The organism is Burkholderia stabilis (assembly GCF_001742165.1).
Classification (GTDB): domain Bacteria; phylum Pseudomonadota; class Gammaproteobacteria; order Burkholderiales; family Burkholderiaceae; genus Burkholderia; species Burkholderia stabilis.
Genome location: NZ_CP016442.1, coordinates 1,466,909 through 1,523,199, shown reverse-complemented (window position 1 = coordinate 1,523,199; position 56,291 = coordinate 1,466,909). Strand labels below are relative to the sequence as shown.

At 66.6% G+C, this 56,291-nt stretch carries 49 protein-coding genes, 1 other RNA gene, 1 pseudogene and 1 riboswitch (2 of these 52 running past the window's edge); of the genes and pseudogenes, 30 read left to right on the top strand and 21 right to left on the bottom strand.

Annotated features, from left to right (window positions below; genetic code table 11):
- From BBJ41_RS07080 to BBJ41_RS07045, 8 genes are all read right to left on the bottom strand, one after another.
- Window positions 1–426 carry the 5' portion of a TMEM165/GDT1 family protein gene (locus tag BBJ41_RS07080; protein ID WP_047900090.1) on the bottom strand. It extends 147 nt beyond the left edge of the window, so the window shows 426 of its 573 coding nt (coding positions 1–426); it begins with the start codon at window positions 424–426; the stop codon falls past the left edge of the window.
- Window positions 427–503: 77 nt separating this feature from the next.
- A riboswitch (yybP-ykoY riboswitch) is annotated at window positions 504–646 on the bottom strand.
- A gap of 136 nt (window positions 647–782) precedes the next feature.
- Entirely contained in the window at window positions 783–2,102 is a 1,320-nt protein-coding gene (guaD, locus tag BBJ41_RS07075; protein WP_069745911.1) for a guanine deaminase, read from the bottom strand.
- Window positions 2,099–2,509, bottom strand: coding sequence for a hypothetical protein (locus BBJ41_RS07070; protein ID WP_069745910.1), 411 nt, complete (start codon window positions 2,507–2,509; stop codon window positions 2,099–2,101). Before BBJ41_RS07070 ends, guaD begins: the two co-directional genes overlap by 4 nt.
- 27 nt (window positions 2,510–2,536) lie before the next feature.
- Window positions 2,537–3,562: an adenosine deaminase gene (locus BBJ41_RS07065; protein ID WP_069745909.1), complete on the bottom strand. Its 1,026-nt coding sequence runs from the start codon at window positions 3,560–3,562 to the stop codon at window positions 2,537–2,539.
- Between the two features lie 18 nt (window positions 3,563–3,580).
- On the bottom strand, window positions 3,581–4,585 hold the full coding sequence (xdhC, locus tag BBJ41_RS07060; protein ID WP_069745908.1) for a xanthine dehydrogenase accessory protein XdhC: 1,005 nt from the start codon (window positions 4,583–4,585) through the stop codon (window positions 3,581–3,583).
- Window positions 4,586–5,222: 637 nt separating this feature from the next.
- Entirely contained in the window at window positions 5,223–5,735 is a 513-nt protein-coding gene (locus BBJ41_RS07055) for a disulfide bond formation protein B (protein WP_069745907.1), read from the bottom strand.
- 136 nt (window positions 5,736–5,871) lie between these two features.
- Window positions 5,872–7,245 carry an amidase gene (locus BBJ41_RS07050; RefSeq protein WP_069745906.1) on the bottom strand — a complete coding sequence of 458 codons (1,374 nt, stop codon included), beginning with the start codon at window positions 7,243–7,245 and terminating at the stop codon, window positions 5,872–5,874.
- A 7-nt stretch (window positions 7,246–7,252) separates the two neighbouring features.
- Complete coding sequence (locus tag BBJ41_RS07045) at window positions 7,253–7,933, bottom strand: GntR family transcriptional regulator (RefSeq protein ID WP_069745905.1); 681 nt, start codon at window positions 7,931–7,933, stop codon at window positions 7,253–7,255.
- A gap of 275 nt (window positions 7,934–8,208) precedes the next feature.
- On the opposite strand from BBJ41_RS07045, the gene BBJ41_RS07040 reads away from it, so the two are divergent.
- Both BBJ41_RS07040 and BBJ41_RS07035 read left to right on the top strand, forming a co-directional pair.
- The gene (locus tag BBJ41_RS07040; RefSeq protein WP_069745904.1) at window positions 8,209–9,402 is read left to right on the top strand and encodes a gamma-glutamyl-gamma-aminobutyrate hydrolase family protein; all 1,194 of its coding nucleotides are present in this window, start codon (window positions 8,209–8,211) and stop codon (window positions 9,400–9,402) included.
- A 115-nt stretch (window positions 9,403–9,517) separates the two neighbouring features.
- Entirely contained in the window at window positions 9,518–10,216 is a 699-nt protein-coding gene (locus BBJ41_RS07035) for a DUF2968 domain-containing protein (protein WP_069745903.1), read from the top strand.
- Window positions 10,217–10,292: 76 nt separating this feature from the next.
- Here the strand turns inward: BBJ41_RS07035 and BBJ41_RS07030 are convergent, their stop codons facing one another.
- Entirely contained in the window at window positions 10,293–11,228 is a 936-nt protein-coding gene (locus BBJ41_RS07030) for a hypothetical protein (protein ID WP_069745902.1), read from the bottom strand.
- Window positions 11,229–11,587: 359 nt separating this feature from the next.
- Between BBJ41_RS07030 and tcuC the strand changes: the two genes are divergently transcribed.
- On the top strand, window positions 11,588–12,883 hold the full coding sequence (gene tcuC / locus BBJ41_RS07025) for an MFS transporter (protein ID WP_069747616.1): 1,296 nt from the start codon (window positions 11,588–11,590) through the stop codon (window positions 12,881–12,883).
- Between the two features lie 92 nt (window positions 12,884–12,975).
- Here the strand turns inward: tcuC and BBJ41_RS07020 are convergent, their stop codons facing one another.
- On the bottom strand, window positions 12,976–14,814 hold the full coding sequence (locus BBJ41_RS07020) for a tetratricopeptide repeat protein (protein ID WP_418222304.1): 1,839 nt from the start codon (window positions 14,812–14,814) through the stop codon (window positions 12,976–12,978).
- A 130-nt stretch (window positions 14,815–14,944) separates the two neighbouring features.
- Here BBJ41_RS07020 and BBJ41_RS07015 point away from each other — a divergent pair, with 130 nt between their 5' ends.
- The gene (locus BBJ41_RS07015) at window positions 14,945–16,591 is read left to right on the top strand and encodes an FAD-dependent monooxygenase (RefSeq protein WP_069745900.1); all 1,647 of its coding nucleotides are present in this window, start codon (window positions 14,945–14,947) and stop codon (window positions 16,589–16,591) included.
- An 8-nt stretch (window positions 16,592–16,599) separates the two neighbouring features.
- Here the strand turns inward: BBJ41_RS07015 and BBJ41_RS07010 are convergent, their stop codons facing one another.
- Genes BBJ41_RS07010 through BBJ41_RS06995 form a run of 4 tightly spaced genes read right to left on the bottom strand, consistent with a single transcriptional unit; the run spans window position 16,600 to window position 21,902 of the window.
- A complete protein-coding gene (locus BBJ41_RS07010; RefSeq protein WP_069745899.1) occupies window positions 16,600–16,851 on the bottom strand; it encodes a formate dehydrogenase subunit delta in 252 nt (83 codons plus the stop codon).
- 7 nt (window positions 16,852–16,858) lie between these two features.
- The gene (gene fdhF, locus BBJ41_RS07005; RefSeq protein ID WP_069745898.1) at window positions 16,859–19,810 is read right to left on the bottom strand and encodes a formate dehydrogenase subunit alpha; all 2,952 of its coding nucleotides are present in this window, start codon (window positions 19,808–19,810) and stop codon (window positions 16,859–16,861) included.
- A gap of 17 nt (window positions 19,811–19,827) precedes the next feature.
- Window positions 19,828–21,405: a formate dehydrogenase beta subunit gene (locus BBJ41_RS07000; RefSeq protein ID WP_069745897.1), complete on the bottom strand. Its 1,578-nt coding sequence runs from the start codon at window positions 21,403–21,405 to the stop codon at window positions 19,828–19,830.
- Complete coding sequence (locus BBJ41_RS06995) at window positions 21,402–21,902, bottom strand: NAD(P)H-dependent oxidoreductase subunit E (RefSeq protein ID WP_069745896.1); 501 nt, start codon at window positions 21,900–21,902, stop codon at window positions 21,402–21,404. The genes BBJ41_RS07000 and BBJ41_RS06995 overlap by 4 nt, the downstream gene beginning before the upstream one ends.
- 131 nt (window positions 21,903–22,033) lie before the next feature.
- Between BBJ41_RS06995 and BBJ41_RS06990 the strand changes: the two genes are divergently transcribed.
- From BBJ41_RS06990 to BBJ41_RS06980, 3 genes are all read left to right on the top strand, one after another.
- Window positions 22,034–23,140: a substrate-binding domain-containing protein gene (locus BBJ41_RS06990; RefSeq protein ID WP_069745895.1), complete on the top strand. Its 1,107-nt coding sequence runs from the start codon at window positions 22,034–22,036 to the stop codon at window positions 23,138–23,140.
- A gap of 101 nt (window positions 23,141–23,241) precedes the next feature.
- A complete protein-coding gene (locus tag BBJ41_RS06985) occupies window positions 23,242–23,511 on the top strand; it encodes a hypothetical protein (protein WP_069745894.1) in 270 nt (89 codons plus the stop codon).
- A 381-nt stretch (window positions 23,512–23,892) separates the two neighbouring features.
- On the top strand, window positions 23,893–24,240 hold the full coding sequence (locus BBJ41_RS06980; protein ID WP_069745893.1) for a DUF4148 domain-containing protein: 348 nt from the start codon (window positions 23,893–23,895) through the stop codon (window positions 24,238–24,240).
- A gap of 268 nt (window positions 24,241–24,508) precedes the next feature.
- On the opposite strand, the gene ssrA is transcribed toward BBJ41_RS06980, so the two are convergent.
- The 4 genes from ssrA to ompA form a co-directional block, all read right to left on the bottom strand.
- Window positions 24,509–24,878: a transfer-messenger RNA gene (ssrA, locus tag BBJ41_RS06975) on the bottom strand.
- Window positions 24,879–24,895: 17 nt separating this feature from the next.
- Window positions 24,896–25,612 (bottom strand): phosphoglycolate phosphatase, encoded by a 717-nt coding sequence (gph, locus tag BBJ41_RS06970; RefSeq protein WP_069747615.1) that lies wholly within the window; start codon window positions 25,610–25,612, stop codon window positions 24,896–24,898.
- A gap of 13 nt (window positions 25,613–25,625) precedes the next feature.
- Window positions 25,626–26,324, bottom strand: a complete 699-nt coding sequence (gene ubiG / locus BBJ41_RS06965) for a bifunctional 2-polyprenyl-6-hydroxyphenol methylase/3-demethylubiquinol 3-O-methyltransferase UbiG (RefSeq protein ID WP_069745892.1) — start codon at window positions 26,322–26,324, stop codon at window positions 25,626–25,628.
- Between the two features lie 154 nt (window positions 26,325–26,478).
- On the bottom strand, window positions 26,479–27,147 hold the full coding sequence (ompA, locus tag BBJ41_RS06960; RefSeq protein ID WP_011351327.1) for an outer membrane protein OmpA: 669 nt from the start codon (window positions 27,145–27,147) through the stop codon (window positions 26,479–26,481).
- A 534-nt stretch (window positions 27,148–27,681) separates the two neighbouring features.
- Here ompA and gyrA point away from each other — a divergent pair.
- From gyrA to cysM, 16 genes and pseudogenes are all read left to right on the top strand, one after another.
- Window positions 27,682–30,285 carry a DNA gyrase subunit A gene (gene gyrA, locus BBJ41_RS06955; RefSeq protein ID WP_069745891.1) on the top strand — a complete coding sequence of 868 codons (2,604 nt, stop codon included), beginning with the start codon at window positions 27,682–27,684 and terminating at the stop codon, window positions 30,283–30,285.
- Between the two features lie 83 nt (window positions 30,286–30,368).
- Entirely contained in the window at window positions 30,369–30,968 is a 600-nt protein-coding gene (locus BBJ41_RS06950) for a DUF2059 domain-containing protein (RefSeq protein ID WP_021157463.1), read from the top strand.
- A gap of 173 nt (window positions 30,969–31,141) precedes the next feature.
- On the top strand, window positions 31,142–32,224 hold the full coding sequence (gene serC, locus BBJ41_RS06945) for a 3-phosphoserine/phosphohydroxythreonine transaminase (protein ID WP_059836784.1): 1,083 nt from the start codon (window positions 31,142–31,144) through the stop codon (window positions 32,222–32,224).
- A gap of 34 nt (window positions 32,225–32,258) precedes the next feature.
- Window positions 32,259–33,341, top strand: a pseudogene (pheA, locus tag BBJ41_RS06940) (prephenate dehydratase).
- A 186-nt stretch (window positions 33,342–33,527) separates the two neighbouring features.
- Window positions 33,528–34,454, top strand: coding sequence for a prephenate dehydrogenase (locus BBJ41_RS06935; RefSeq protein ID WP_069745890.1), 927 nt, complete (start codon window positions 33,528–33,530; stop codon window positions 34,452–34,454).
- 13 nt (window positions 34,455–34,467) lie between these two features.
- Window positions 34,468–35,772, top strand: coding sequence for a 3-phosphoshikimate 1-carboxyvinyltransferase (gene aroA / locus BBJ41_RS06930; protein WP_069745889.1), 1,305 nt, complete (start codon window positions 34,468–34,470; stop codon window positions 35,770–35,772).
- A gap of 13 nt (window positions 35,773–35,785) precedes the next feature.
- Complete coding sequence (cmk, locus tag BBJ41_RS06925; protein WP_069745888.1) at window positions 35,786–36,472, top strand: (d)CMP kinase; 687 nt, start codon at window positions 35,786–35,788, stop codon at window positions 36,470–36,472.
- Between the two features lie 142 nt (window positions 36,473–36,614).
- Window positions 36,615–38,327 (top strand): 30S ribosomal protein S1, encoded by a 1,713-nt coding sequence (gene rpsA / locus BBJ41_RS06920; protein WP_059236854.1) that lies wholly within the window; start codon window positions 36,615–36,617, stop codon window positions 38,325–38,327.
- Between the two features lie 22 nt (window positions 38,328–38,349).
- On the top strand, window positions 38,350–38,673 hold the full coding sequence (locus tag BBJ41_RS06915) for an integration host factor subunit beta (RefSeq protein WP_006486894.1): 324 nt from the start codon (window positions 38,350–38,352) through the stop codon (window positions 38,671–38,673).
- A gap of 210 nt (window positions 38,674–38,883) precedes the next feature.
- Window positions 38,884–39,177 (top strand): lipopolysaccharide assembly protein LapA domain-containing protein, encoded by a 294-nt coding sequence (locus BBJ41_RS06910; protein ID WP_069745887.1) that lies wholly within the window; start codon window positions 38,884–38,886, stop codon window positions 39,175–39,177.
- Window positions 39,178–39,230: 53 nt separating this feature from the next.
- Window positions 39,231–40,403, top strand: coding sequence for a lipopolysaccharide assembly protein LapB (gene lapB, locus BBJ41_RS06905; protein WP_069745886.1), 1,173 nt, complete (start codon window positions 39,231–39,233; stop codon window positions 40,401–40,403).
- 90 nt (window positions 40,404–40,493) lie between these two features.
- Window positions 40,494–41,894 (top strand): UDP-glucose dehydrogenase family protein, encoded by a 1,401-nt coding sequence (locus BBJ41_RS06900; RefSeq protein WP_069745885.1) that lies wholly within the window; start codon window positions 40,494–40,496, stop codon window positions 41,892–41,894.
- Window positions 41,895–41,901: 7 nt separating this feature from the next.
- Entirely contained in the window at window positions 41,902–42,852 is a 951-nt protein-coding gene (gene rfaE1, locus BBJ41_RS06895; protein WP_069745884.1) for a D-glycero-beta-D-manno-heptose-7-phosphate kinase, read from the top strand.
- Window positions 42,853–42,915: 63 nt separating this feature from the next.
- On the top strand, window positions 42,916–43,908 hold the full coding sequence (gene rfaD / locus BBJ41_RS06890) for an ADP-glyceromanno-heptose 6-epimerase (RefSeq protein ID WP_069745883.1): 993 nt from the start codon (window positions 42,916–42,918) through the stop codon (window positions 43,906–43,908).
- A 74-nt stretch (window positions 43,909–43,982) separates the two neighbouring features.
- A complete protein-coding gene (locus BBJ41_RS06885) occupies window positions 43,983–44,342 on the top strand; it encodes a ComEA family DNA-binding protein (protein WP_069745882.1) in 360 nt (119 codons plus the stop codon).
- A gap of 211 nt (window positions 44,343–44,553) precedes the next feature.
- Window positions 44,554–45,456: a cysteine synthase CysM gene (gene cysM / locus BBJ41_RS06880; RefSeq protein ID WP_069745881.1), complete on the top strand. Its 903-nt coding sequence runs from the start codon at window positions 44,554–44,556 to the stop codon at window positions 45,454–45,456.
- Between the two features lie 67 nt (window positions 45,457–45,523).
- On the opposite strand, the gene mltB is transcribed toward cysM, so the two are convergent.
- Entirely contained in the window at window positions 45,524–46,741 is a 1,218-nt protein-coding gene (mltB, locus tag BBJ41_RS06875) for a lytic murein transglycosylase B (RefSeq protein ID WP_069745880.1), read from the bottom strand.
- A gap of 169 nt (window positions 46,742–46,910) precedes the next feature.
- Here mltB and BBJ41_RS06870 point away from each other — a divergent pair, with 169 nt between their 5' ends.
- A complete protein-coding gene (locus BBJ41_RS06870) occupies window positions 46,911–47,834 on the top strand; it encodes a histone deacetylase family protein (protein ID WP_006486840.1) in 924 nt (307 codons plus the stop codon).
- Window positions 47,835–47,853: 19 nt separating this feature from the next.
- On the opposite strand, the gene BBJ41_RS06865 is transcribed toward BBJ41_RS06870, so the two are convergent.
- Window positions 47,854–48,774 carry an alpha/beta hydrolase gene (locus tag BBJ41_RS06865; protein ID WP_069745879.1) on the bottom strand — a complete coding sequence of 307 codons (921 nt, stop codon included), beginning with the start codon at window positions 48,772–48,774 and terminating at the stop codon, window positions 47,854–47,856.
- 216 nt (window positions 48,775–48,990) lie between these two features.
- Here BBJ41_RS06865 and BBJ41_RS06860 point away from each other — a divergent pair, with 216 nt between their 5' ends.
- The 6 genes from BBJ41_RS06860 to BBJ41_RS06835 all read left to right on the top strand — a co-directional run bounded on the left by BBJ41_RS06860 (window position 48,991) and on the right by BBJ41_RS06835 (window position 55,311).
- On the top strand, window positions 48,991–50,025 hold the full coding sequence (locus BBJ41_RS06860) for a methionine ABC transporter ATP-binding protein (RefSeq protein ID WP_069745878.1): 1,035 nt from the start codon (window positions 48,991–48,993) through the stop codon (window positions 50,023–50,025).
- Window positions 50,015–50,668, top strand: coding sequence for a methionine ABC transporter permease (locus BBJ41_RS06855; protein ID WP_059235465.1), 654 nt, complete (start codon window positions 50,015–50,017; stop codon window positions 50,666–50,668). The genes BBJ41_RS06860 and BBJ41_RS06855 overlap by 11 nt, the downstream gene beginning before the upstream one ends.
- A 29-nt stretch (window positions 50,669–50,697) precedes the next feature.
- Window positions 50,698–51,492 carry a MetQ/NlpA family ABC transporter substrate-binding protein gene (locus BBJ41_RS06850; protein ID WP_069745877.1) on the top strand — a complete coding sequence of 265 codons (795 nt, stop codon included), beginning with the start codon at window positions 50,698–50,700 and terminating at the stop codon, window positions 51,490–51,492.
- Window positions 51,493–51,720: 228 nt separating this feature from the next.
- A complete protein-coding gene (locus BBJ41_RS06845) occupies window positions 51,721–52,470 on the top strand; it encodes an electron transfer flavoprotein subunit beta/FixA family protein (RefSeq protein ID WP_069745876.1) in 750 nt (249 codons plus the stop codon).
- A gap of 16 nt (window positions 52,471–52,486) precedes the next feature.
- Window positions 52,487–53,422 (top strand): electron transfer flavoprotein subunit alpha/FixB family protein, encoded by a 936-nt coding sequence (locus tag BBJ41_RS06840; RefSeq protein ID WP_069745875.1) that lies wholly within the window; start codon window positions 52,487–52,489, stop codon window positions 53,420–53,422.
- Between the two features lie 98 nt (window positions 53,423–53,520).
- Window positions 53,521–55,311 carry an acyl-CoA dehydrogenase gene (locus tag BBJ41_RS06835; RefSeq protein ID WP_069745874.1) on the top strand — a complete coding sequence of 597 codons (1,791 nt, stop codon included), beginning with the start codon at window positions 53,521–53,523 and terminating at the stop codon, window positions 55,309–55,311.
- 101 nt (window positions 55,312–55,412) lie between these two features.
- On the opposite strand, the gene BBJ41_RS06830 is transcribed toward BBJ41_RS06835, so the two are convergent.
- On the bottom strand, window positions 55,413–56,291 hold the 3' portion of the coding sequence (locus BBJ41_RS06830) for a D-amino acid dehydrogenase (protein ID WP_069745873.1). The gene runs 408 nt beyond the window's last position; the window shows 879 of its 1,287 coding nt (coding positions 409–1,287); its start codon lies beyond the right edge, outside the window — the gene reads right to left on this strand; the stop codon is at window positions 55,413–55,415.

The window sequence follows — 56,291 nt, the reverse complement described above, 5'->3', positions numbered from 1 at the left end:
CGTGCCGGCCACGACGCCGATATAGTCCTGAAAGCGCGCGGCCAGCGCGACGGTCGCGATCTGCGTCTTGTCGCCCATCTCCGCGAGGAAGAACGCCACGAGGGTCGCGCCGAACACGCCGAGCCGCGAGCGGTTGGCGTTGGCTTCGTCGGCATCGAGCTTGTCCGGCACGAGGATCCACAACCCCATCGCGATGAACGAGAATGCGAGCGCCCAGCGCATGATCGACGGCGTGACGAGCGCGCCGAGCCATTCGCCGAGCGCGCCTGCGAAACCGTGATTGACGAGCGTCGCGACGAGCACGCCGAGGATGATCGGCACCGGCTTGCGATAACGCGCGGCCAGCACGAGGGAAAGCAGTTGGGTCTTGTCGCCGATTTCAGCGAGGGCGACGGCGCCGGTGGAGATCAGGAAGGCTTGGGACACGTGTGGGGTTCCGCGGGCCGATGTTGTGCGTGCGAGCGACGATCCACGGCGCGCCGGGCCCTGATGCGGCGCACTGTGAACCATCGGTCTCGCCAGGCCTAGGTGGCTGCGTCCGCCATGGCCGAACGAACGGCCAAGTCTGTTGACGGACGCCTCCGTCACGATGCGCGCCGTTGGCGCGAGGCATCGAGCGGAGCGGCTACTCCCCAATGAGCGGCGAATTCTAGCACGGCGCGTCGCGCGCGGGAAAGCGGCCTCGCGGCGTGGCGGGAAACACCGGGCGCGTGGCGCCTTCGGCGGCCCGGCATGCGCGGCGGCGGATGCCCGCGCACGCCGGGACGGTGCCCGGCGGGCCGTTACGCGGCTGCGGAGCGGCGTGCGGCGCCGCGTTCGTGGACGAGTGCGCCGGCCGCATAGGTGCGGTACACCGCGCGGTCGTCGCCGAGCAGCGCGAACGCGAACAGCAGTTCCTCGAGCGAATCCGCGCGCTTCGTGCGGCGCGCGAGCAGCGGCGTGGCCTGCGGATCGAGCACGACGAAGTCGGCCTCGGTGCGCGGCTCGAGCGTGCCGACCGTGTCGGCGAGGTCGAGCGCCTGCGCGGCGCCGGCCGTCGCGAGCCAGAACATCCGCGTCGCGGTCAGGTGGTGGCCCGACAGCCGCGCAACCTTGTGCGCTTCGTTCATCGTCTGCAGCATCGAGAACGACGTGCCGCCGCCGACGTCGGTCGCGAGCGTGACGGGCACGTCGTGTTCGCCGGCCTTGTCGAAATCGAACAGCCCGCTGCCGAGGAAGAAGTTCGACGTCGGGCAGTGCGCGACGACGGTGCGCGTCTCGGCCATCCGGCGGCGGTCCTCGTCGTCGAGGTGGATGCAGTGGCCGTACACCGCGCGCGGACGCAGCAGCCCGTAGCGGTCGTAGATGTCGAGATAGCTGCGATGGCCGGGGAACAGCTCGGCCACCCATTTCACCTCGTCGACGTTTTCCGCGACGTGGCTCTGCACGAACACGTCCGGATGGCGGCGCGCGAGTTCGCCGCACGCTTCGAGCTGTGCCTCGGTCGAGGTCGGTGCGAAACGCGGCGTGAGCGCGTACATCTGGCGGCCCTTGCCGTGCCAGCGGCCGATCAGCTCGGCGCTGTCGTCGTAACCCGATTGCGCGGTGTCGCGCAGGAATTCGGGGCAGTTGCGGTCCATCAGCACCTTGCCCGCGATCATCCGCAGGTCGCGCGCGTCGCTCGCCGCGAACAGCGCATCGGCCGACTGCTTGTGCACCGTGCAGTAGACGAGCGCGCTCGTCGTGCCGCAGGCGAGCAGTTCGTCGACGAAGAAGTCGGCGACTTCGCGCGCATGCTCGGGGTCGCCGAACTGGCGCTCGGTCGGGAACGTGTACTTGTCGAGCCACGGCAACAGGCCCGGCGCCGGCGACGCGATCATGTCCGTCTGCGGATAGTGGATGTGCGTGTCGATGAAGCCGGGCACGATCAGCTTGTCGCGCAGGTCATGGACGATCGCGTCGCGCGCGAGCGTCGCGGCGAGCTGCGCATACGGGCCGGCCGCGACGACCTTGCCGTCGTCGACGATCAGGAGGCCGTCGGTCTCGTAGTTCGCGGCCTGGCTCGATTGTGCCGGGTCGCCGTTGAAGGTCAGCAGTTGGGAACGAAAAGCGGTTTGCGTCATGACGAATGGTCCTGCATCAAGGTAAGGCGAACAGAAGAAAGCGAGCGACGCCGCGCGGGCGACGGCATGGATGGCGACGCCCGCGCGGGGGCGGGGCGGCGTTTCGCGAGTGACCGCGCCACGCTGTGTGCGGCACGGCCGGAGGCGATTGCGCGGGCGAACGTGGCGGCCGCCGGCGCGTGACTGCCGGCGAACCTGCCTGCGCTGGCGATCGCGATCGATGCGGCGGCGAACGGCATGGCAAGCCACGGCAGCAGGCGCCGGCGGGCGGCGACGAACAGCTTCGCCGCCACGCGTGCGACGCCCGAGCGGCGCGCGTTCATGCCTGGCGCATACAGACGCACGCGACCCGCCCGGCGCAATGCCGGACCGGAGTTCGCGAAGCGGATGCCGTTGCCGTGTTTCATCTGTCTAGCGCACCTCGATGCCAGCCGTCACGCGGCCTGCCAGTACGCGTCGAGGCGCGCGATCAGCGCGTCGCGTTGCGCCGGTTCGACGAACGACGCCTCGAAGCCGTTGCGGATCACCGCATGGACTTCGGCATCCGTGAGCTGCAGCCCCGCGACCGTCGCGAAGTAGTTTTCGTTGACGTAGCCGCCGAAATAGGCCGGATCGTCGGAGTTGATCGTCACGGCGACGCCGCGATCGAGCAGCGCCTTCAGCGTGTGCTTCGCCATGTCGTCGAACACGCACAGCTTCAGGTTCGACAGCGGGCACACGGTGAGCGCCGTGCGCGTCGCGGCGAGGCGCTCGACGAGCGCCGCGTCCTCGATGCTGCGCACGCCATGGTCGATCCGGTCGACCTTCAGCACGTCGAGTGCTTCATAGATGTAGGCGGGCGGGCCTTCCTCGCCCGCATGCGCGACGAGCTTCAGCCCGAGCGCACGCGCTTTTTCGAACACGCGCGCGAATTTCGTCGGCGGATGGCCGAGCTCGGACGAATCGAGGCCCACGCCGATCAGGCGATGGCGATAGCGCTCGAACAGCGGCAATGCGGATTCGAACGTCGCGAGCGCGTCCTCTTCGGACAAGTGGCGCAGGAAACACAGGATCAGCTTGCTCGACAGCCCGCGCTGCTCGGCATCGGCGAGTGCGCGTTCGATGCCGGCGACGACCGTCTCGATCGGCACGCCGCGCTCGGTGTGCGTCTGGGGGTCGAAGAACAGCTCGGTATGGGCGACGTGGTCGGCCAGCGCGCGTTCGCAGTACGCGGCCGTCATGTCGTAGAAATCCTGCTCGGTCAGCAGCACGCTCGCGCCTGCGTAATAGATGTCGAGGAACGACTGCAGGTCGGTGAACGCGTACGCCGCGCGCAGCGCGTCGATCGAGTCGTACGCGAGCTTCACGCCGTTGCGCTGCGCGAGCGCGAAAATCAGTTCGGGCTCGAGCGAGCCTTCGATATGGATGTGCAGCTCCGCTTTCGGCGCGCGGGCAATCTTGTCCTTGAATGTCGGGGTCATGGCGTCGTTCTTGGTCGGTCAGTGTGTAGGGGAAGCCAGCGCGGGCGCGTTCGCCTCGACGGCCTGCAGCAACTGCGCAGCCACCGAGATCGCGATCACTTCGGGCGCCTTGTCGATGATGCCTTCGACACCGATCGGGCAGCGCATTCGCGCGACCTGGGCCGGGTCGATGCCGATCGCCGCGAGGCGATGATCGAACTGCGCACGTTTCGCGTGCGAGCCGGTCATCCCGAAGTAGGCGTAGTCGCCGCGTCGCAGGATGCGCTCGGCCAGCACGAAATCGAGTGCGTGGTCGTGCGTCATCACGACGAAGTAGGACTGCGGCGGCGCCGTGTCGACGGCGTCGGCCGGGGCAGCGGCCGCGTCGATCGCGAGATTGCCGATGCCGGCGAGCGCTTGCGCCGGCGGGAACACCGCGTCAGGCCCGTCGATCCAGCGCACGTGGCACGGCAGCGTCGCGAGCACCTTCACGAGCGCGGTGCCGATGTGCCCGGCGCCGAACAGCATGACGGGGAACGCATACGGCGCGATCGTTTCGGTCATCAGCGATACGCCGCCGGTTTCCCACAACAGGCAATCGGCACGCGCGGCCGGCGATTCGGGCTCGCTCAGCAGCGGCGCGCCCGGCGAGGGGCCGAATGATACGCTACGCACGGTCGCGGCGCCCGCCGCGACGCGTTTCGCGAGCGACATGATCCAGCCGAGATCACCGACGTCGAGCCGCTCGAATGCGAGCACGACCGCGCCGCCGCAACACTGGCCGAGGCTCGGGCCAAGCGCGAACCGTTCGAGCCTGCGCGCGTGGGATACGTGCGCGCCATCCTTCAGCAGATGCCGGGCGGTTTCGATCGCCTTCCATTCCAGATGACCGCCGCCGATCGTATGGCGGGCCATGTCACGCGTGACGAGCATCTTGGTGCCGGCTTCGCGCGGCGCGGAGCCGTCGGTGTGCGCGACCGTCACGAGCACGGCCGCTTCGCCGTGCGCGAGAAGTTGCTGCAGATCGCCGAGCCAGGCTTCCATCAGCGCGCTCCGTTCGAAACGACGCGGCACGACACGCGGCGCGGGCTGGCGGACGCGGCGGCAACGAGAACGGACGGGAGCGGGGCAGGCCGGCCGCACGGCTGATGCGGTGCGGCGGCAGCGCGCCGGATGCGCGCGCGAACGGCACCGCGGGACACGCGGACGCCATGAGGGTGACGGATGCGGATGGTTTGCGTTGTCATGATGAATTCACTCGACATTGCGGATCGGGCGCGCGTTACGCAGGGGTGGTGAGACCGCCTGGCCTCGCGCACGTAGATCGCCATCCAGTCGCGAAGATAGCACCGCGAGGCAGCGGGAACATTGCCGGGCGGTGATCCGGGCTATCAGGAGGCGATCATGTCGATCATAGGCCCGCCGCGCGGGATCGGGGCATCGATGCGTGTACATCGGGCCGAAACGCTTGCGTGGCGGGGCGTGGGCGCGGAAGTCGCGCGACGCGCGCCGGCCCGGAAATCCGGGCGGCGGCGGGGTAGGTGTTTACACGCGGCCGGCCTGGTGCAGCCGGCCGGCGCTGCCGGCGAAAGCGCCTGGCGGGGCCGGGCAATGGCGCGCCGACGGTGCGCGGCGCGACTGATCGGGCCGCACGCGAGGCGGCGCGAAACCGGTCGGCCGGTCAGGCCACGAGCTTGCGGCGATGGCGCCAGAGGCTCGCGACGACGGCAAGCAGGATCGCGGCGAAGCCGATCAGCGACCAGCCGGGCAGCAGGATGCCGAGGATCGGCGGATAGACGGTTTCGCACAGCCCGGCGACCTTGAACATGCCGGGGAACCACTGCGCGGGCGGCAGGCTGTCGACGATCGGCTGCAGCGTGTCGAAGCCGCAGCTGAAGCCCGGATTCATCTGGATCGACAGGTGTCGCGCGGCCGTGCCGACGCCGCCGGCCGCGGCGATCGCGATCAGCAGCTCGAGCACCCAGACGCCGCGCCAGTTGCGGATCCCGGCGGCCAGGAACGCGAAGATCCCGATCGCGGCAAAGAAGTAGCGCTGGATGATGCACAGCGGGCACGGATCTTCGTTCTTCACGTACTGCAGGTACAGCGCACCGGCCAGCAGCGCGATGCAGATCCAGCCGAGCAGCATCAGCAGGCGGCGTTCGCGGCGTAGTGCAAGCGTGTAGTCGTTCATGTCGGCGGGGTTCCTCGTCGGTCGGTCCGGAAAACAATCGCGCGATTTTAGCGCGAACGGTCTGGCACGAAACTGACAGCGCGCGTGCGGCACCCTGCCGCACCGCGCGTCGCCCGCCGCCGGTCGGCTTGCGCGGTCAGCGGATCGTATTGAGCACGGCCTCGACCGACTGGCCGATCGAGAGCAGCGCGTCGTCGCGATGCGGCGCCGCCGCGAGCATCAGGCCGACCGGTGCCGCGTCGCGCGGGTGGCACGGCAGCGACAGCGAGCACGCGTCGAGGAAGTTGAACGCGCTCGGGTTGCGCAGGATCAGCGCATTGGTGCGCGTGAACGCGTCGTCCGCTTCGAGGTCGGCGATTCGCGGCGGCACGACCGGCACCGTCGGCGCAACGAGTGCATCGAAGCGCGCCCAGACGGTGTGCGCGGCCTCGTCGAGCATCGCGGTGCGCGCGGCGAGCAGGTCGAGATAATCGGCCGCGCTCGCGGGCTCGCCTTTCAGGATGCGGGTGAGTACGCGCGGGTCGTACTGGTCGCGATGCTGCGCGAGCAGCGGGCGATGCCACGCGTACGCCTCGATCGGCGAGAAGCCGAAGCGGTTGATGTCCGGCAGCCGGTCGAGCGCGGGGAAGCGCACCTCCGTGACGATCGCGCCGGCGGCTTCGAGATGCTTGAGCGCGGTGTCGAGCGCGGCCGCGACGTCGGCATCGACACCATCGGTCACGTAGTTCGTCAGCACGCCGAGCCGCACGCCTTCGAGCGGCCGCGCGGCCGGCACGTGCGGCTCCAGGCCCGCGAGCATCCGGTCGACGAGCGCGCAGCATGCGACGGACAGGCCGATCGGCCCGAACGAGTCGAGCGTCGTCGACAGCGGCACGCCGCCTTGCGTCGGAATCCGGCTCGCGGTCGGCTTGAAGCCCGTCAGCCCGCACAGCGCGGCCGGAATGCGGATCGAGCCGCCCGTGTCGGTGCCGAGCGCGACGGCAGCCATCCCGTCGGCGACCGATGCGCCCGCACCCGACGACGAGCCGCCGGAAATCCGTGCATCGCCCGGCACGTCGCGGTGGTACGGCGAGCGCGGATTGCCGAAGTGCGGATTCAGCCCGAGCCCCGAGAACGCGAACTCGCTCATGTTCGTGCGGCCGACCAGCACCGCGCCCGCCCGCTTGAGCCGTGCGACCGCGACTGCGTCGGTGCTGGCGGCCGGCGCGCCGTCGAGCACGCGCGAACCGGCGCGCGTCACCTGGCCCGCGACGTCGAACAGGTCCTTGACCGACACGGGGATGCCCGCGAGCGGCGACAACACGGTGCCCGCGGCGCGCAGGCGGTCGTGTGCGTCGGCGGCGGCGCGCGCGTTGTCGGCATCGACTTCGGTGAAGACGACGGCGCCCTGGCCCGACGGATCGGCGATCCGGTCGAGCGCGGTGTCGACGAGCGCGCGGCTCGTGGTCCGGCCGGCGGCGAGGTCGGCGGCGAGCTGGGCGAGCGGGGGGAAGGGCGTGAAAGTGGTCATGGTCGGCTCAGGGGCGAAGATGTTGAAGAAGCGTGGAGCGGAACGAATCGATATGGCTTTCGACGGCCGTGCGCGCGCCGGCGGCGTCGCGCGCGGACAGCCGTTCGAACAGTTCGCGGTGTTCGTGCTGGACGTCGGCGAGATGGTGGGGTTCGGACAGCGTGACGAACCAGAAGCGCAGCGAACGCTCGTGCAGCGCGCGCAGGATCTCGGCGAGAACCGCATTGCGCGCGGCCGCGGCGATCGCCTGATGGAACGCGCGGTCGAGCTCCATCATGCCTTCGACGTCGTGCGTGTCGACGCAGGCTTGCCCGTCGTCGAGCAGCGCGGCCATGCGCGCGAGATCGTCGGGCGTCGCGTGGCGCGCGGCGAGCTCGGCGCAGTACGCTTCGTTGATGCGCCGCACGTCGATCACCGCGACGATGTCGTCGAGCGACAGCGGCTGCACCATCAGGCCCTTGCGCGGCATCACGGACAGCAGCCCTTCGAGCACGAGCCGATGGACGGCCTGGTGCACCGGCGTGCGGCCGATCCCTGTGCGCGCGACGAGGTCGGCCTCGTTGAGCGCGGCGCCCGGCTTCAGGCGCATCGTGATGATGTCGCGCTGGATCAGCGTGTATGCGCGGTCGGCGAGACTGATTGCCGACGCGGCGGGATGGTCGCGGGTGACGTCGGTCAAGGCATTCATGCGGGCGGCGGCGCGGCGGCCGAATGGGGCGCGATCATGGCGCAGGCGATCGGGAAGCGTGGACGATGCGTGGATATTATTGTGATATATCACTGGTGTCCAGTGCGTTCGGCAACACGCCGCCGCTGCCGGCGCGCGAATGCTCCGGCGCGCGGTTTGACGTCGACTTGCAACAATATCGACAGGATGTTGCAGGTTCGCCGCGCGATCGCGCACTTGAAGCATAATGAATCCTCGTCAATCCATACGCGCGAGCGACGTACCAGACCATCGTCATGAGCGAAACCACGCCTTCCCCGGCCGGTCTGCCCGGCACCTTTTCCGCTTCTTCCGATTCTCCCCGTCCCGATCCGGCGAAAACGCCCGATGCGCCGGCAGCGCAGGCCGCCGCGCAAAGCGTTGCCGTGGACGGTGCCTCGCCGGTCACGGCCGCGTCCGAACCGGGTGCACCGGGCTCGACGGGTTCGACGATCGCCGCCGGCGATGGCGCCGCCGCGCCGTTGAAGCCCGGCGCACCGCCGCCCGGGTTCGGCGCGCCGCCCGATTTCGATACGCAGCGGCCGCCGCCCGCAAGCGCGCAGAACGCGCCGCCGGCCTACCTGAAGCAGAGCGACACGCCGTGGTCGGTGTTCGGCCGGATCGTGGCCGCCCGTGCGCGCCGGCTCTTCGACCGGGCCGGCCAGCGCATTACGCAGCGCACGCTGCGCATCGGCGTGTCGGCGCGGATCTTCCATCCGGAACCGGGTGCGAAGGGGCTGCGCGGCAAGACGCTGCAGTATCTCGAGGAATCGATCGCGCACTGGGTGATGTCGCGCGACGTGCTCGTGTTCATGATTCCGACCGTCGGCCATCAGGGCATGATTCACCCGAGCAACATCCGCCTGCGCGACTACGCGAAGCATCTCGACGGCCTGCTGCTGCAAGGCGGCGCCGACGTGTCGCCGCAAACCTACGCGGCATCGGACGTCCGCCCCGAATGGCCGGGCGATCGCGTGCGTGACATGTACGAGCTCGAGCTGCTGCACGAGTTCGTCGAATCCGGCAAGCCTGTCCTGGGCGTCTGTCGTGGTTGCCAGTTGATCAACGTCGCGTTCGGCGGCTCGCTGTACCAGGACATCGCCACCGATGTGCCGACCGCGAATGCGCACGTGAGCGAGCATTACGACCAGCATCGTCACGCGATCCGCTTCCCCGACACGTCGACGCTCGCGAGCATGTTCCCCGGGCGCAGCGAAGCGATCGTCAACTCGATCCACCATCAGGCGATCCGCGATCTCGGCCGCGATCTGAACATCGAGGCCGTGTCGGCCGGCGACGGGATCATCGAAGGCATCCGCCACCGGCGTTCGCCGTTCGTCGTCGGCGTGCAATGGCACCCCGAGTTCCATCGGGCGGGCGGCGCGGAACTGCTCGACTGCACGCCGCTGCTCGATGCGTTCCTGCGGGCGGCGCGCGAAACGCGCCTTTAGCAAGCGGCATTTTCCGCTTTGCCCGAAGGCCGGCCGCGTCCCGATTAATTCGAGATGCGGCCGTTTTGTTTTGAACGATAATCGCGAGTTCCGATTCGTTCGCCGGAGTCTGACGTTGGCTTTCCGAAATTTTTCCCCAGCACGATGCGCAACGTGGATCGTTGCGCTGGCCGCCTGCACGCAAGCGGGCGCGGCGTGGTCCGCCGACGCGACCGCGCCTGCCGCCGGTACGCGTCCCGCGGTCACGAGCCTGAGCGGCAATGCGGCGCCGGCGGCAACCGCCGCGTCCGCGACGGGCACGGCGTCGCAAGGCAACGTCGCCGAGTTGACGCAACTGCTGCACGACGGCCGGATCGTCGAGATGCGCACGACGTACAACGGCAGCTACGGCGCGAGCCTGATGTTCGATCCGCGCGAGATGACGTACTACGTCGCGCTGTTCCAGGACAAGCAATTGTGGCGCGTGATCCGGTCGCAGGAGAAGAGTCGCGCGGAGATGGTGTTTGCGAACTTCGTTCAGCAGACCGTGCAACTCGCCGATGTCGAGATTCGCCGTACCGAGCTGGAGGCGCAGAAGGCGTTTCTCGAGCGCGTGATCGCGCTGCAGGCGAATCGTGCGCAGCAGCTGCAGGCCGACCTGAGCGTCGCGCGCAGCCAGCAGGCCGAAGTCGCACAGCGGCAGAAATCGGCGCAGGAGCAGGCGCAGGCGCTGCAGATCGAGAAGCGGGCCGCGCAGGTGCAGTTGCGTGATCTGCAGGAACAGGTGCGGCAACTCGAGAAGCAGACCGAAACGGGGTTGCCCATGCGCAAGTGACGATTCGTCTGACGGACGGAGAGAAACGAGCAAAACCCGGCGAAGCGAGCTTCGCCGGGTTTTTTATTGCGTGGTGTCAGTGCGCGAACGTGTCCGGTGCGTCGGTCACGCGGCGGTGGGACAGTCGCGACGTCCAGTCGAAGCCGGCGGCGGGCGCGTGTGTCGCGCGGGTCGGCTGGTCGGCGCCTAGCGCGTTGGCCATTGCGATCAGCGTGAGCGGATCGTCGAGCGCGTCTGTGGCGGGCGGCCGCGACGCGAGCCGGTCGCGCGCGGCGGTGTGGGGCGTATCGCTCCGGGCCGGCGGACGGGCGGCGAGCCGCGTCACGGTCGGTGTCGGCGTGGGCGTTGCCGCCGTGTGCGGGCCGTTTGCACGATGCGGCGATGCAGCGGCGGTGCGTTGCACGTCGGGTGTCGCCTTCGGATGAAGCGACGCCGGACGATGCGTGACGCGGTGCGTGGCCGGTGGCGATTCCGCAGTGATCGCGACGGGGGCCGTTATCGCGGGCTCCGGTGGCACGATCGTCGAGATGCCGGGCTGGACCGCGACGACCTGCACGGAGCCGGTCGATGACGTGGCGTGATCCGGCACGACGCCGGTCGCGTGAAGCGCGTATGCAGGCTCGAAACCCGTGAGCGGTTCATGCGCGGCGATCAGCAGGCCGATGATGCCGAGTGCGCCGACGCTCCAGCAGGTTGCGTACATCGCACGCCGGTCGCGCGGGGCGGGGGGCATGCGTCGGGAGTGCCGGCTTGCGACGGCCGGCGCAGCCGGCGACGTTGCCGGCGTCGGCGCTGACGCCGCCAGCGGCAACGGCTTCCAGCGACATGCGTGGTGCGGTTTGTCGACGTCGATGCAGGACGTCGTCAACGTGGCGAGGCAGGGCTTGCCGGGCCGCGCGCCGGGCGCACCGCGAAATGTCCATTCGCGGCCGAACGACGGGACGTGATCGAGCGGGGCGACGCGAGGGCGGGCAAGCGCGCCTTCGACGGGAACGAGGGACGTTTGGGTCATGGGGGTGGCGCGTCGTGCGACACGGGCAGCCGTGTCGGCCGCGGTGCGGCGATGTCGTTGCAAATCGGGACATTGTGGTCAGCCGGAGAGAGCCGGTCGATCAGATCAATCTGATTTTTGCTTCCGCTTCGAGGCGACTCGTACGAGTCGAATACCGAGACGGCCGCCGCAGGGGCGACACAAGGCAAATGTCGGCTTGGCGTGGCATCATTCGCGGACCACGCCGGTGTGCGCGACGGTTCGTGCGTTGCGCCGCTGGCGGGCAGCGATGCCCGTGCACGCCGGATCGGCCCGGCGCGTCGCGCGTCATCGGATCCATGCGGCGCGGATTCGCGCCATCCGAGCTGAGCGAGAAAAACATGTCCACAGCGTCACACGCCATCGCGCAGGAATCGAAATTCCGCACCGTGTTCCGGGTCGTCAGCGGCAACTTCCTGGAAATGTACGACTTCATGGTCTACGGGTATTACGCGGCGGCCATCGCGAAAACCTACTTTCCGAGCGGCAACGCCTTCGCGTCGCTGATGCTGTCGCTGTCGGTGTTCGGCGCGGGCTTCCTGATGCGGCCGGTCGGCGCGATCGTGCTCGGCGCGTACATCGATCATCACGGCCGCCGCAAGGGGCTGATCCTGACACTCGGGCTGATGGCGATCGGCACGCTCACGGTGGCCGCGATACCGGGTTATGCGACGATCGGCGTGCTCGCGCCGGTGCTCGTGCTCCTCGGCCGGCTGCTGCAGGGTTTCTCGGCGGGCGTCGAGCTCGGCGGCGTGTCGGTCTACCTGTCGGAGATCGCAACGAAGGGCCACAAGGGGTTCTATACGTCGTGGCAGTCGGGCAGCCAGCAGGTGGCCGTCGTGTTCGCCGCGTTCGTCGGCGTGCTGCTGAACCGCGCGCTGCCGGCCGAGGAGATGACCGCGTGGGGCTGGCGCATTCCGTTCCTGATCGGCTGCCTGATCGTGCCGTTCCTGTTCCTGATCCGTCGTTCGCTGAAGGAGACCGACGAGTTCCTCGCGAAGCGTCATCGTCCGACGATGGGCGAAATCATGCGTTCGATGCTCGACAACTGGGGCATCGTGGTCGCCGGCATGGGAATGGTGATCATGACGACGGTGTCGTTCTACATGATCACGGCCTATACGCCGACCTTCGGCAAGGAAGTGCTGCACCTGTCGTCGCTCGACGCGCTCGTCGTGACCGTCTGCGTGGGCATCTCCAACCTCGTGTGGCTGCCGTTGTCAGGCGCGCTGTCCGACCGTATCGGCCGTCGCCCGGTGCTGATCGCGTTCACGGTGCTCACGCTGCTGACGGCTTACCCGGTCGTGCTGTGGCTCGTCGGCGATCCGTCGTTCCTGCGGCTGCTCGCGGTCGAGCTGTGGCTGTCGTTCCTGTACGGGTCGTACAACGGCGCGATGGTCGTCGCGCTGACCGAAGTGATGCCGGCCGACGTGCGCACGGCAGGCTTCTCGCTCGCGTACAGCCTTGCGACGACGATCGGCGGCTTCACGCCGGCAATCGCGACGCTGCTGATCCACGAGACGGGCAACAAGGCGGCGCCGGGGCTGTGGCTGAGCGTCGCCGCGATCTGCGGGCTGATCGCGACGCTCGTGCTGTATCGCACGCCCGAGGCGCGCAACCAGTACAAGGCGGCCTGACGGGCGCTTGTCCATCGCGCGGCGCGAGCCGCGTGCATCACATTGAAAAAGGGAGCGCAGCGCGCTCCCTTTTTTCGTCTGCGTTCGCGCTTTTACGCGTCGCGCAGCGTGCCCGCGACCGCAGCCGCCACGTCGACCCATTGCCCCGGCGCGGGCTGTCGCGCGATCCGGGCCTGCGGGTACCACGGGCAGTCGTCGCCGGTGAACCAGCGCCAGTCCGGCGCGAACGGCAGCATCACCCACAGCGGCTTGCCGAGCGCGCCGGCGAGGTGCGCCACCGCCGTATCGATCGTGACGACGCCGTCGAGCCGTTCGATCAGCGCGGCCGTGTCGGCAAAGTCGTTCAGCCGGCCGTCGAAACGATGCACGCGCGGATGCGCGTCCACGCGCGCGCGTTCGTCGTCGTCGAGTGCGGGCTGCAGCACGATCCAGTCGATGTCCGGCAGCGCGAGCAGCGGCGCGAGCGCATCGAACGGCATCGAGCGGTTTTCCTGCGCCTGCCGGCGCCCCGACCACGCGAGGCCGAACTTGCGCTTCGACTGCCCGCCGAGCGAGCCGCGGAAGTGCCGGCGGGCGCTGTCGGGTGCATCGAGGTAGCGCGACGGCACGGCGATGTCCGCCGGCTGAAGCCCGAGCAGGAACGGCAGGCTCATCAGCGTGCAGGCGACGTCCGCTGCCGGCGGTTTCGCGGCGCCCTGTGCGACGAGCGTCACGCGCCAGCGCGATGCGGCCGGCGCCAGCAGCGCAACGAGTTCCGGCTGTACTTCGAGCACGACGCGCGCGCAGCGTTCGCGGGCGAGCGGCACGAAGCGGACGAACTGCAAGGTGTCGCCGAACCCCTGTTCCGCGCGGATCAGCAGCGTGCGCGACGCGATCGGCTCGCCTTGCCAGCGCGGCAGTGCGCCGAGCGGCGTCGCACCCGGGGTCTCGTGGCGCGCTTCATACGCGGGCAGGCCGCGCGTGAAGTCGCCGAGCGTCAGTAGCGTGACCGCGCGGTGCAGTTGCGCGAGGGTGAGATCGGGCGCGACGCGCAGCGCCTGGTCGAATGCGCGCAGCGCCATCTCGTGCGCGCACAGCGCGTGGTGCGCGTTGCCGAGGTTCAGCCATGCGAGGCTGAATGACGGATCGAGACCGACGGCGCGCTCGTAGTAGGGCAGCGCATCGCGGTGACGCGCCTGCGCGCACAGCGCGTTCGCGAGCCCGAACAGCGCGAGCGGAAACGGCGGATGCAGCGCGAGCGCGGCTTCGAACGCGGCGGCGGCCTCTGCATGCCGGCCGACTGCGTCGAACGTGTTGCCGAGATTGAAATGCGCGGCGACGAAGCGCGGCTGCGCGGCGATCGCGGCCTGGAAGTGCGCGATCGCGTCGTCGGCGTGGCCCATTGCGCTCAGCGCCATCGCGAGGTTGTTGTGCGCGCCCGCATGCCCCGGGCGCAGCTCGAGCGCGCGACGGAAAGCGGCGAGCGCATCGTCGTGGCGGCCGAGCGCGTTCAGCGCGTTGCCGAGATTGTTGTGGATCGATGCGTCGTCGGGCGTGAGCCGCAGCGCGCGGCCGAACGCGTCGATCGCATCCTCGTGGCGCTGCAGTGCCGCATACGCGTTGCCGAGGTTGTAGTGCGCGAGCGGAAATTCGGGCGCGAGCGTCAGCGCGTTGCGAAAGCGGTCGATCGCCTCGTCGAGCCGGCCGAGCGCTTTCAGCGCGTTGCCGAGATTGAGTTGCAGCGCAGCGTCGCCCGGGCGCAGCGAGACGGCGCGGCCGACGAGATCGGCCGCTTCGGCATGCTGGCCCTGCTGGTGCCGCAGCACGCCGAACAGGTGCAGCGCGTCGGCGTCGGCGGGGTTGGCGGCGAGCGCGGCGCGATAGCCGTGCTCGGCGTCGGCCAGCCGGCCCGCGCGGTGTGCGGCGTACGCTCGGTCGAATGCGGAATCCATGACGCGAAAACTGGCGGAAAACACGTATTTTCCCACACAGCGCACAGGTGCCGCGTATCGGCCGGTCGGCATATGGCCCCGTCACGCGGAGCGGCGTAGACTTGCAGGGTCGCGTGTCATCGAGGTTCTCATGGCCGACACACTGTCCGATATCCCGCCCGTGCTGATCGTCGGCGCGGGGCCGACCGGCCTTGCCGCGGCGATGAGCCTCGCGCGGGCCCGCGTGCCGGTGCGCATCATCGATCGGCTCGCCGCGCCTGCGCCGTATTCGCGCGCGATCGGCATCCAGGCGCGCACGCTCGAACTGCTGGAGCAGCATCGTGCGGTCGAACCGTTTCTCGCGCTCGGTCATCGCGCGCATGCGGCTGCGCTGCATGCCGACGGCCGCGTGATTGCGCGGCTCGATTTCGACCCGCTCCAAACGCGCTATCCGTATCTGCTGTTTCTCGACCAGAGCATCACCGAGCGGCTGCTCGCCGAGCATCTGGCCGGGCTCGGCGTGACGGTCGAGCGCGGTGCGACGCTGTCCGCATGCGACACGGGCGGCACGTCGCTCGACGTGTCGATCCGCGGTGCCGACGGCCGCGACGAGTCGTTCGCGCCGTCGTACCTGATCGCCGCCGACGGCGCACACAGCACGGTCAGGCATCTGCTCGGCCTGGGCTTCGCCGGGCATACGTTCGAACAGACTTTCCTGCTGGCCGATTTCGCGGCGATCCCCGACTGGCCCGACGAAGAGATCCACCTGTTCACGACGCCAGAAGGCATGGCAGGCCTGTTTCCGATGGGCGGCGGCCGTTTCCGGCTCGTCGCCGACCGGCCGCCCCGCAGCGACGCGTCGCCCGACGCGTCGACCCCGTCGCTCGCGGAATGCGAGGCGATCGTGCGCGCGCGCGTCGGCGCGTCGATCTCGCCGAGCGATCTCGCGTGGTCGGCTTATTTCCATCTGCACAGCCGGATGGTCGACCGGTTGCGTCACGGCCGCGTGTTCTTCGCGGGCGATGCCGCGCACGTTCACAGCCCGGCCGGTGCGCAGGGCATGAACACGGGGATGCAGGAAGCGTTCAATCTCGGCTGGAAGCTCGCGCGCGTGCTCGGCGCGGGCACGCCCGAGCGGCTGCTCGACACGTATCACCTGGAGCGCCATCCGATCGAGCGCGACGTGTTGCGGCAAACGAGTTTCGTCACGCAGATGGTCGAAGCCGAAAGCGGCGCAATGAAGTTGCTGCGCGATCATGTCGTGCCGCTGCTGGCGTCGTTCGGGCCGATGCGCGACGCGGTGCGGCGCACGGTCAGCGAGCTCGGCGTGCAGTACCGGAAGAGTCCGCTCACGCTGGAACGCGTGCTCGACGGCGGGCCGCGCGCAGGCGAGCGCGCGCCCGATGCGCTCGTGCACGTGATCGACGGGCCGCTCGGTCAGGCGCCCGGTACGGCTCGGCTATACGACTTGCACGATCCGGCAAGCTTCACGCTGCTGCTGCTCGAGGAGCCGGTGGCGGCCGACGCCACCGAGGCGCCGCCGATGGCGGCCGATGCGCAGGCGCTTGTTCAGGGGCTCGAAAAGATCATGCCGGATGCGGTGCGCGTGTGGCGCGTCGCCGATGCCGAAGGCGATGGCGCCGCGCGGCTGGCGCAGGAGTACGGCCGCTCGCGGCCGGCGTTCTATCTGTTGCGGCCCGACGGTTATGTCGCCGCACGCGGGCGGACGGCGACCGACGCGAACGCGCTGCTGCGCCACTGCGAAAACTGGTTCGCGGGCCTGTCGCCGCCCGCGTAGCGGCGCGATCAGGCGCTCGCCGCGGCGGGCACGAGCGATGCGCGGTGCGCGGCGATCGCGGCGAGCACGATCGGCGCCGCACGTTGCGCGCCTTCGCCCGACGGATCGTCGAGCGCGGCGAGAAATGCGCGGCGCATCCGCGGCTCCCAGAAGCGCCGGATATGCTCGGCGATGCCGGTCAGCGCTTCGTCGCGATCGGGCATCGATTCGAAGAATGCGCCGATCTGGTTGGCCATGTCGATCAGGTGTCCGGTGTCCATCGCGTCCTCACTTGCCTGTCGTCGCGGTGGCGGGCGTGGCTGCGCGGCGTTCGAGCAGGTCGAGCTGCTCCGAGTTGAAGCGCGCGTACGCTTGCTGCCAGTCGGACGGTTGCGCGACGGGCATCACCTGCACGGCTGTCACCTTGTATTCCGGGCAGTTCGTCGCCCAGTCCGAGCTGTCCGTCGTGATCACGTTCGCGCCCGATTCGGGGAAATGGAACGTCGTGTACACGACACCCGGCTGCATGCGCTCGGCCACGAGCGCGCGCAACACCGTATGGCCGGCGCGCGATTCGATGCCGACCCAGTCGCCGGTCTTGATCCCGCGATCCTGCGCATCGTGCGGATGGATCTCGAGGCGATCCTCATCGTGCCATTGGACGTTGTCGGTGCGGCGCGTCTGCGCACCGACGTTGTATTGCGACAGGATGCGGCCCGTCGTCAGGATCAGCGGATAGCGCTGCGTGACCTTTTCCGGCGACGCAATGAACTGCGTGATCACGAAGCGCCCCTTGCCGCGCACGAATGCGTCGATGTGCATCGTCGGCGTGCCTTCCGGCGCATGCTCGTTGCACGGCCACTGGATGCTGCCGAGCGCGTCGAGCTTCGCGTACGACACGCCCGAGAAGGTCGGCGTGAGCTGTGCGATCTCGTCCATGATTTCCGACGGATGCGTGTAGTGCATGTCGTAGCCGAGCGCCTGCGACAGCAGCAGCGTCACTTCCCAGTCCGCGTAGCCGGCGAGCGGCGGCATCACCTTGCGCACGCGCGAGATGCGGCGCTCCGCGTTCGTGAACGTGCCGTCCTTCTCGAGGAACGTCGAGCCGGGCAGCAGCACGTGTGCATATTTCGCGGTCTCGTTCAGGAAGATGTCCTGCACGACAATGCATTCCATTGCCGACAGCGCGGCTGCGACGTGCTGCGTGTTCGGGTCCGACTGGACGATATCCTCGCCCTGGCAGTAGAGCCCCTTGAAGCTGCCGTCGAGCGCCGCGTCGAACATGTTCGGGATGCGCAGGCCCGGTTCCGGCTGCAGCGTAGCCGACCATGCTTCTTCGAATTGCGCGCGCACGATCGTGTCGCTGATGTGCCGGTAGCCGGGCAGTTCGTGCGGGAACGAGCCCATGTCGCACGAGCCCTGCACGTTGTTCTGGCCGCGCAGCGGATTGACGCCGACGCCTTCGCGGCCGATGTTGCCGGTGGCCATCGCGAGGTTCGCAATGCCCATCACCGTCGTCGAGCCTTGCGCGTGTTCGGTCACGCCCAGGCCGTAATAGATCGCGGCATTGCCGCCCGTCGCGTAGAGGCGCGCGGCAGCGCGTACCAGCTCGGCTGGCACGCCCGTCACGTCCGCGGTTGCCTCGGGCGAATTGTCGGCGCGCGAGACGAAGTCGCGCCATTGCTCGAATGCACGCGTCTCGCAGCGCTCGGCGACGAATGCGTCGGCGACGAGCCCTTCGGTGACGATCACGTGCGCGAGCGCGTTGACCATCGCGACGTTGGTGCCGGGGCGCAACTGCAGGTGGTGCGTGGCCTTCACGTGCGGGCCGTCGACGACGTCGATGCGGCGCGGGTCGATCACGATCAGCTTCGCGCCTTCGCGGACGCGCCGCTTCAGCCGCGAACCGAACACCGGGTGGCCGTCGGTCGGGTTCGCTCCCATCACGACGATCACGTCGGCCTGGCCGACCGACGCGAACGTCTGCGTGCCGGCCGATTCGCCGAGCGTCGTCTTGAGGCCATAGCCGGTCGGCGAATGGCACACGCGTGCGCAGGTATCGACGTTGTTGTTGCCGAACGCGGCGCGCACGAGCTTCTGCACGAGGTAGGTTTCCTCGTTCGTGCAGCGCGACGACGTGATGCCGCCGATCGAATCGCGGCCGTACTTCTGCTGCAGCTTGCGGAACTGCGTCGCCGCGTAGGTGAGCGCTTCGTCCCAGCTCACTTCGCGCCACGGATCGGTGATCTTCTCGCGGATCATCGGCTTCGTGATGCGATCCTTGTGCGTCGCATAGCCCCACGCGAAGCGTCCCTTCACACATGCGTGGCCTTCGTTTGCGAGGCCGTTCTTGTGCGGCGTCATGCGCACGACCTGCGTACCCTTCATCTCGGCTTTGAACGAGCAGCCGACGCCGCAGTATGCGCAGGTCGTCACGACCGAGTGCTCGGCCTGCCCGAGCTGCACGACGGATTTCTCTTGCAGCGTGGCCGTCGGGCATGCTGCAACACACGCGCCGCACGACACGCATTCCGACGCCATGAACGATTCGCTTTCGCCCGCGGCGACGCGCGACTCGAAGCCGCGCGCGGCGATCGTCAACGCGAACGTGCCCTGCGTTTCCTCGCAGGCGCGCACGCAGCGGTTGCAGACGATGCATTTCGACGGGTCGTACGTGAAGTACGGGTTCGATTCGTCCTTGCGGTCTTTCAGGTGATTCGCGCCATCGAAGCCGTAGCGCACTTCGCGCAGCCCGACGACGCCCGCCATGTCCTGCAGTTCGCAGTCGCCGTTGGCCGGGCAGGTGAGGCAGTCGAGCGGATGATCGGAGATGTACAGCTCCATCACGTTGCGGCGCAGCGACTGCAGCCGGTCCGACTGCGTGCGTACCTTCATGCCGGCTTCGGCAGGTGTCGTGCACGATGCCGGATAACCGCGCCGGCCTTCGATCTCGACGAGGCACAGCCGGCACGATCCGAACGGCTCGAGCGAATCGGTCGCACAGAGCTTCGGGACGTTGACGCCGGCTTCGATCGCCGCGCGCATCACCGACGTGCCGGCCGGCACCGTCACCGGCTGGCCGTCGATTTCGAGCGTGACGTCGGTATCGGCATGCCGTTGCGGCGTGCCGTAGTCGGTATCGTCGAACGGGTCGCGGGCGCGCGCCTGAGCGGCGCTCTTGCACGCGCATTGGCCCGAGCCGCAGCCGCCTTGGCGGACGTTGTTCGTGTCGAGGGACATGCAGGGCTCCTTCTGGGTCAGGCCGCAGCCTTGACCGGGCGCACCGCGGCATCCTTGCCGGCAGCGAGCCCGAAATCTTCGGGGAAATGGTCGAGCGCGGACAGCACCGGGTAGGGTGTCATGCCGCCCATCGCGCATAGCGAACCGGCCAGCATCGTGTCGCACAGGTCGCGCAACAGCGTGACCTGTCGCTCCGACGTATCGCCGTGACGGATGCGCGCGATCGTCTCGACGCCGCGCGTCGAACCGATCCGGCACGGCGTGCACTTGCCGCACGATTCGATCGCGCAGAACTTCATCGCGTATTCGGCAAGCTCGGCGAGGTTCGACGTGTCGTCGTGCAGCACGATGCCGCCATGGCCGACGACCGCACCGATCGCCGTATACGCTTCGTAGTCGAGCGGCACGTCCCACTGATGGTCGGGCAGGTAGGTGCCGAGCGGGCCGCCGACCTGCGCGGCGCGTGCCGGCCGGCCGCTTGCCGTGCCGCCGCCGAAGTCGAACAGCAGCTCGCGCAGCGTGACGCCGAACGCAAGCTCGACGAGGCCGCCGTGGCGGATGTTGCCCGCGAGCTGGAACGGCAACGTGCCGCGCGAGCGACCCATTCCGTAATCGCGATAGAACGCGGCGCCGCGCGCGAAGATCACGGGCGCCGTGGCGAGCGTGATCACGTTGTTGATGACGGTCGGCTGGCCGAACAGTCCGGCGAGCGCGGGCAGCGGCGGCTTCGCGCGCACGACGCCGCGCTTGCCTTCGAGCGATTCGAGCAGCGCCGTTTCCTCGCCGCACACGTACGAGCCCGCGCCTTTCGCAACGTGCAGCTCGAACGCATGGGCTGAGCCGAGCACGCGTTCGCCGAGCCAGCCGGCTTCGCGGGCACGCACGATCGCGGCTTCGAGCGTCGCGATCGCGTGCGGGTATTCGCTGCGCACGTAGATGTAGCCGACCGTCGCGCCGGTCGCGATGCCCGCGATGATCATCCCTTCGATCAGGCAGTACGGATCGCATTCCATGAGCAGGCGATCGGAGAACGTGCCCGAATCGCCTTCGTCCGCATTGCAGACGATGTACTTCTGCGCGGCGCTCGCTTGCCGGACCGTGCGCCACTTGATGCCGGCCGGGAACGCCGCGCCGCCGCGGCCGCGCAGCCCCGATTCGATCAGCGTTTCGCACGCGGCATTGCCGTCGAGCGCGAGCGCGTTCTTCAGGCCGGCGAGGCCTTCGTGTTGCAGGTAGTCGTCGATCGACAGCGGATCGGTCAGGCCGATGCGTGCGAACGTGAGGCGCTGCTGGCGCGCGAGATAGGGCAGTGCGTCGACAATGCCGACGCCGCTCGGATGGGCGCCGCCTTCGAGCCAGTTCGCGTCGAAGAGGGACGGCACGTCGGCGGCCGACAGGTTCGCATAGCCGACGCGGCCGGCGGCCGTGCCGACCTCGACGAGCGGCTCGAGCCACAGCAGCCCGCGCGAGCCGTTGCGGACGAGCTCGACGGCGACGCCGCGCCGTTCGGCTTCCGCCACGATCGCGGTGGCGAGCGCGTCGGCGCCGAGCGCCAGCGCGGACGAATCGCGCGGAACGTAGATGCGGGTCGTCATGCGGCCTCCGGAGTATGGGCGACCGCATCGGCCAGCAGCGCGTCGAATTTCTCCGGCGTGACCTTCGCGTGCAGCACGCCGTTGACCGTCATCGACGGCGACTGTGCGCACAGCCCGAGGCAGTAGACCGATTCGAGCGCGACGGCGTCCGGCGCATGCGTCTGGGCGGCATCGCCATGCGCGGCATCGAACCGACAGCCGGTGCGGGCTTCCGCATGGGCGGCCAGCGTTTCGCAACCCATGCTGCGACACGCCTCGGCGCGGCACATCTGGATCGTGACGCGCGCAGGCGGCGCGGTGCGGAAGTGGTGGTAGTAGGTCAGGACGCCGTGCACTTCCGCGCGCGACAAGTTGAGCACCCTGGCGAGCGGCGCGACGCAGCCCGGCGGCACGTAGCCCGCGTCGTCCTGGATCGCGTGCAGGATCGCGACGAGCGACCGGCCGGCGCGCGCATGGCGCTCGACGAGCGCGTCGGGCGCATGGGAATTCGGGGACATCAGCTATGCTCCTCCAAAGTCTCATATGCGCTGGAATTTCATATAGTGCGCATCGCGACTTCGTTCTGATTGATTTTGACCAACGATAAGCGGAAGATTTCGCGGTCGCAATAGGAAATCGGAGTACATAATTGATTCGCATCGAATGCGACGCGTATCTGACCGTACGCGACACGGAAGGTCGTACGGCCAGTCTGTCGGATGTCGCGCCACTGCTGGAACTCGTGGCTGACACGGGCAGCATTGCGCAGGCCGCCCAAGCGAAAGGACTGTCCTACCGGCACGCGTGGGGCATGTTGCGCGCGCTGGAAGCGTGCATCGGCGGGGAACTGATCGAAACCGCGCGCGGCAAGGGCTCGACGCTGTCGGAGCTCGGGCAGGCAGTCGTCGATGCGCAGCGTCTCGCGCGCAGCCGGCTCGATGGAAACCTGCGCACGCTGGCGGCCGAAGTGGCCAGCGACCTGAACCGGCGGCTCGCGCAGCGCGACGGCGCCGTGCGCATCCACGCGTCGCACGGTTACGCGGTCGCGACGCTCGTCTCCGCGCTCGTCGATGTGCAGGCGGCCGTCGACATCAAGTATCGCGAGAGCGTCGAGGCTGTGCAGGCGCTCGCGCGCGGCGAGTGCGACCTGGCCGGTTTCCATCTGCCGCGCGGCGCGTTTCGCGCGCAGTGCGCACAGATCTACCGGCCGTGGCTCGACGATACGCGCCATGTCCTGATTCACCTCACGCGCCGTCAGCAGGGGCTGTTCGTGCCGCGCGGCAATCCGAAGCAGGTCCGCGGGCTCGCAGACCTCGCGCGCAACGACATCCGCTTCGTCAACCGGCAGCCGGGGTCGGGCACGCGCATGCTGCTGGATCTGGCATTGCGTGCGATCGGCATCGATCCCGAGCGCATCGACGGTTATGCGTCGGCCGAGCTCACGCATTCGGCGATCGCGGCGTTCGTCGCGAGCGGGATGGCCGATCTGGGCTTCGGCGTCGAGCCGGCCGCCCACCATTTCGGGCTCGATTTCATTCCGGTTGTCGACGAGGACTATTACTTCGCGTGCGAACGCGCGCGGCTCGACGCACGGCCGCTTGCCGGCGTGCTCGCGTTGTTGCGCGATGCGCGTTTCGTCGAGCGCGTCGCGCATCTCGACGGCTACGATCCGGCCGCGTGCGGAACGCTGACGAGCATCGCGGCGGGGCTGGCCGGCGACGATGGCGCGAGCGCGCCGGACGGCAATTCCCGGTAACGGGGACGCGATCGGACCGCGCTGCAGCAGCGGGGGATTTGCGCTACGCTTGCCGCTTGATCAACGTTCCAACAAGCACGCCGTTCAGGCGTCATTCCGCCATGAAATTTTCCGTTCCCCTCGCCGCGGCAGCGTTGACCGCGGGGCTGCTGGTCGCTGCTTCGCCGTTTGCGTTCGCGCAGAATTCGCCGGGTGTTCCCGGTGGGATCCTGAGCGAGCAGTTTCGCCTGAACGAGCATCCACAGATGCCGTTCGCGGCGTCGACGCCGTCGCAGAAATTCCAGAGCGGCAAGAAATCTGCGTTGCGCCGCAAGGGCGACCTGGGCGACCCGAACGGTTGCAACCTGAAGTGCCCGTTGGATACCCAGTAATGCGCGGCAGGCGCGCTTGCGCCTGCGTCGTGCCGTGTCGGTTCAACAGGCAGGTGGATGTGCGTCGGCACATCGGTTTGGCCGTTTGACCGGCGAGATTGCCGGCGTGTCGTGCAATTCCGTTCGAGCCCCGCGAAACGCCATCGTTTCGCGGGGCTCGTGCTTTTCGGCGAGTCGTCGTGCGATGCGATGCGCTGCCGGACGAGGCCGGCGTTCGCGGATTGCTCGTCCGACAGGCGATTTAGGGTTAACCCGTAAATCAGGAAGGATGTCTTCCAGAAACCTGCCTTATTCTTAAGCATCCGCCTACATAAACTTCGGTTTGTCAGCGCTGAACAAGGTGTTCACCGCGGAAACAGACAAATCTGGAGGTAGGTCATCATGAAGTCGCTCGTTCAAGCTGTTGTCGTTGCTGCCGCTCTCGTTGCCCCGGTCGTGTCGTTTGCCCAATCGGGCTCGACGATCACCCGCGCACAGGTCCGCGCCGAACTGGTCCAGCTCCAACAGGCAGGTTACAACTCGGCCCGCGGTGAAGATCCGCACTATCCGGAAGCGATTCAGGCCGCAACGGCGCGTATCGCGGAACAACAACGCAGCGCGCTGGCGCAAGGTACCGATGTCAGTGGATACGGTGCACAGGCCCAGGGCGCGTCGGCATCGGGTTCGCGTGCAATGGGCGTGCGCCCGGCCAGCGCTGAAGAAATGAAGTCGCTGTATCGCGGCAGCTAAGTCGTGCACCGCCCGGTGTACATGAGCAGCGGGTGCGGCGAAGCGTCGCGCCCGGGGCAACCGGGTTGGCCGCCGCCCGGCGCGACCGATGATTGCGCGGGCGCGGCAGAACATTCGTCACCTCCTGCCGCCGGGATACCGGCGGCATTCCGCCCGGCCCGCCCGTGGCCGGGCGCTTTTTCAGGCGGAGTGGGGTGCATGCGGCTCGCCGGCAACAAAAAACCCCGCTGACTTGCGTCTGCGGGGTTCGTGCGACGAGCGCGGAATTTGGTGGAGGCGGCGGGAATCGAACCCGCGTCCAGAAGCGCTCCACGACTAGTTCTACATGTTTAGTTCAGTCATTTGATTTAACCGCAGCGACGCGGACGAACACGCTGCACTACGGCGATTCGCTAAATTTTCGACCCTGGCGTCGCGACGCCGACAGAGCTTAACTGACGTAAATGACCTCTGGCGGTATTGCTACCGGTCTTGCGACACTAGCCCGTCAGTGAACTAGGCAGAGGACGGCGGCCCTTAGGCTGCCAGTGCGAACGTATCGTCGTTTGCAGTTACGATTTTCCCATTGATTAACGAGGTGACGGGTCCTCGACATGCCCTAGCCGCTTCACAACCCCTGTCGAAACCAGGTCGCCCCCGCGGATAAGATCGATCATTATAGCCCAACATCGCGCAGCAGTTCGCGCAGTTCCTGCGTCGTGTCGACGAGATGCTGCGCCTGCCAGTCGGCTGGCGCGGCGCCGTCGCCGCAATAGCCATACGCGGCTGCGACCGTCGCCATGCCGGCAGCGCTGCCGGCCTGAATGTCGCGCAGGTCGTCGCCGACATAGACGATGCGTTCGGGCGTGAGCGTGAGCTGATCGGCTGCGTGCAGCAGCGGAGCGGGGTGGGGCTTCGGGTGCGGCGTTGTGTCGCCCCCGACCACGCACGCCGCGCGCGGTGCGAGGCCGAGCAGGTCGACGAGCGGTGCCGTGAGCCGCATCGCCTTGTTCGTGACGATGCCCCAGCGCACGCCGCGTGCATCCAGTTCGTCGAGCACGTCGCCGATGCCGGGGAACAGCGTGGTATGCACGCAGAGATCCGTCGCGTAATTGGTTAGGAACTCGTCGCGCATCACGTCGTAGCCGGGCGCTTGCGGATCGATGCCGAACGCGCCGCCGAGCAGGCCGCGCGCGCCGGCCGAGGCCAGCGGCCGCAGCACGTCGAGCGGCGTTTCGGGCAGGCCGCGTACGCGCTGCATCTTGTTGACGGCAGCCGCGAGGTCGGGCGCCGTATCAGCGAGCGTGCCGTCCAGGTCGAACAGCACGGCATCGCAGTGCAGCAGGCGCGGTTCGTCGAGTGCTGCCCGCGCGGTCGAAAGGGGAGTCGTCATGCCGGTCGGAGGGTCACGCGCCGCGGCGGCACGCAACGAGGTAGTTGATGTCGGTGTCGTTCGACAGCGCGAAGCGCTTGCCGATCGGGTGATACGTGATGCCCTTGATCTCCACGATGTGCAGATCCGTCGCCCGCACGAAGCCGGCCAGCTCCGACGGGCGGATGAAGCGCGCGTAGTCGTGCGTGCCCTTCGGCAGCATTTGTGCGATGTATTCCGCGCCGATGACGGCGAACAGGTAGGACTTCAGGTTGCGGTTCAGCGTCGAGAAGAACACCCAGCCACCCGGTTTTACGAGCGTCGCGCACGCGGCGACGACATCGCCGGGCGACGGCACGTGCTCGAGCATCTCCATGCACGTGACGACATCGTAGGTGCCCGGCTCGCGCGCGGCGATCGCCTCTGCCGCGATCGCTTCGTAGTCGACGGTGATGCCGCTTTCGAGGCTGTGCAGGTCGGCAACGCCGAGCGCTTCGGTCGACAGGTCGATCCCTTTTACCTGCGCGCCGAGTCCGGCCATCGATTCGGACAGGATGCCGCCGCCACAGCCGATGTCGAGCGCGCGCTTGCCGGCCAGATGCGCATGCGCATCGATCCAGCCGAGCCGGACCGGGTTCAGGTCGTGCAGCGGCTTGAATTCGGCATTCGGATCCCACCATCGATGGGCGAGGTCGCTGAATTTCTGGAGTTCGTGCGGATCGGCGTTGGTCATGTCGGCAAACGGGCTACGGAAGGAGGGCGGTGCTTCGATTCGTCAGCCCCGAGTATATAAGATGCGGGCGAACGGCGAGGCGGCGAGTGCCTGGACGGACCCCAATGAAAAAGCCCCGCCGGAGCGGGGCTTTGAAGCAGTCGAAAACCGCGGCTTAGTTTGCCGGAACGGTCGTCTTCTGGACTTCTTGCGTACCGACCACTTCGACTTCCACGCGGCGGTCCGGTGCGAGGCAAGCGATGAGTTGCTTGCGGTTCTTCTGGTTGCAGCCCGTCGTGACCGGGTTGCGCTTGCCCTTGCCTTCCGTGTAGATCTTGTTGGCCGGCACACCCTTGCTGACCAGGTACGACTTCACGGCTTGCGCACGGCGCAGCGACAGACGGTCGTTGTACTTGTCCGAACCGATACGGTCCGTGTAGCCCGTTGCGACGACCACTTCCGTGTTCATGCCTTCGATCTTCGAAGCCAGTTCGTCCAGCTTTTGCTTGCCCAGCGGCTTGAGCGTTGCCTTGTCGAAGTCGAACAGTGCGTCAGCTTGATACGTGATCTTCTGGCTCGTGATGGCCGGAGCGACCGGAGCGACCGGCGGCTGCGGTGCCTGGGCGACCAGTGCGCCATCGCACTTCGCGTTGGCGGTGGCCGGCGTCCAGAACGCATCGCGCCAGCAGAGCTCGTTCGTGCCGTTCATCCACACCCATTCGCCCGTGCCGTTCACCCAGTTGTCATTGACGGCTTGACGCGACGCCGGCACCGACTGTGCCGAAGCGGATGCAGCCATAACTGCGGTAGCTGCAATGAACGCGAGCTTTGAAAGTTTATTCATATTTCTCCTCTCGAAATTGAGATTACCGCAGGTTTACTGCGAGCCTGTTGACGGTGACAAGTCATACATTGCTCGAAGTATAACATTGGTGCGGCACAAAAATGCGGCACCGCTCTGTGTAGACTTTAGACTTCGAGCAGCGTCTAACCTTCAGTGCGTTGGCATTTTGCCATATCGTTCCCTTCCTACGAAAAAAAATCCTCCCCACCCTAAGATCGCCTCAACGATTGTGGTGCATGCGCAACACCGACCTGCCGCAACTTTTAGAGATTGTCAAGAGTGTGTCGATGGAATTGCGCGGATGAATACAACTGTTTACTCGTGCGCGTGAAACGGACATGGCGTAATCGTCCGTGACGTCGGGGTGGGGGTAATTCGGGGTGATTCGCCGCCGTCGCGATTTTCGCTATTTATATATAGAGGGGGAGGCGAATTGGCGGCTGATGGGCGCATGTTAGAATCTCGCGTTGCGTTGCGCATGCAGCGCCCACGCGAAAGGCGTTCGCCGTCTTCGCTCCGAAACGATACGGATACATGGATCAATTCGCCAAAGAGACCCTGCCCACCTCCCTAGAGGAGGAAATGCGCCGTTCGTATCTCGATTACGCGATGAGCGTGATCGTCGGACGTGCCCTCCCGGATGTCCGCGATGGCCTGAAACCCGTGCACCGGCGCGTGTTGTTCGCGATGCACGAACTGAACAACGACTGGAACCGCGCGTACAAGAAATCGGCGCGTATCGTCGGTGACGTGATCGGTAAATACCACCCTCACGGCGATATCGCGGTCTACGACACGATCGTGCGGATGGCGCAGGACTTCTCGCTGCGCTACATGCTGATCGACGGGCAGGGCAACTTCGGCTCGATCGACGGCGACAACGCCGCGGCGATGCGTTACACCGAAATTCGCATGGCGAAGATCGGTCACGAGCTGCTCGCCGACATCGACAAGGAAACGGTCGATTTCGAGCCGAACTACGACGGCAACGAAACGCAGCCGTCGGTCCTGCCGTCGCGCATCCCGAACCTGCTGATCAACGGCTCGTCGGGCATCGCGGTCGGCATGGCGACCAACATCCCGCCGCACAACCTGAACGAAGTCGTCGACGCGTGCCAGCACCTGCTGGCCAACCCGGAAGCGACGATCGACGAGCTGATCGAGATCATCCCGGCGCCGGACTTCCCGACGGCCGGCATCATCTACGGCGTCGCCGGCGTGCGCGACGGCTACCGCACCGGGCGCGGCCGCGTCGTCATGCGTGCGGCCACGCACTTCGAGGAGATCGACCGCGGCCAGCGGATGGCGATCATCGTCGACGAGCTGCCGTACCAGGTGAACAAGCGCTCGCTGCTCGAGCGGATCGCCGAGCTCGTCAACGAGAAGAAGCTCGAGGGCATCTCCGACATCCGCGACGAGTCCGACAAGAGCGGCATGCGCGTCGTGATCGAGCTCAAGCGCGGCGAAGTGCCGGAAGTGGTGCTGAACAACCTGTACAAGGCGACGCAGCTCCAGGACACGTTCGGCATGAACATGGTCGCGCTCGTCGACGGCCAGCCGAAGCTGCTGAACCTGAAGGAAATCCTGCAGTGCTTCCTGTCGCATCGACGCGAAGTGCTGACGCGCCGCACGATCTACGAACTGCGCAAGGCCCGCGAACGCGGCCACGTGCTCGAAGGTCTCGCGGTCGCGCTCGCGAACATCGACGAGTTCATCGCGATCATCAAGGCTGCGCCGACGCCGCCGATCGCGAAGCAGGAGTTGATGGCGAAGCCGTGGGATTCGTCGCTCGTGCGCGAGATGCTCACGCGTGCCGAGAGCGAGAACGCGGCGGCCGGCGGCCGCTCCGCGTACCGCCCGGAAGGCCTGAACCCGGCATTCGGGATGCAGGTCGACGGGCTCTACCGTCTGTCCGACACGCAGGCCCAGGAAATCCTGCAGATGCGTCTGCAGCGCCTGACCGGCCTCGAGCAGGACAAGATCATCGGCGAGTATCGCGAAGTGATGGCGCAGATCGCCGACCTGCTGGACATCCTCGCGCGCCCCGAGCGGATCACGACGATGATCGGCGAGGAACTGACCTCGGTGAAGGCCGAATTCGGCGATGCGCGCCGTTCGAAGATCGAGCTGAACGCGACCGAGCTGAATACGGAAGACCTGATCACGCCGCAGGACATGGTCGTCACGATGTCGCACGCGGGTTACGTGAAGTCGCAGCCGTTGTCCGAGTACCGCGCGCAGAAGCGCGGCGGGCGCGGCAAGCAGGCGACGCAGATGAAGGAAGACGACTGGATCGAGACGCTGTTCATCGCGAACACGCACGACTACATCCTGTGCTTCTCGAACCGCGGCCGCGTGTACTGGGTCAAGGTTTATGAAGTGCCGCAGGGCTCGCGCAACTCGCGCGGCCGCCCGATTGTCAACATGTTCCCGCTGCAGGACGGCGAGAAGATCAACGTCGTGCTGCCGGTCAAGGAATTCTCGGCCGACAAGTTCGTGTTCATGGCGACGTCGCTCGGCACCGTGAAGAAGACGCCGCTCGAAGCATTCAGCCGTCCGATGAAGAAGGGCATCATCGCGGTCGGCCTCGACGACGGCGACTTCCTGATCGGCGCGTCGATCACCGACGGCGCACACGACGTGATGCTGTTCTCCGACGCCGGCAAGGCCGTGCGTTTCGACGAGAACGACGTGCGTCCGATGGGTCGCGAGGCGCGCGGCGTGCGCGGCATGCAGCTCGAGGACGGGCAGCAGGTCATCGCGCTGCTGGTTGCCGGCAGCGAGGAGCAGACCGTGCTCACCGCGACCGAGAACGGCTACGGCAAGCGCACGCCGATCACCGAATACACGCGTCACGGCCGCGGCACGAAGGGTATGATCGCGATCCAGACGTCCGAGCGCAACGGCAAGGTCGTGGCCGCGACGCTCGTCGACGCCGAAGATCAGATCATGCTGATCACGACGGCCGGCGTGTTGATTCGCACCCGCGTATCCGAGGTTCGCGAGATGGGGCGCGCCACGCAAGGTGTTACACTCATCAGTCTCGATGAGGGCACCAAGCTCTCTGGTCTGCAGCAGGTCGCGGAGGCCGAAGAGGGTGATGGCGAGGCCGACGAGGCGTCGGACGGCGAAGCCTGAAGAACGGATGAGACTCTAGCCGCCGCGGGCGCGAAGCGCCGCGGCCGGTGAGCAACCATTCATATTTCCAAAAGGGAGTGATGATGCAAAAGCAATTCAAGCAACTGGTCCTGCTGGCCGCACTGGTGCCGACGTTCGCGATGGCGCAAGCGCTGTCGAATTCCGCACCGGCGCCTGCCGCGGCAGCTGCGCCGATCGACGCCGACAAGAAGGCGGCGATCAAGGATCTGCTCGACGCGATCGACGCGCCGAAGCTCGTGTCGGCTATCGGCAACAGCGCCGAAATGCAGGCCAAGCAGCTCGTGCCGGCGATCCTGTCGGACGCGCTGTCGGAAAACAAGACGCTGAACGACAAGCAGAAGCAAGCTGCCGTTCCGACGCTGCAGAAGAACGCGGTGCCGAAGCTGGTCGACGGCGCGGGCAAGGTGTTCGGCACGCAGCAATTCCAGAACGACGCGATGTCGGCTCAGTACGACGCGTACGCGAAGTACTACAGCACGTCGGAGATCAAGGATCTGACGACGTTCTACAAGAGCCCGACGGGCCGCAAGTTCATCCAGGTTCAGGATCAAGTCGGCCGCGACGTGGTCAACGGCCTGATGCAGAAGTACATGCCGCAAGCGATCCAGGCGACGCGCACGCAGGCTGACAAGGAAGTCGCAGCAGTCAAGCCGGGCAAGTAAGCCGTTCGGGCACGCCCCCCGGCCGTTCGGCCGGGTTTGGCGGGAGCCTGACGACAGTGCGATAATGGCCGTTTGCGCGCGAGCGCAAGCGGCCATTTCTTTTCTGGCGCGGCTCATTTGCAACTGACAAGCGGCGGCAAGCCGCCGGTCGCGTCCCTCCCGAGGTTTTCACGATGCGCGTCTTTAATTTCTCCGCCGGTCCTGCGGCGATGCCCGAGGAAGTGCTGCGGCAGGCCGCCGACGAAATGCTCGACTGGCACGGCAGCGGCATGAGCGTGATGGAGATGAGCCATCGCGGCAAGGAGTTCATGTCGATCCACGAGGCCGCGCTGACCGATCTGCGCGACCTGCTCGGCGTGCCGGCAAGCCACCGGATCCTGTTCCTGCAGGGCGGCGGGATCGCGGAAAACGCGATCGTGCCGATGAACCTGCTCGGATCGCGCAAGACCGCCGATTTCGTCGTGACGGGCTCGTGGTCGCAGAAGTCGTTCGGCGAGGCGAAGAAGTTCTGCACGCCGCACCTTGCGGCCACCGGCAAGACGGAAGACGGCTTCACGCGTGCGCCCGCGCGCGCCGAATGGCAGCTGTCCGACGATCCGGCCTACGTGCACCTGTGTACCAACGAGACGATCGACGGCGTCGAGACGTTCGAGATTCCCGATCTCGGCGACGTGCCGCTGGTCGCCGATGTCTCGTCGCATATCCTGTCGCGTCCGATGGACGTCGCGAAATATGGCGTATTGTTCGGCGGCGCGCAGAAGAACATCGGGATGGCCGGCGTGACGGTCGTGATCGTGCGCGAGGATCTGCTCGATCGCGCGCTGTCGATCTGCCCGTCGGCGTTCGAGTGGAAGACCATCGCCGCGAACAACTCGCTGTACAACACGCCGCCCACCTATGCGATCTACATCGCGGGCCTCGTGTTCCAGTGGCTGAAGCGGCAGGGCGGCCTCGAAGCGATCGAGGCCCGCAATATCGAAAAATCGAAGCTGCTCTACGACACGATCGATGCGAGCAGCTTCTATCTGAACAAGGTCGAGCCGGCAGCACGTTCGCGGATGAACGTGCCGTTTTTCCTGGCCGACGAAACGCGCAACGAAGACTTCCTTGCCGGCGCAAAGGCGCGCGGGCTGCTGCAGCTGAAGGGCCACAAGTCCGTCGGCGGCATGCGGGCGTCGATCTACAACGCGGTGCCGCTCGAGGGCGTGAAAGCGCTCGTCGAGTACATGAAGGACTTCGAGCAGCGCGGCGCCTGACGGCGGCGCTGTTCAAACAGCACGGCAACTACGCATGGACGACGAACTGAATTCCCGCCTGAAACCGCTGCGCGATCGCATCGATGCGATCGACGCGCAGCTGATCGCGCTTCTCAACCAGCGCGCCGCGGTGGCGCTTGAGGTGGGCGAGGTCAAGAAGCATTTCAACGCGCCGGTGTTCCGGCCGGAGCGCGAGCTGCAGGTGATCGCGCGGCTGCAGGACATGAGCGCGGGCCCGCTCGCGAGTGAGCACATCAGTGCGATCTGGCGCGAGATCATGGCCGCGAGCCGCGCGCTCGAGCAGACGATCCACGTCGCGTTCCTCGGGCCGGTCGGCACGTACAGCGAGCAGGCGATGCTCGAGTATTTCGGCCAGTCGATCGAAGGGCTGCCGTGCCCGTCGATCGACGAGGTGTTCCGTTCGGTCGAGGCCGGCGCGTCCGCGTTCGGCATCGCGCCGGTCGAGAATTCGACCGAAGGCGCGGTGTCGCGCACGCTCGACCTGCTGCTGCAGACGCAACTGCTGATCAGCGGTGAACTCGCGCTGCCCATCCACCACAACCTGCTCACGCAGGGCGGCACGCTCGACGGCGTGAAGCGCGTCTGCGCGCATGCGCAGGCGCTCGCGCAATGCCAGCAGTGGCTCGCAGCGAATGCGCCGCAGCTCGAGCGGCAGGCCGTGGCGAGCAACGCGGAAGCCGCGCGCATGGCGGCGGCCGATCCGACCGTCGCGGCGATCGCGGGCGACCGCGCGGCCGCGCACTACGGGTTGCAGATTGCATTCGCGCTGATCCAGGACGATCCGCACAACCGCACGCGCTTCGTGATCGTCGGCAAGCAACCGGCCGGACAAAGCGGTCACGACCAGACGTCGCTGATCGTGTCGGTGAAGAACGAGCCGGGCGCCGTGTTCAAGCTGCTCGAGCCGCTCGCGCGGCACGGCGTGTCGATGACGCGTTTCGAGTCGCGTCCGGCGCGCGTCGGCACGTGGTAGTACTACTTCTATATCGACATCGAAGGGCACCGGGACGATACGGCGGTCGCAGCCGCGCTTGCGGAGCTCGGCCAGAAGGCTGCGTTCCTGAAGATACTCGGTTCGTATCCGCGCGCGCGCTGACGTGCGGCGGCCAGTCGCCTGCTCGTGCGGGCGGTGCGGCCAGGTGGGCACGGCAGGCCGGTCGACGCTGCCGAAGGCGGGTTCGGGCGGCACCCGGTGCAGGTTGCGCCGGGTGCGGGCCCGTTGCCCGGAATCTGGAATTCCGTGTGCGGGACGTCGTTCCGCACGCGTAACTAGGCTCTTCTCGTGTCAGGCTTTGCATTCAACAAACTGGTCATTTTCGGTGTCGGCCTGATCGGCGGATCGCTGGCCCGCGCGCTGCGCGAGCGCGCGCCGGGCGGCGCGGGCGAGATCGTCGGCGTCGGCCGTTCGCGCGCGTCGGTCGAGCGTGCGCTGGCGCTGGGCGTGATCGATCGTGCGGCGGCGCTCGACGACGACGCGCAGTTGCGCGACGCGCTTGCCGGCGCCGATCTCGTGTTGCTGGCCGCGCCCGTCGCGCAGACGGGCCCGCTGCTCGCACGCATCGCACCGTGGCTCGCCGATGAAACGATCGTCACCGATGCGGGCAGCACCAAGTCCGATGTCGTTGCGGCCGCACGCGAAGCGCTCGGCGCGCGGATCGCGCAGTTCGTGCCGGGGCATCCGATCGCCGGGCGCGAGTCGAGCGGCGTCGAGGCCGCGTTGCCGGACCTGTACGTCGGCCGCAACGTCGTGCTGTGCCCGCTGCCGGAAAACGCGCCGGAATCGGTCGCGCGGATCGACGCGATGTGGCGCGCGACCGGCGCCGACGTTCGTATGATGAGCACTGCGCAGCACGATCGCGTGTTTGCGTCGATCAGCCATCTGCCGCACGTGCTGTCGTTTGCGCTCGTCGAGCAGATCCTCGGCGAGGCCGACGCGGAACTGAAATTCTCGTATGCGGCGGGCGGTTTCCGCGATTTCACGCGGATTGCCGCGTCGAGCCCGGAAATGTGGCGCGACGTGTGCGTCGCGAACCGTGCGGCGCTGCTCGACGAACTCGACGGCTACACGCGCGTGCTCACGCGGCTGCGCGCGGCGATCGACGCCGGTGACGGCGCGGCGCTCGAAGCCGTGTTCACGCGCTCGCGCGCCGCACGCAAGGCATGGCAGGAGCGGGGCGGTAATCCCTCTGCCGAGCCGGTCAAGAAATAACAGGACGATTCCCATGGACTATCTCGATCTCGGCCCGTACTCCAGCGCATCGGGCACCGTGCGCCTGCCCGGCTCGAAGAGCATCTCGAACCGCGTGCTGCTGCTCGCGGCGCTGGCCGAAGGTGAAACGACGATCACCAACCTGCTCGACTCTGACGACACGCGCGTGATGCTCGATGCACTCGGCAAACTCGGCGTGAAGCTCGCGCGCGACGGCGACACCTGCGTCGTCACGGGCACGCGCGGCGCGTTCACCGCGAAGACGGCCGACCTGTTCCTCGGCAACGCGGGCACGGCCGTGCGGCCGCTGACCGCCGCGCTCGCGGTGAACGGCGGCGACTATCGCGTGCACGGCGTGCCGCGTATGCACGAGCGGCCGATCGGCGATCTCGTCGACGGCCTGCGGCAGATCGGCGCGCAGATCGACTACGAGCTGAACGAGGGTTATCCGCCGCTGCGGATCAAGCCCGCGACGATTTCGGTCGACGCGCCGATCCGCGTGCGCGGCGACGTGTCGAGCCAGTTCCTCACGGCGCTGCTGATGACGCTGCCGCTCGTGAAGGCGACGGACGGCAAGACCGTCGTCGAGATTGACGGCGAGCTGATCTCGAAGCCGTACATCGACATCACGATCCGGCTGATGGAGCGCTTCGGCGTGATCGTCGAGCGCGACGGCTGGGAACGCTTCGTCGTGCCGGCCGGCGTCCGCTATCGCTCCCCGGGGCGAATCATGGTGGAGGGCGACGCATCGTCCGCATCGTATTTCCTCGCGGCCGGTGCGCTTGGTGGCGGCCCGCTGCGCGTCGAGGGCGTGGGGCGCGCGAGCATCCAGGGCGACGTCGGTTTCGCGAACGCGCTGATGCAGATGGGCGCGAACGTGACGATGGGCGACGACTGGATCGAGGTGCGCGGCATCGGCCACGACCACGGCAAGCTCGAGCCGATCGACATGGACTTCAACCTGATTCCCGATGCGGCGATGACCATCGCCGTCGCGGCGCTGTTCGCGAGCGGCACGAGCACGCTGCGCAACATCGCGAGCTGGCGCGTGAAGGAGACCGACCGCATCGCCGCGATGGCGACCGAGTTGCGCAAGGTCGGCGCGACCATCGAGGAGGGGCCCGACTATCTCGTCGTCACGCCGCCGGAAAAGCTCACGCCGAATGCGGCGATCGACACGTACGACGATCACCGGATGGCGATGTGCTTCTCGCTCGTCAGCCTGGGCGGCGTGCCCGTGCGGATCAACGATCCGAAGTGCGTCGGCAAGACGTTCCCCGACTATTTCGACCGCTTCGCCGCACTCGCAAAAGCCTGACCCGACTGTTCCGATGAAATCGACCCGACCCTTTCACCCGACTCCCGTCATCACCATCGACGGCCCCACTGCTTCCGGCAAGGGCACCGTCGCGGCGCTCGTCGCCGCCCACCTTGGTTTTCACCTGCTCGACAGCGGTGCGCTGTACCGTCTCGCGGCGCTCGCGAGCGTGCGCTACGGCATAGCGGCGGAGGACATCGACGCGCTCGTGAAGCTGATCGACGATCTCCACATCACGTTCCGCGAAGGCTGCGCGCAGCTCGACGGCGTCGATGTGTCGAACGATATCCGCGCCGAAGCAGTCGGCAACCGCGCATCGGCGATTGCCGTGCACGGGCCCGTGCGTACCGCGCTCGTCGCGCGCCAGCGCGCGTTCCGCAAGACGCCGGGCCTCGTTGCCGACGGGCGCGACATGGGTACGGTGATCTTCCCGGACGCGGTGCTGAAGGTGTTCCTGACGGCCAGCGCCGAGGCACGCGCGGCCAGACGGCATAAGCAATTGATGCAAAAAGGTTTTTCTGCTAATATAGATGACTTGCTCCGGGATCTTCGTGAACGTGACGCGCGCGACAGCAATCGCGCGGCCGCGCCGCTGAAGCCCGCGGCAGACGCCGAGTTGCTCGATACGTCGGCATTGTCGGTCGATGAAGCCGTCGACCAGGTGCTGCAGTGGTACCGGGCGCTGGGCCAGCCCGCCTGAGAAGGCGGGCAGCAGTAGGTGCTCCGTGCCGCAAGCGCGGAGCGTGTTTCGAACCCTTAACCCCGTGTGGAACCCGATCTGGCCCTTTCAGCCTGCCATTCCGGCCGGCGTGGCACAGCGATCCATGCACAATCAGATTTTTATGTCCGACCTGCAAACCTCCACCCCGAATACCGAATCCTTTGCGGCTCTGTTCGAAGAGTCGCTGACCCGCCAAGACATGCGCGCCGGCGAAGTGATTTCCGCCGAAGTCGTGCGCGTCGACCACAACTTCGTGGTCGTCAATGCAGGCCTGAAGTCCGAGGCTTACATTCCGATCGAGGAATTCCTGAACGATCAGGGCGAGGTTGAGGTGCAGTCGGGCGATTTCGTGTCCGTCGCGATCGACGCACTCGAAAACGGCTACGGCGACACGATCCTGTCGCGCGACAAGGCGAAGCGCCTTGCATCGTGGCTGTCGCTGGAAAAGGCCCTCGACAACAACGAACTCGTCACCGGCACGATCACCGGCAAGGTGAAGGGCGGCATGACCGTGATGGTCAACGGCATCCGCGCGTTCCTGCCGGGTTCGCTGGTCGATACGCGTCCGGTCAAGGACACGACCCCGTACGAAGGCAAGACGCTCGAGTTCCGCGTGATCAAGCTCGATCGCAAGCGTAACAACGTCGTGCTGTCGCGTCGTGCAGTGATCGAAGCGACCCAAGGCGAAGAGCGCGCGAAGCTGCTCGAAACGCTGAAGGAAGGCGCGATCGTCAACGGCGTGGTCAAGAACATCACCGACTACGGCGCGTTCGTCGACCTCGGCGGCATCGACGGCCTGCTGCACATCACCGACATCGCATGGCGTCGTGTGCGTCACCCGAGCGAAGTCCTGTCGGTTGGCCAGGAAGTCACCGCGAAGATCCTCAAGTTCGACCAAGAGAAGAACCGCGTCTCGCTGGGCATCAAGCAACTGGGCGACGATCCGTGGGAAGGCATCTCGCGTCGTTACCCGTCGGGCACGCGCCTGTTCGGCAAGGTCACGAACATCACCGACTACGGCGCATTCGTCGAAGTGGAATCGGGCATCGAAGGCCTTGTCCACGTGTCGGAAATGGACTGGACCAACAAGAACGTTGCGCCGTCGAAGGTTGTCCAGCTGGGCGACGAAGTCGAAGTCATGGTCCTCGAGATCGACGAAGACCGTCGTCGTATCAGCCTCGGCATGAAGCAGTGCAAGCCGAATCCGTGGGATGACTTCAGCCGCAACTTCAAGAAGGGCGACAAGATCACGGGCGCAATCAAGTCGATCACCGACTTCGGCGTGTTCATCGGTCTGCCGGGCGGCATCGACGGCCTGGTCCACCTGTCGGACCTGTCGTGGAGCGAAACCGGCGAAGAAGCCGTTCGCAAGTACAAGAAGGGCGACGAAGTCGAAGCAATCGTGCTCGGTATCGACGTCGAGAAGGAGCGTATTTCGCTCGGCATCAAGCAGCTCGAAGGCGACCCGTTCAGCAACTACGTTGCAATGAACGACAAGGGCTCGATCGTCGACGGCGTCGTGAAGACGGTCGATGCGAAGGGTGCGGTCGTCACGCTGACGGGCGACGTCGAAGGCTACCTGCGTGCGTCGGAAATCTCGCAGGATCGCGTCGAAGACGCTCGCAACGTGCTGAAGGAAGGCGACAAGGTCAACGCGATGGTGATCAACATCGATCGCAAGTCGCGCGGCATCAACCTGTCGATCAAGGCGAAGGATTCGGCCGAACAACAGGAAGCGATCCGCGGCCTGCAATCGGACTCCAGCGCTGCTGCGACCGGTACGACCAACCTCGGCGCGCTGCTGAAGGCGAAGCTCGACGGCCAGAACCAGTAAGCCTCACGAGGTCTGCTGAAGTATGACCAAATCCGAGTTGGTCGCGCAGCTGGCATCGCGATTTCCGCAACTTGTCCTCAAGGATGCGGATTTCGCGGTGAAAACGATGCTCGATGCGATGTCCGACGCTCTGGCGAAAGGGCACCGCATTGAAATTCGGGGTTTCGGCAGCTTCGGCCTCAACCGTCGCCCGGCGCGCGTCGGACGCAACCCGAAGTCGGGGGAGAAAGTGCAGGTGCCCGAGAAGTTCGTGCCGCACTTCAAGCCTGGCAAGGAATTGCGTGAACGCGTCGACGGCCGTGCCGGTGAGCCGCTGAAGGCTGACGATCCGGACGACGAGCGTTGAGCGTCGTTCGGTTTGCCCGGAACCTGTCCGGCGAAGGCTGAAGAGAAAAGCGCCCCTTGCGGGCGCTTTTTTTATTTCCGGCGTCTGCAGCGCAGCGAGTGCGCGCAGGATCTGCGCAGCCGCCGAAACGCTTCCTTTACAATACGGGTCGATTCGGTGCGACGAAGGGGAGTCGCGCGCCGCGGCAAACCTCAACAAAGAGAGGGCTTCATGAAGTTTATCGTCTGGCTGATCCGGGTATTGGTGTTCGTACTGCTGCTGGTGCTTGCGCTGGCCAATACGCAAACCGCGACGCTGAATTTTGTTGCCGGCTACACATGGCAAGCGCCGCTGATCCTGATCGGTCTGGCCTTCTTCGCCGTGGGGCTGCTGGCCGGCCTGCTGTCCGCGCTGCCTTCGATCTTCCGGTTGCGCCTCGAGAACGGGCGCCTGAAGCGCGATCTGCGTGCGGCGCGCGAAACGCCGGCCGTCGTCGACCAGCCGCCGATGCCGCCCGTCATTTAACACGGACGCCGCGCGATAATCGCGCGGTTTTCGTCTCTGCTTCGATATTTCGCATGGATCTGGATTTCTGGTGGTTGCTCGCGATTCCGGTCGCGTTCGCGCTCGGTTGGGCGGCGTCACGCTATGACCTGAAGAATCTCCTGTCGGAGAGCGCCAACCTGCCGCGATCGTATTTTCGCGGCCTCAATTTTCTGCTGAACGAACAACCCGACAAGGCGATCGACGCGTTCATCGAGGTTGCCAAGCTCGATCCCGAGACGGTCGAACTGCACTTCGCGCTCGGCAACCTGTTTCGCCGTCGCGGCGAAACCGATCGTGCGATCCGCGTGCATCAGAACCTGCTGAGCCGCACGGACCTGCCGGTCAACGAGCGCGACCACGCGCTGTACGAGCTCGGCCAGGATTTCCTGAAAGCCGGCCTGCTCGATCGCGCCGAAGACGCGTTCCACAAGCTTGCCGACGGCGACTACGCACTCGGCGCGCAGCGGGCGCTGCTGACGATCTACGAGATCGAGAAGGACTGGAACAAGTCGATCGATACTGCGAAGCGCATCGAGTCGATGAGCGACAAGCCGCTCGACACCGAAATCGCGCAGTTTCACTGCGAACTCGCACAGGACGCGCTGCAGCGCAAGAACGCGGCCGCGGCGGCCGAACAGTTGAGGCTCGCGCTGGTCGTGAACCCGCAGAACGTGCGTGCGACGATCCTGTCCGGGGACGCGGCGGCGGCAGAGGGCAATCACGCGGCGGCGATCGAGCACTGGAAGCGCGTCGAAGCGCAGAACCCGGCGTATCTGCCGCTCGTCGCCGACAAGCTGATGAAGGCTTATGTCGCGCTCGGCAAGAATGTCGAAGGCGCCGAACTGCTGATGGGCTATGTCGATCGTTATCCGTCGAACGACCTGCTCGACATCGCATATCAGCACATTGCGGGGTTGCGCGGCCAGGACGCGGCGCACACGCTCGCGCGCGCGCAGATGGAGAAGTCGCCGAACCTGTCGGGGATGCTGCACCTGCTCGATGCGCAGATCGCGGCGGCCGACGAACCTCGCCGTAAGGAACTTGAAATGATGCGTGCGCTGATCAAGCAGCGCACCAAGAATCTGCCACGGTATACGTGCCAGAATTGCGGCTTCCGGGCGCGCAATTTCTACTGGCAGTGCCCCGGATGCAGCGGCTGGGAAACCTATGCGCCGCGCCGCGTCGAACCTGCGATGCCGGGCTGATCCCGGCACGCGGAGCCAACGCGCTGCGGTTGCCGCCGGGCTCGTCCCGGCGGCCAAGTTAGTCTATTACCGGGAAGTACCGGAACATCTATGAAAATCACCATCATCGGCACCGGCTATGTCGGCCTCGTCACGGGCGCATGCCTCGCGGAGATCGGTCACGACGTCTTCTGTCTCGACGTCGATCAGCGCAAGATCGACATCCTGAACAACGGCGGCATGCCGATTCATGAACCGGGGCTGCTGGACATCATCGCGCGCAACCGCGCGGCAGGGCGCCTGCGCTTCTCGACCGACATCGAGGCGAGCGTCGCGCACGGCGAGATCCAGTTCATCGCGGTCGGTACGCCGCCCGACGAGGACGGCTCGGCCGACCTGCAATACGTGCTCGAGGCCGCCCGCAACATCGGCCGCCACATGACGAACTTCAAGGTGATCGTCGACAAGTCGACGGTGCCGGTCGGCACCGCGCAGCGCGTGCGCGGCGTGGTCGACGAGGCACTGGCCGCACGCGGGCTCGCGGGCAGCGTCGCGCACCGCTTCTCGGTCGTGTCGAACCCGGAATTCCTGAAGGAAGGCGCCGCGGTCGAGGACTTCATGCGTCCGGACCGGATCATCATCGGCGTCGACGGCGACGAGACCGGCACGATCGCGCGCGAGAAGATGAAGAAGCTTTACGCGCCGTTCAACCGCAACCACGAGCGGACGATCTACATGGACGTGCGCTCGGCAGAATTCGCGAAATATGCGGCGAATGCGATGCTCGCGACGCGCATCTCGTTCATGAACGAGATGTCGAATCTCGCGGACAAGGTCGGCGCCGACATCGAGGCCGTGCGCCGCGGGATCGGCTCCGACCCGCGCATTGGCTATCACTTCCTGTACGCGGGCGTCGGCTACGGCGGCTCGTGCTTCCCGAAGGACGTCCAGGCGCTGATTCGCACCGCCGGCGAGAACGGCCAGCCGCTGCGCATCCTGGAAGCCGTCGAGGCCGCCAACCACGCGCAGAAGGACGTGCTGATCGGCAAGATCGAGCAGCGCTTCGGCGCCGACCTGACCGGCCGCGAGTTCGCGGTCTGGGGGCTGGCGTTCAAGCCGAACACCGACGACATGCGCGAGGCGCCGAGCCGGCGCCTGATCGCCGCGCTGCTCGAACGCGGCGCGACCGTGCGCGCGTACGATCCGGTGGCGGTCGACGAGGCGCGGCGCGTGTTCGCGCTGGATTTCGGCGACGATGCGGCGGCGCTCGCGCGCCTGCATCTCGTCGATACGCAGGACGTCGCCGTGACGGGCGCGGACGCGCTCGTGATCGTGACCGAATGGAAGGAATTCCGGAGCCCCGAATTCACGCGCCTGAAGGCCGAACTGAAGGCGCCGGTGATCTTCGATGGGCGCAACCTGTACGAGCCGGACGCGATGGCCGAACTGGGCATCGACTACTACGCGATCGGCCGGCCGTATGTCGATCCCCAGTCGTCCTCCCGTGGCTGACCACACGATGAATACTCTTCGCGAAGTCGTTCCGGTGCCGCGCGCGCAAATCGCGCGCGCGCGCGTGCTCGTCGTCGGCGACGTGATGCTCGACCGGTACTGGTTCGGTAACGTCGATCGCATTTCACCGGAAGCGCCCGTGCCGGTCGTGCACGTGCAGCGTCAGGAGGAGCGGCTCGGCGGCGCAGCCAACGTCGCGCGCAATGCCGTGACGCTCGGCGGGCAGGCCGGGTTGCTGTGCGTCGTCGGGTGCGACGAACCCGGTGAGCGGATCGTCGAACTGCTCGGCAGCAGCGGCGTGACGCCCCATCTCGAACGCGACCCGGCGCTGCCGACCACGATCAAGCTGCGCGTGCTCGCGCGCCAGCAGCAACTGTTGCGCGTCGACTTCGAGGCGATGCCAACGCACGAGGTGCTGCTCGCGGGGCTCGCACGCTTCGACGCGCTGCTGCCGCAGCACGACGTCGTGCTGATGTCGGATTACGCGAAAGGCGGCCTGACGCACGTCACGACGATGATCGAGAAGGCGCGTGCGGCCGGCAAGGCCGTCCTCGTCGACCCGAAGGGCGACGACTGGGCGCGCTATCGCGGCGCATCGCTGATCACGCCGAACCGCGCGGAACTGCGCGAAGTGGTCGGTCAGTGGAAATCGGAAGACGACTTACGCGCGCGCGTCGCGAATCTGCGCGCGGAACTCAATATCGACGCGCTGCTGCTCACGCGTTCGGAAGAGGGCATGACGCTTTTTTCCGCCGAAGGCGAACTGCATGCGCCGGCGCTCGCGCGCGAGGTGTTCGACGTGTCGGGCGCGGGCGATACCGTGATCGCGACGGTCGCGACGATGCTCGGCGCGGGTGTGCCGCTCGTCGACGCGGTCGTGCTCGCGAATCGCGCGGCCGGCATCGTGGTCGGCAAGCTCGGCACGGCCACGGTCGATTACGACGAACTGTTTCACTGAGCGCATTCGGTGGCGCGACCCGCGCGCCGCACGCATGGCTCCCATTTTTCAGGCAGGACGATCATGACCCTCATCGTCACCGGCGCAGCCGGTTTTATCGGCGCGAACCTCGTCAAGGCGCTCAACGAGCGCGGCGAGACGCGCATCATCGCGGTCGACAACCTGACGCGCGCGGACAAGTTCCGGAATCTCGTCGATTGCGAGATCGACGACTATCTCGACAAGACCGAATTCGTCGAACGCTTCGCGCGCGGCGATTTCGGCAAGGTACGCGCGGTGTTCCACGAAGGCGCCTGTTCGGACACGATGGAAACCGACGGCCGCTACATGATGGACAACAACTTCCGCTACAGCCGTGCGGTGCTCGACACCTGCCTCGAGCAGGGCGTGCAGTTCCTGTACGCGTCGTCGGCCGCGACCTACGGCGGCTCGACGCGGTTCGTCGAGGAGCGCGAGGTCGAGGCGCCGCTGAACGTCTACGGTTATTCGAAGTTCCTGTTCGACCAGGTGATCCGCCGCGTGCTGCCGAGCGCGAAGAGCCAGATCGCCGGTTTCCGCTACTTCAACGTGTACGGCCCGCGCGAGACGCACAAGGGGCGCATGGCGTCGGTCGCGTTCCACAACTTCAACCAGTTCCGCGCGGAAGGCAAGGTGAAGCTGTTCGGCGAGTACAACGGTTATGCGCCGGGCGAGCAGACGCGCGATTTCGTGTCGGTCGAGGACGTCGCGAAGGTGAACCTGTACTTCTTCGATCATCCGGAGAAGTCGGGCATCTTCAATCTCGGCACGGGCCGCGCGCAGCCGTTCAACGATATCGCGTCGACGGTCGTGAACACGTTGCGCGTGCTCGACAACCTGCCGCCGCTGACGCTCGCGCAGCAGGTCGAGCAGGGGCTGATCGAGTACGTGCCGTTCCCCGATGCGCTGCGCGGCAAGTACCAGTGCTTCACGCAGGCCGATCAGACGAAGCTGCGCGCGGCAGGCTACGACGCACCGTTCCTGACGGTGCAGGAAGGTGTCGACCGCTACGTTCGTTGGCTATCCGGCCAGGTTTAAACGGAAGCGTTGCATCGATAGACTGGGTCTCACGGTCGGCAGCCGCCGGCCGTTTTTCATCGGAGATCCAGCACATGATCAGGAAATGGTTTGCCGCAGCGGTCATGCTCGGCGCAGTCGCGTCGGCCTGGGCGGCCGTCGACGTCAACACCGCGAACGAGGATGCACTCATCGGCATCAAGGGCATCGGCCCGGCGCGGGCGAAAGCGATTCTCGACGAGCGCGGCGCACGCGGTCCGTTCAGGAATGCGGACGATCTCGCGTCACGCGTGAAAGGCATGGGCGGCCATACCGTCGAGCGACTTCAGCAGGAAGGGCTGACGGTAGGCGCGGCCGGCTCGGGTGCGGCCGGTTCTGGCGCAACCCAGCAAGCCGCGGCCAGACCGGCGGCGGCAAAGCCGGCCGCCGCGCCTGCCCGCACCGCACAGAAGTAACGCATCGCGCGCAGCAGCCAAAGAGCTCCTTCAGCCGCCGTCATGACGACGGCTTCCCGCGGCATGCCGCGGGTTTTTTGCGTGTGCATCCCGTGCGGGGCGATCACGAGTCGCCGCGTCGTATTCCATCGTCGTAATGGGGTTGCCGGCGCGAGCGGCAGTGCTGGTTTACAATCGATCGATTGATCGGCCTCGCACTCACGGTATCTCCATGGCTTACAAAACTATCGAAGACACGATTGGCAATACGCCGCTCGTGCAACTGGTCCGCTTGCCGGACGACGAGATTCGCGCGCGCAACAACGTGGTGCTCGCGAAGCTCGAAGGCAACAATCCGGCCGGTTCGGTGAAGGATCGCCCGGCGCTGTCGATGATCAGCAAGGCCGAGGCGCGCGGGCGCATCAAGCCGGGCGATACGCTGATCGAGGCGACGAGCGGCAATACGGGCATCGCACTCGCAATGGCAGCGGCGATCCGCGGCTACAAGATGGTGCTGATCATGCCGGAGGATCTGTCGGTCGAGCGCCGCCAGAGCATGGCGGCCTATGGCGCGGAGATCATCCTCACGCCGGTGAAGGGCGGGATGGAACTGGCGCGCGATCTCGCCGACCAGATGCAGCGCGAGGGTAAGGGCGTGATCCTCGATCAGTTCGCGAATCCCGACAACCCGATTGCGCACTACGAAGGGACGGGCCCGGAAATCTGGCGCGATACCGAAGGGCGCATCACGCACTTCGTGTCGGCGATGGGCACGACGGGCACGATCATGGGCACGTCGCGTTACCTGAAGGAACAGAATCCGGCGATCGAGATCGTCGGTGCGCAGCCGGAAGAAGGTTCGCGCATTCCGGGCATCCGCAAGTGGCCGGAAGCGTACATGCCGACGATCTTCGATCGCAGCCGCGTCGACCGTGTCGAGAGCGTGAGCCAGGCGGCGTCGGAAGCGATGGCGCGCCGGATGGCGGCGGTCGAAGGCATCTTCGCGGGCATTTCATCGGGCGGCGCGTGCGAAGTCGCGATGCGCATCGCGCGTCAGGTCGAGAACGCGACGATCGTGTTCATCGTCTGCGATCGCGGCGACCGCTACCTGTCCACGGGCGTGTTCCCGGCCTGAGCCTGGCCATCACGCGATAAAAAAAACGCCGCAGTTGCGGCGTTTTTTGTTTGGGCGGGGCGTTTGCTTATTGCGCCTGCTCGTCCATGTTGGCCGGCCGCAGCGCGCCGCTCGCTTCCATCTGCGCCTTCACGGCCTCGCCGAGCTGGTACACGGTGAGTGCATAGAAGAAGCTGCGGTTGTAGCGCGTCAGCACGTAGAAATTCTTGAGCCCGAGCATGTATTCGGTTGCGCGCCCCGGCGACGGCAGGTCGACCACGGTCACCGGCGTGCCGGCTTCGGTGGTGATGTTGACCGCCGGTTCGTTCAGCGTCATGCCGGCGCGCATCAGTTGCGACAGCGCCCAGTGCGGTTCGGGCTTGCCGTCGGCAGCAGCTTGCGCGATGCCCAGGCTGCCGGTGTCGGGCGTGATCTGCCACACCACCGGGCGATCGGTTTCCCAGCCGTGCTGCTTCAGGTAGTTCGCGACGCTGCCGATCGCGTCGACCGGGCTGCTGCGCAGATCGACGTGACCCGTACCGTCGAAGTCGACCGCATATTCGCGGATGCTGCTCGGCAGGAACTGCGGAATCCCGATCGCGCCGGTGTACGAGCCGAGCACGGTGGTCGGGTCGAGCTGATTGTCGCGGGTCCAGACGAGGAAATCTTCGAGATTCTTGCGGAACGTTGCCTGGCGACTGTCGCGATTCGGCGTGTCCGGATAGTCGAACGTGAGCGTGGTCAGCGCATCGAGCACGCGGAAATTGCCCATGTAGCGGCCATAGATCGTCTCGACGCCGATGATGCCGACGATCACTTCGGGCGGCACGCCGAATTCGGCGGATGCGCGCTGCAGCGTTGCCTGGTTCGCCTTCCAGAACTTCACGCCCGCGTTGATGCGGATCGGCTCGATGAAGCGCGAGCGATAGACGCGCCAGTTCTTGACCGTCGGCGACGCAGCCGGCTTCACGAGCTTGACGGCCGTTGCCGAATAACTGATGCGCGAGAACAGCGCATGCAGGCTCGTGGAGTCGAAGCCGTTGCGGTTGACCATCTCGTCGATGAACGCGTCGACCTTCGCGTTGTTCGCGTAACGCTGCGGAACGATTTCCTCTTCGAAGGTCTGGCCCGGCGGCGACGGCTGCTGAGGCTGGCCCTGCGCGACGAGCGTGCCGGCGGGCTTCGCGGGCTGCGTCTGCGCACCGGCGGGCGCGGCGCCGAGGGCGGCGGCAACGGCGACGACGACGAGCGGAGCGCGAGCGCGGAACAGCGCGGAGAGAAGGGCGGCAGGCTTGCTGGAATTCATGTCGAAGCGGGCGGGAAGGGCGATTGTGTTCGGCGCAGTATACCCGACGCATCCGGCGCGCCGGGGCGAAACGGGCCCCCGTTGTGGTAAGTTAGCGGCGAATTCGCGGCAGACGATGGACATCATTGATGGAGACCTGCGGCGCACCGCGCGCTGCGGATGACAGCTTATGGCAACCGCTTTCTATACGCACCCCGACTGCATGCTGCACGAGATGGGGGAATGGCATCCGGAATGCCCGGCCCGATTGTCGGCGATCCAGGATCAACTGATCGCGAGCCGCATCGACGACCTGATCGTCCACGAAACCGCGCCATTTGCGAGCGAGGTGGCGCTGGGCCGGGTGCATACGCAGGCGCACATCGACTACATCCGGAGCATGACGCCGGTCGACGGCTACGTCGAGATCGATCCCGATACGCTGATGAACCGCGATACGTGGCGCGCGGCGCTGCGCGCGGCCGGTGCCGCGATCGCGGCGACCGACGCGGTGATCGAAGGCCGTTACGCGAATGCGTTCTGCGGCGTCCGCCCGCCCGGCCATCATGCGGAGCCTGCACGCGCGATGGGTTTCTGTTTCTTCAACAACGTTGCGATCGCTGCGCGGCATGCGCTCGACGTGCACGGTATCGAGCGTGTCGCGATCATCGATTTCGACGTGCACCACGGCAACGGCACCGAGGCTGCGTTCGCGAACGACGAACGCGTGCTGATGTGCAGCTTCTTCCAGCATCCGCTGTACCCGTTCTCGGGCGTCGATCACCAGGCGCCGAACATGGTCAACCTGCCGATGCCCGCGCGCAGCAACGGGATGGCGATCCGCGAAGCCGTCGACATGTTCTGGTTGCCGCGCCTCGACGCATTCAAGCCGCAGATGCTGTTCGTGTCCGCCGGCTTCGATGCGCATCGCGAGGACGATATCGGCAACCTCGGCCTCGTCGAGGCCGACTTCGAATGGCTGACCGCGCAGATCGTCGACGTTGCGCGTCGTCATGCGCAAGGCCGCATCGTGAGTTGCCTCGAAGGCGGCTACAACCTGTCCGCGCTCGGGCGCAGCGTCGTCGCGCACCTGCGCGTGCTGGCCGGTATCTGACCGGCCGTGCCGTGCGCGCTCAGCGCGCCGGCACGCGTGCGTGAATCCACGCGATCAGCGCGTCGATCACGCGATCGCGTTCGAGATCGTTCATCGTTTCGTGAAAGCCGCCTTCGTATAGCGTCAGCGTGCGATCGGGCGAACCGACGCGCGCGCCGAACGCGCGGCTGCCGTCGGGTTCGGTCAGCTTGTCCTCGGTGCCGTGATAGACGAGCACCGGTACGCGCAGCGCGCCGCGGCCGCTTTCGATGCGGGCCATCGCATCGAGTATCTCCGCGCCGGTGCGGGCGGGAACCGCGCCGTGATGCACGAGCGGATCGGCGCGATTGGCCGCGACGATGGCCGGGTCGCGCGACAGCAGCGCCGCATCGATCCTGATCGCGGGGAAGGTCGGCCATGCGCGGCTGATGATGCGGCTTACCGAGAGCATCCAGCGCGGCACGTCGCGGCCCGGCGCGAGCGCCGGGCTCGACAGGACGAGGCCCGTCAGCGCGTGGCCGCGGGCCGGCGCGCGTTCGATCGCGTACAGCGCGGCGACGGCGCCGCCCATGCTGTGTCCCATCAGGAACAGCGGCGCATTGCCGCGCGCTGCTTCGGCGACCAGCGCATCCGCATCGTTCAGGTAGCCGTCGAAGCGCTCGACCCACGCGCGTTTGCCGGGCGACTGGCCGTGCCCGCGCAGATCGATCGCAAGCACGTCGATGCCGGCCGCGTTCAGCCGGCCGGCGAGCGTCGCATAACGGCCCGCGTGTTCGGCGAGGCCGTGCACGAGCGCGATCGTCGCGCGCGGCGGCGTCGTGCCGTCGCTGGCCGGCCAACGGTACGACGCCAGTTCGAGCCCGTCCGCGGTACGCAGCCGGCCCATTTTCGGTGCGGGCGACGACGAAGGCGCCGATCCGGCGATGGCAGGTGCGGCGGCCGGCGTAGTGGTGGCGGTCATCTGGCGTGTCCCCTGTTCGTTGGTCGGTGTTCCGGATCATAGTCGCGGCATCTGCACGGCGGGCCAGCGGCGCCCCTCTAATTTCGTGTAGTTATGAAAAGATCGAAATCGATTATTAAGTGGAATGAGGGGTTTGCGGTAAAATCGCCGGCTATTCCAGATGCATCGGCGGCCGATTGGCGGGCCTGCTCGCCAGCCGGCCGCCGTTTTGTTTACATGATCGAATTACGCAATCTTTCGCAGCGTTTCCCTGGCCCGACCGGCTGGGTCGAGGCATTGCACAACGTCAACCTGACGATTCCGCAGGGCGAGGTGTTCGGCATCATCGGCCGAAGCGGCGCCGGCAAGAGCACGCTCGTGCGCACCATCAACCTGCTGACGCGGCCGACCGAAGGCAACGTCGTCGTCGGCGGGCGCGATCTCACGCTGCTGCCGGCAAGCGCGCTGCGCGAGGCTCGCCGCGAGATCGGCATGATCTTCCAGCACTTCAACCTGCTGTCGTCGCGCACGGTGTTCGACAACGTCGCGTTGCCGCTCGAACTGGCCGGCGCAAGCCGTGCCGAGATTGAGGCCGCCGTGCTGCCGCTGCTCGACCTCGTCGGGCTGTCCGCGCAGAAGGATCGCTACCCGGCGCAGATCAGCGGCGGGCAAAAGCAGCGCGTCGGCATCGCCCGCGCGCTCGCGAGCAAGCCGAAAGTGCTGCTGTCGGACGAAGCGACGTCCGCGCTCGATCCCGAAACCACGCGTTCGATCCTCGACCTGCTGAAGCGCATCAATCGCGAGCTTGGCCTGACGATCGTGCTGATCACGCACCAGATGGAAGTGATCAAGCAGGTGTGCGATCGCGTCGCGGTGCTCGATGCGGGGCGTGTGGTCGAGGAAGGTCGCGTGATCGACGTGTTCCTGCAGCCGCATCACGAAGTGACGCGCGCGCTGATCGGCGACGTGATCGCACAGGAACTGCCGCCCGCGCTGAAGGCGCGCGTGGCCGAGCGGCTGAAGACGGGCAGCGGGCATCTGCTGCGGCTCGCGTTCACGGGTTCGGGTGTCGACCAGCCGATCCTGTCGGAAACGATCCGTCGGTACGAACTCGATTTCAACATCCTGCACGGCCAGATCGACGAGATCCAGGGGCAGGCATTCGGTTCGCTCGCGGTGCTCGCGGGCGGCGAGCCGGGCAAGGTCGGGCAGGCGCTCGCGTTCCTGCGCGAGCAAGGTGTGGTGGTAGAGGAGCTTTCGTATGTTGAGTGAGATGTTCGATATGTTCGTGCAGTCGTTCTGGGAGACGCTGATCATGGTCGGCATCTCCGGGGTGGTCGGCGCGCTCGTCGGGCTGCCGCTCGGCGTATTGCTCTACCTGACCGACCGTCAGGGCGTACTGCAGAATCTCGCGGTGAATCGCGTGCTCGGCGGCATCGTGAACGCCGTCCGCTCGACACCGTTCATCATCCTGCTGGTCGCGGTGATTCCGTTTACACGGCTCGTCACGGGTTCGTCGATCGGTACGGCAGCGGCGGTCGTGCCGTTGACGCTCGCAGCCGCGCCGTTCGTTGCGCGTCTCGTCGAAACGGCGCTGCGCGAAGTCGACCGCGGGTTGATCGAGGCCGCGCAATCGATGGGCGCGACCACGTCGCAGATCGTATTCAAGGTGCTGCTGCCCGAATCGCTGCCGGGTGTCGTGGCGGGCCTGACGATCACGTTCGTGTCGCTGGTCGGTTATTCGGCGATGGCGGGCGCGATCGGCGGCGGCGGCCTGGGCGATCTCGGGATTCGCTACGGCTACCAGCGCTATCTGCCGGAAGTGATGTGGACGGTCGTCGCGATCCTGATCGTGTTCGTTCAGATCGTGCAGTCGTTCGGCGACTGGCTCGTGCGCCGGCTGAGCCACAAATAAAACGAAACTGATCCGTTAGGGGAGACACGATGCAACGACGTTTCATGCTGAAGTTCGTGGCGGCGCTCGGTGCGGCCGCGTTGTTCGCGGGTGCGCACGCGCAGGCCGAAACCATCAAGGTGGGCGTAACGGGCGGGCCGCACGCGCAGATCATGGAAGCGGTGAAGAAGGTCGCGGCGAAGAGCGGCCTCGAGATCCGCATCGTCGAATTCTCCGACTACGTGCAACCGAACGCCGCGCTCGCATCGGGCGACCTCGACGCGAACAGCTACCAGCACGATCCGTATCTGCAGGCGCAGGTGAAGGATCGCGGCTACAAGCTGATCAAGGTCGCGGATACCGTGACGTTTCCGATGGGCATCTATTCGAAGCGCGTGAAGTCGCTGGCGGAATTGAAGCCGGGCGCGCGCATCGCGGTCCCGAACGACCCGACCAACGGCGGCCGTGCGCTGCTGTTGCTGCAAAAGCAGGGCCTGTTGAAGCTGCGCGCGGACGCCGGGCTGAAGGCGACGCCGCTCGATATCGTCGACAATCCGCGCAAGCTGAAGATCGTCGAGCTCGATGCGGCGCAGATTCCGCGTTCGCTCGGCGACGTCGATGCGGCCGCGATCAATACCAACTACGCGATGGAAGCGGGGTTGAAACCGAAACAGGACGCGATCGCGATCGAGGGCCCGAACGGCCCGTACGCGAACATCCTCGCAATTCGCGAGGCGGACCGGAACAAACCGTGGGTCGCGAAACTGATCGCGGCCTATCATTCAGCCGACGTGAAGCAGTTCATCGAAGGCAAGTTCGGCGGCGCGGTTATTGCCGCCTGGTAACGGGCGGAGCACGGGGCGCCCGGCGAGATTAGAGTTGGTGATCGAAAACCCGGGCTTTGCGTCCGGGTTTTTTCTCTTTTAAAATAGAACGATCGTTCGCTATCATTGGCGCGTCGCCAAGAAGCGGTATCCTCGACAGCCACGATGGATGGGTCCGCTTGGCCGCGCAGTCATGAGGCCTCGCTATAAAATGGCCTCTGGTCGTATTCGTAACTTTGGAGCGTGTGCATGAAAATCCTGGTGCCAGTGAAAAGAGTGGTCGATTACAACGTGAAGGTCCGCGTGAAGTCGGACAACACGGGTGTCGACATCGCGAACGTGAAGATGTCGATGAACCCGTTCGACGAAATCGCCGTTGAAGAAGCCGTGCGCCTGAAGGAAGCGGGCGTGGCGACCGAAGTGATCGCCGTGTCGGTGGGCGTCACGCAAGCGCAGGAAACGCTGCGCACGGCGCTGGCGATCGGCGCGGACCGCGCGATCCTCGTCGAGTCGACCGACGGCGTCGAGCCGCTGGCCGTCGCGAAGATCCTGAAGGCGCTGGTCGACAAGGAACAGCCGCAACTGGTGATCCTCGGCAAGCAGGCGATCGACGACGATTCGAACCAGACGGGCCAGATGCTGGCTGCGCTGGCAGGCCTGCCGCAAGCGACGTTTGCATCGAAGGTGACGGTCGCCGACGGCAAGGCTACGGTTGCACGCGAAGTCGACGGCGGCGCGGAAACGCTGTCGCTGACGCTGCCGGCGGTGATCACGACCGACCTGCGCCTGAACGAGCCGCGCTACGTGACGCTGCCGAACATCATGAAGGCGAAGAAGAAGCCGCTGGAAACCGTGAAGCCGGAAGACCTGGGCGTGGACGTCGCGCCGCGTCTGAAGACGCTGAAGGTGGTCGAGCCGCCGAAGCGCGCAGCCGGCGTGAAGGTGCCGGACGTGAAGACGCTGGTCGAGAAGCTGAAGACCGAAGCCAAGGTGCTGTAAGAGGGAGCGCAAAGAAATGACGATTCTGGTGATTGCAGAACACGACAACGCGTCGGTCAAGGCCGCGACGTTGAACACGGTGGCGGCGGCAGCGAAGATCGGCGGCGATATCCACGTGTTGATCGCGGGCCACAACGCGCAAGCGGCTGCGGATGCAGCGGCGAAAATCGCGGGTGTGTCGAAGGTGCTGCTGGCCGATGCGCCGCAGCTCGAAGCGGGCCTCGCGGAAAACGTCGAAGCGACCGCGCTGAACATCGCGAAGGACTACTCGCACATCCTCGCGCCGGCGACGGCCTACGGCAAGAACATCGCGCCGCGCATCGCCGCGAAGCTGGACGTCGCGCAGATCTCGGACATCACGGCGGTCGATTCGGCTGACACGTTCGAGCGCCCGATCTACGCGGGCAACGCGATCGCGACGGTGCAGTCGAGCGACCCGATCAAGGTCATCACGGTGCGCGCGACGGGCTTCGATCCGGTGGCGGCCGAAGGCGGCAGCGCAGCGGTCGAGAAGATCGAAGCGGCAGCCGACGCAGGCAAGTCGCAGTTCGTGAGCCGTGAAGTGACGAAGCTGGACCGTCCGGAACTCACGAGCGCGAAGATCATCGTGTCGGGCGGCCGCGGTCTGGGCAGCGGCGAGAACTACACGAAGGTGCTGGAGCCGCTGGCGGACAAGCTGTCGGCTGCACTCGGCGCATCGCGCGCGGCAGTGGACGCAGGCTACGTGCCGAACGACTACCAGGTCGGCCAGACCGGCAAGATCGTCGCACCGCAGCTGTACATCGCGGTCGGTATCTCGGGTGCGATCCAGCACTTGGCCGGCATGAAGGATTCGAAGGTGATCGTCGCGATCAACAAGGATCCGGAAGCACCGATCTTCAGCGTGGCCGATTACGGCCTCGTCGGCGATCTGTTCGCGCTCGTGCCGGAGCTCGTGACCGAGCTCGGCTGACGCGAAATGACGCTTCAGCGGTAAGCACACGAAAAGAGGGGCGCGACGAGCGCCCCTTTTTTTGCGCCATCGACAGACGAGAGAAGAGGAGACACACCATGAGTTATGTCGCACCGGTCAAGGACATGCTTTTTGTGCTGAAGGAACTCGCGGGCATCGACACCGTTGCGCAGCTGCCGGGCTTCGAGGATGCCGGTTACGACACGGCGCAGGCCGTGCTGGAGGAATCCGCGAAGTTCTGCGGCGAGGTGCTGGCGCCGCTGAACGTCGAAGGCGACCGCAACCCGAGCAGCTGGAAGGACGGTGTCGTGACCGCGACGCCGGGCTTCGCGCAAGCGTTCCGCCAGTTCGTCGAAGGCGGCTGGCAGGGGCTGCAGCATCCGACCGAGTACGACGGCCAGGGGCTGCCGAAGCTGATCGCGACGCCGTGCATCGAGATGCTGAACGCGTCGAACCTGTCGTTCGCGCTGTGCCCGCTGCTGACCGACGGCGCGATCGAGGCGCTGCTGACGGCCGGCACCGACGAGCAGAAGCAGCGCTACGTGCCGAAGCTGATCTCCGGCGAATGGACCGGCACGATGAACCTGACCGAGCCGCAGGCCGGCTCCGATCTCGCGCTGGTGCGCTCGCGCGCCGAGCCGCAGGGCGACGGCACGTACAAGGTGTTCGGCACGAAGATCTTCATCACGTGGGGCGAGCACGACATGGCGGACAACATCGTCCACCTGGTGCTGGCGCGCACGCCGAACGCACCGGAAGGCGTGAAGGGCATTTCGCTGTTCATCGTGCCGAAGTTCCTGGTGAACGAGGACGGCTCGCTTGGCGCGCGCAACGACGTGCACTGCGTGTCGATCGAGCACAAGCTGGGGATCAAGGCGAGCCCGACGGCGGGGCTGCAATACGGCGACCACGGCGGCGCGATCGGCTACCTGGTGGGCGAGGAGAACCGCGGCCTCGAATACATGTTCATCATGATGAACGCGGCGCGCTTCGGCGTCGGGATGCAGGGGATCGGCGTGGCCGACCGCGCGTACCAGAAGGCGGCGGAATTCGCGAAGGAACGGGTGCAGAGCCGCCCGGTGGACGGGTCGGCGAAGCAGTCGGTGACGATCATTCACCACCCGGATGTGCGGCGGATGCTCGGCACGATGCGTGCACTGACCGAAGGCGCGCGTTCGCTGGCCTATGTGGCAGCGGCGCACAGCGACATTGCCCACCGCCATTCGGACGAGGCGACACGAGCGCGTCATCAGGCAATCTACGAGTATCTGGTGCCGGTGGTAAAGGGCTGGAGCACGGAGATGGTGAACGATGTGGCGAGCCTGGGTGTGCAAGTGCACGGCGGGATGGGCTTCATCGAGGAGACGGGCGCGGCGCAGTATTACCGCGATGCGCGGATCCTGGCGATCTACGAAGGGACGACGGCGATCCAGGCGAACGACCTGGTGGGCCGCAAGACGATGCGCGACGGCGGCGCGGTGGCGAAGGCGTTGATTGCGGAGATCGGCGAGACGGTGGCGGCGCTGGGCAAGCTGGACGGCGCGGCGGCCGCGTCGATGAAGGCGCAGCTGGAGAAGGGTGCGCGCGCGTTGTCGTCGGTGGTGGATTACGTGGTGGCGAACGTGAAGCAGGACCCGAACGCGGTGTTCGCGGGCAGCGTGCCGTACCTGAAGCTGGCGGGCGTGGTGCTGTGCGGGTGGCAGATGGCGCGCGCGCTGCTGGCGGCGCAGGCGCAGCGTGCGAGCGACCCGGCGTTCTTCGACGCGAAGATCGCGATCGCGCAATGCTACGCGGAGCACATTCTGGTGCAGGCGGGCGGGCTCGAAGCGTCGATCGTCGGCACGAAGGGCAACGAGAGCGTGCTCGCGTTGACGGAAGATCAGTTCTGATCCGATCCCGCGCGACACATTCGACGAAATGAGAAAGGCGCCCCTCGGGGCGCCTTTCTTTTTGATGCCGGCTGGTCCGCATCGCTGCGGGCGGCCGCGGCTTACGCGTATGCGGGGCGCGTCTGGCCGGCCACGTCCTTCAGGTAACGGTGCACCGACAGGTCGTCGGCCTGGATCGCGGGCATCTTGCCCGAGATCAGGTCCGCGAGCAGCTGGCCCGAACCACACGACATCGTCCAGCCGAGCGTGCCGTGGCCGGTGTTCAGGAACAGGTTCGACACCGGCGTGCGGCCGACGATCGGCGTGCCGTCCGGCGTCATCGGGCGCAGACCCGTCCAGAAGGTCGCCTTCGAGGTATCGCCGCCGCCCGGGAACAGGTCGTTCACGCACATTTCGAGCGTTTCGCGGCGCGCCGCGCGCAGGTTCTTGTCGAAGCCGACGATTTCCGCCATGCCGCCGACGCGGATGCGTTGGTCGAAACGCGTGATCGCGATCTTGTAGGTTTCGTCGAGCACGGTCGACACGGGCGCCGCCGCTTCGTTGACGATCGGCGCGGTGATCGAATAGCCCTTCAGCGGATAGACCGGGATCTTCATCAGGTTCGAGATGAAGCTGGTCGAGTACGAGCCGAGCGCGACGACGTATGCGTCTGCACGCACCGTCTCGCTGCCGCATTGCACGCCGGCGATCTTGCCGCCCGCGATCGCGAGCGCGTCGATCGGCGTGTTGTAGCGGAATTTGACGCCGAGCGATTCGGCAAGCGCTGCGAGGCACGTCGTGAACAGCTGGCAATCGCCGGTTTCGTCGCCCGGCAGGCGCAGGCCGCCCGTCAGTTTGTGCGATACGGCGGCGAGCGCCGGTTCGGCGTTGCGCAGTTCGGCCGGCGACAGCAGTTCGAACGGCACGTTCGCTTCCTGCAGCACGGCGATGTCCTTCGCCGCGCCGTCGAGCTGCTGCTGCGTGCGGAACAGCTGCAGCGT

Excerpts from the sequence above, each read along its gene's own strand:
- guaD (WP_069745911.1), bottom strand. The coding sequence starts at position 2,102 with ATGACGCAAACCGCTTTTCGTTCCCAACTGCTGACCTTCAACGGCGAC.
- BBJ41_RS07070 (WP_069745910.1), bottom strand. The coding sequence starts at position 2,509 with ATGAAACACGGCAACGGCATCCGCTTCGCGAACTCCGGTCCGGCATTG.
- BBJ41_RS07065 (WP_069745909.1), bottom strand. The coding sequence starts at position 3,562 with ATGACCCCGACATTCAAGGACAAGATTGCCCGCGCGCCGAAAGCGGAG.
- xdhC (WP_069745908.1), bottom strand. The coding sequence starts at position 4,585 with ATGGAAGCCTGGCTCGGCGATCTGCAGCAACTTCTCGCGCACGGCGAA.
- BBJ41_RS07055 (WP_069745907.1), bottom strand. The coding sequence starts at position 5,735 with ATGAACGACTACACGCTTGCACTACGCCGCGAACGCCGCCTGCTGATG.
- BBJ41_RS07050 (WP_069745906.1), bottom strand. The coding sequence starts at position 7,245 with ATGACCACTTTCACGCCCTTCCCCCCGCTCGCCCAGCTCGCCGCCGAC.
- BBJ41_RS07045 (WP_069745905.1), bottom strand. The coding sequence starts at position 7,933 with ATGAATGCCTTGACCGACGTCACCCGCGACCATCCCGCCGCGTCGGCA.
- BBJ41_RS07040 (WP_069745904.1), top strand. The coding sequence starts at position 8,209 with ATGAGCGAAACCACGCCTTCCCCGGCCGGTCTGCCCGGCACCTTTTCC.
- BBJ41_RS07030 (WP_069745902.1), bottom strand. The coding sequence starts at position 11,228 with ATGACCCAAACGTCCCTCGTTCCCGTCGAAGGCGCGCTTGCCCGCCCT.
- tcuC (WP_069747616.1), top strand. The coding sequence starts at position 11,588 with ATGTCCACAGCGTCACACGCCATCGCGCAGGAATCGAAATTCCGCACC.
- BBJ41_RS07020 (WP_418222304.1), bottom strand. The coding sequence starts at position 14,814 with ATGGATTCCGCATTCGACCGAGCGTACGCCGCACACCGCGCGGGCCGG.
- BBJ41_RS07015 (WP_069745900.1), top strand. The coding sequence starts at position 14,945 with ATGGCCGACACACTGTCCGATATCCCGCCCGTGCTGATCGTCGGCGCG.
- BBJ41_RS07010 (WP_069745899.1), bottom strand. The coding sequence starts at position 16,851 with ATGGACACCGGACACCTGATCGACATGGCCAACCAGATCGGCGCATTC.
- fdhF (WP_069745898.1), bottom strand. The coding sequence starts at position 19,810 with ATGTCCCTCGACACGAACAACGTCCGCCAAGGCGGCTGCGGCTCGGGC.
- BBJ41_RS07000 (WP_069745897.1), bottom strand. The coding sequence starts at position 21,405 with ATGACGACCCGCATCTACGTTCCGCGCGATTCGTCCGCGCTGGCGCTC.
- BBJ41_RS06995 (WP_069745896.1), bottom strand. The coding sequence starts at position 21,902 with ATGTCCCCGAATTCCCATGCGCCCGACGCGCTCGTCGAGCGCCATGCG.
- BBJ41_RS06985 (WP_069745894.1), top strand. The coding sequence starts at position 23,242 with ATGAAATTTTCCGTTCCCCTCGCCGCGGCAGCGTTGACCGCGGGGCTG.
- BBJ41_RS06980 (WP_069745893.1), top strand. The coding sequence starts at position 23,893 with ATGAAGTCGCTCGTTCAAGCTGTTGTCGTTGCTGCCGCTCTCGTTGCC.
- gph (WP_069747615.1), bottom strand. The coding sequence starts at position 25,612 with ATGACGACTCCCCTTTCGACCGCGCGGGCAGCACTCGACGAACCGCGC.
- ubiG (WP_069745892.1), bottom strand. The coding sequence starts at position 26,324 with ATGACCAACGCCGATCCGCACGAACTCCAGAAATTCAGCGACCTCGCC.
- ompA (WP_011351327.1), bottom strand. The coding sequence starts at position 27,147 with ATGAATAAACTTTCAAAGCTCGCGTTCATTGCAGCTACCGCAGTTATG.
- gyrA (WP_069745891.1), top strand. The coding sequence starts at position 27,682 with ATGGATCAATTCGCCAAAGAGACCCTGCCCACCTCCCTAGAGGAGGAA.
- BBJ41_RS06950 (WP_021157463.1), top strand. The coding sequence starts at position 30,369 with ATGCAAAAGCAATTCAAGCAACTGGTCCTGCTGGCCGCACTGGTGCCG.
- serC (WP_059836784.1), top strand. The coding sequence starts at position 31,142 with ATGCGCGTCTTTAATTTCTCCGCCGGTCCTGCGGCGATGCCCGAGGAA.
- aroA (WP_069745889.1), top strand. The coding sequence starts at position 34,468 with ATGGACTATCTCGATCTCGGCCCGTACTCCAGCGCATCGGGCACCGTG.
- cmk (WP_069745888.1), top strand. The coding sequence starts at position 35,786 with ATGAAATCGACCCGACCCTTTCACCCGACTCCCGTCATCACCATCGAC.
- rpsA (WP_059236854.1), top strand. The coding sequence starts at position 36,615 with ATGTCCGACCTGCAAACCTCCACCCCGAATACCGAATCCTTTGCGGCT.
- BBJ41_RS06915 (WP_006486894.1), top strand. The coding sequence starts at position 38,350 with ATGACCAAATCCGAGTTGGTCGCGCAGCTGGCATCGCGATTTCCGCAA.
- BBJ41_RS06910 (WP_069745887.1), top strand. The coding sequence starts at position 38,884 with ATGAAGTTTATCGTCTGGCTGATCCGGGTATTGGTGTTCGTACTGCTG.
- lapB (WP_069745886.1), top strand. The coding sequence starts at position 39,231 with ATGGATCTGGATTTCTGGTGGTTGCTCGCGATTCCGGTCGCGTTCGCG.
- BBJ41_RS06900 (WP_069745885.1), top strand. The coding sequence starts at position 40,494 with ATGAAAATCACCATCATCGGCACCGGCTATGTCGGCCTCGTCACGGGC.
- rfaE1 (WP_069745884.1), top strand. The coding sequence starts at position 41,902 with ATGAATACTCTTCGCGAAGTCGTTCCGGTGCCGCGCGCGCAAATCGCG.
- rfaD (WP_069745883.1), top strand. The coding sequence starts at position 42,916 with ATGACCCTCATCGTCACCGGCGCAGCCGGTTTTATCGGCGCGAACCTC.
- BBJ41_RS06885 (WP_069745882.1), top strand. The coding sequence starts at position 43,983 with ATGATCAGGAAATGGTTTGCCGCAGCGGTCATGCTCGGCGCAGTCGCG.
- cysM (WP_069745881.1), top strand. The coding sequence starts at position 44,554 with ATGGCTTACAAAACTATCGAAGACACGATTGGCAATACGCCGCTCGTG.
- mltB (WP_069745880.1), bottom strand. The coding sequence starts at position 46,741 with ATGAATTCCAGCAAGCCTGCCGCCCTTCTCTCCGCGCTGTTCCGCGCT.
- BBJ41_RS06870 (WP_006486840.1), top strand. The coding sequence starts at position 46,911 with ATGGCAACCGCTTTCTATACGCACCCCGACTGCATGCTGCACGAGATG.
- BBJ41_RS06865 (WP_069745879.1), bottom strand. The coding sequence starts at position 48,774 with ATGACCGCCACCACTACGCCGGCCGCCGCACCTGCCATCGCCGGATCG.
- BBJ41_RS06860 (WP_069745878.1), top strand. The coding sequence starts at position 48,991 with ATGATCGAATTACGCAATCTTTCGCAGCGTTTCCCTGGCCCGACCGGC.
- BBJ41_RS06855 (WP_059235465.1), top strand. The coding sequence starts at position 50,015 with ATGTTGAGTGAGATGTTCGATATGTTCGTGCAGTCGTTCTGGGAGACG.
- BBJ41_RS06850 (WP_069745877.1), top strand. The coding sequence starts at position 50,698 with ATGCAACGACGTTTCATGCTGAAGTTCGTGGCGGCGCTCGGTGCGGCC.
- BBJ41_RS06845 (WP_069745876.1), top strand. The coding sequence starts at position 51,721 with ATGAAAATCCTGGTGCCAGTGAAAAGAGTGGTCGATTACAACGTGAAG.
- BBJ41_RS06840 (WP_069745875.1), top strand. The coding sequence starts at position 52,487 with ATGACGATTCTGGTGATTGCAGAACACGACAACGCGTCGGTCAAGGCC.
- BBJ41_RS06835 (WP_069745874.1), top strand. The coding sequence starts at position 53,521 with ATGAGTTATGTCGCACCGGTCAAGGACATGCTTTTTGTGCTGAAGGAA.